This window comes from Variovorax sp. UC74_104 (assembly GCF_044055375.1).
In the GTDB taxonomy this organism is placed as follows: domain Bacteria; phylum Pseudomonadota; class Gammaproteobacteria; order Burkholderiales; family Burkholderiaceae_C; genus Variovorax.
Genome location: NZ_CP171978.1, coordinates 2,929,708 through 2,983,716 on the forward strand (window position 1 = coordinate 2,929,708; position 54,009 = coordinate 2,983,716).

Below are 54,009 nucleotides of genomic sequence, written 5' to 3' on the forward strand. Positions count from 1 at the left end.
GCGTGGCCCTCTGGGACGCCGCGCGCGAAGGCCTGGAGGAAGAGGGCTGCACCACGGTCACCATCTGGGTGCCCATCCGCAACGAACGCGCCATGCGTTTCCACGAACTCGCGGGCTTCAAGCGCGAGATGAAGACCGCCAAGACCACCGCCTTCGGCACCGTGCGCGTCGAAGAGATCCGGCTGAAGCGCGCCGTGGCCTGACATGGACGCCGCCGGCAGCAACACCCTGGGCCACGCCGCGCGCGTGCGTTCGCACCAGCGCCGCACGGCCGCCGTGCAGTGGATTCGCCGCACCCACGGCTGGTTCGGCCTCTGGGGCGCGGTGCTGGGGCTGCTGTTCGGCTTCAGCGGCATCTGGCTCAACCACCGCAACGTGATGAAGCTGCCGCAGGCCCAGGAACGTACGCGCGCCCAGCTTTCGCTGCCCGATCCGGCGCCGGAAACGCCCGAGGCCATGAGCCGCTGGCTGCAGGAGGCGCTGCGCATGAGCGGCCCGCCCAATTCCAGCCGCATCGAGCCCGCCAAGCCCGTCGCATGGGCCGACAAGAGCGACAAGAACGCGCCCGCGCTCACGCAGCCGGCGCACTGGATCTTCAGCTTCGGCGGTCCCAGCGAGATCGTCCAGGCCGAGTACTGGCAGGGCAACCGCTCGGTGGGCGTCACCACCACGCACAACGGCATCGTGGCCACGCTCACCAACATGCACAAGGGCGGTGCCATGCCGCTGCCGTGGATCCTGCTGGTCGACACGCTGGCAGGCAGCCTGATCTTCCTGTCGATCTCGGGCGTGGCGCTGTGGATGCTCACGCATCGCCGCCGCCGCGTGGGCCTGGCGCTCTTCGGCGCCTCGCTGGCGGCCATGCTGGCCATTGCGCTGAGCGCGCTCTGAGCGCGCTCTGAGGGCCAGGGCGGCGCCGGCGTACGGGTATTGCCGGGGCGCAACCCGGCTGCGGATAAGCTCGCCGCTTTCTTTTCAGCCCGAATCCTGCCCATGGCCTCCAGCCTGCTTCTGCTGCTCGACGACATCGCCACCGTTCTCGACGACGTATCGGTCCTCACCAAGGTAGCCGCCAAGAAGACGGCCGGCGTCCTGGGCGACGACCTCGCGCTCAACGCGCAGCAGGTCACCGGCGTCAAGGCCGAGCGCGAGATCCCGGTGGTGTGGGCCGTGTGCAAGGGCTCCTTCGTCAACAAGGCCATCCTCGTGCCGGCCGCGCTGGCCATCGGCACCTGGCTGCCCTGGCTGGTGACGCCGCTGCTGATGATCGGCGGTGCATTCCTCTGCTTCGAAGGCGCCGAGAAGCTGGCACACAAGTTCCTGCACAAGGAAGAACACGACACCGACACGCAACGCCACGAGAAGGCCATGGCCGATGCCTCGGTCGACGTGGTTGCGATGGAGAAGGACAAGATCAAGGGCGCGGTGCGCACCGACTTCATCCTCTCGGCCGAGATCATCGCCATCACGCTGGGCACCGTGCAGGGCCAGCCCTTCACCACGCAGCTGACCGTGCTGGTGGGCATCGCGCTCATCATGACCATCGGCGTCTACGGCCTCGTGGCCGGCATCGTGAAGCTCGACGACGCCGGCCTCTACCTGAGCCAGCGCGCGAGCGCGGGAGCGCAAGCCCTGGGCCGCGGCATCCTGGCCGCGGCGCCGTGGCTCATGAAGGCGCTGTCGGTGGCCGGTACGGCCGCGATGTTCCTCGTGGGCGGCGGCATCCTCGTGCACGGCGTGCCGGCGCTGGGCCACGCGGTCGAAGACTGGGCCAAGGCCACGGGCGGCGTGTTCGGCACGCTGGGCTCGATGGGCGTGAATGCGGGCGTGGGCCTCGTGGCCGGTGCGATCGTGCTGGTGGTCGTGGAACTGATCGGCAAGATGCGCGGCAAGAAGGCTTGATACGGCCCGGCTGCCCGGCTGACCGACTCTTCACAGGCCCCGTTCGACGACCGTCACCCGGGCGCCAAGCGCCTCGAAGCGCTGGACCAGGTAGTCCTTCGCCGCGACGCTTGGGTTGTCGGCCAACAACTCCAACGGCAGCTGATGCTTGAGCTTCAACAGGGCTGCGCCCGCCAGGTGCCTGTAGTTCGAAAGCTCCTTGAGCGCGGTCAGCACCTGCAAGGGCTGAGTGCCCAGATCCGTCAGATGCACCGTGTAGAAGAGGACCGTTGACGCAACGCCGTCCGGTAGAGCCGGCACATCGACCTCGATGCGCTCCATCAGCATTCGAAGATTCGGGAACAACGGCTGCGGCGACCAGCGTCCGCTTCCATGCCAGTCCCAGAGGACGGGTACTTCGGGCTTGCTGATGTCGCCGATCAACGGATCGCCGTCCGCGGTGTGCAGAACCACCCAATGCGGCTGCCATTGGCCCTTGGCCACGGCGTCGCGCCACACCAGATGTTCCGGCGTGCTGGCTGCCTGGTCCAGGATGAAACGGTAGCCCTCCATTTGCGCCATCAGGCCAGGCTCATCGAAAGCGCCCGAGCCCGTGAGCTCGCCGCGCCAGCCGTCGCGCCAACCCGTCTCGTCCAACACCAGGGACTGCGCCTCCACACTGCGGCACCAGGCGAACCACTCCTGGATCGGCGGGGGCAGAGGCGGCAGCGTGAACTGTGCAGTCAGCGAGGCCTGAATGGCCGGTCGGCCAGGCCAGTTGTCGCGGGTGAGTGCCATGAATGCCTCAGGATTTTTCTGCAGTGGACCGACCAGGCGGCGGGTGCCGCCGCCTCAACGGGCCCTACTGACGCTTCCTGCCCAGCTTCAACAGCTCGACCACAATCAGCACCACCCCCAGCACCACCGCGAACCAGCCCACCAGATAGGCCCCCGCCACCATCTCGAACCAGCGCGTGCCCTGCAGGAAGCGCGGCCCCAGCAGGACGGCAGCGCCGATCACTAGGCAGAGGATGCCGCGTTCGAGCGTGCGGAGAGGTCGTTTGGGCTGGGCCATGGGTCTTCGTTCTTTCGGGGGAGGCTGGTCTGTCAGTGCGTCATTTTCCCGCGCATCGCGGCCGGATGGCCCTGAAGCTGGAACGACTGGCCCGTGGGCACCAGCGTGTCTCCATCGAGCCGCAGGATGGTGATGTCCTGGTCGATGAAGTTGCCCACGTACAGATACCGGCCATCGGCGCTCCACACCGCGCCCTCGGGCAGCCCGCGCACCACCACCTCGTTGGCGCGCGTGACCTTCTTGCCGTCGATCTTCAGCAGCACCACCGAGCCGTTGCGGTTGTAGAAGTAGGCGTTCTTCGCCGCGTTGCTGCCGCGCAGGATCACGGCCACCGCATGCCGGCCGGTCGGGCTCACGGCCAGGCCCTCGGGGCCGTCGCCGACCACCACCTTGTCGATCACGCGCGGCGGCGCGGCTTCCAGGTCGATCACGCTGACCGTGTCGACCTGTCCGTCGGAGGCGCCCGAGTTGCCGTTGTCGGCGGTCAGCGCGAGCTTGCCGTCGGGCGTCACGTCGACGTTGTAGGGCCACAGGCCGGCGGCGAGATCGACCTTGTTGTAGCTGACCTTCTCGCCGTTCACGTCGAGCAGCGCGATCTTGTGGCTCGGAAACTTGGCCGCCAGCGCGCGCTTGCCGTCGGGCGTGAAGCGCACGTGCGCCACCGAGTCGCCCATGGCCACCGTGTCGACCAGCGTCACCTTCTTGCCCGAGATGCGCAGCACGCTCACCGAGTTGTCGGCGCGGTTGGCCACCAGCGCGAGGTCGCCTGCGCGGTTGATCGACAGGCCCGAGGGCTGCCTGCCCACCTGAAGGGTGTCGAGCAGCTTGGGCGGCGTGGTGGTCAGGTCGATCACGAAGAGCCGGTTGTCCGGCACCTGCTTGCGCGCGCCGTTCTCCTCGACCACGTTGAGCGAGTTGGCAACCAGCGCCAGCGTCTCGCCGGGCGTGATCGCGAGGTTGGTCGGCGGGCCGGCGATGGTGTTGTCCAGCTGCAGCGTGCCGAGCACCTTGGGAGCGAGCGGATCGGTGCCGATGTCCAGCACCTGCACCGTGTCGCGCCCCATTGGCCCGAGGATCACCGCGCCGGCGTCGTTCCACGACTGCTTTTCGTCGTTGGCCACCAGCATCAGCTGGCGCTGCGGCACGGTGGGGGTGAGGTTCGTGCAGCCGACGAGGGCGGCCAGGGCCGCGAGCGCCGCGAGGGTGGCAGGGCGGAACTTCATGGTGTGCGTCTCCGGTGTTGTTGTGAGCGCGCATGGTAGCGAAGGGCGGGGCCGGTGCCCTGCACAATCGACGGCCCGAACCTCCCGAGGACAGAAGACCCATGACCATCGAGATCCCGAAAGAAGCCCGCCAGCAGGCCATCACCTCCATCGAGCGCTATTTCCGCGAGAACATGGAGGAGCCCATCGGCAACGTCGCGGCCGGCGCGCTGCTGGGCTTCTTCCTCGAGGAGATCGGGCCGCTGGTCTACAACCGGGCGGTGGCCGAGGTGCAGGAGCGGCTGCAGGCGCGCGTTTCGGAGATCGACCTCGAGGTACACGAGGACGAGTTCCAGTACTGGCGTAAGTTCGACAAGCAGAAGAAGGGCCGCTAGCAAAGCCGGGCGGCGTGGTGCCTGCGCATCGCGGCGGGTTCGGAAATGCTTCAAAACGTTGCAGAATTCGGGGCCATGCACCTTCACCGCACTTTCCAACGCCGCGCGACTTCCCCCGTTCTGCGCGCTCTCGCGGCCTTGCCCCTCGTGCTCGCCGCATCCTTCGCCACCGCACAGCAGGATCCGTCGGGCTTTCCGCTCGACTCGGTCGGCTACCTGAACGAGGAGCTGCCCCGCATGGAGGCAGCCATCGCCGCCAAGGACCGCAGCTTCTTCCACGGCGCGATGGTCCGCACGCTGGAGTTCTCGGAGCGCTGGGGCTTCAAGAGCAAGGCCAATCCCGAGCTCGCTGCATACCCGATGTGCACGGCGGCGGTGATGGACTACGCTGTGGTCGGCATGTGCAGGCTCACGCCGTCCGACGAGTGCGAGCCGGGCCTGGCCTCGCGCTTCGACGCGAACGTGCAGCGCTGCCGCGAAGTGGCCGCGAAAAAATAAGCGAACAACCGGAAGAGACACTCGCCATGGACTACGCCGCCCGCTACAGGACCCTCGCCATCGAGCGCCGTGGGGCGAACGGCGCGGTGCTCGACATCCGGATGCTGGCGGCCAACGGCAAGCTGCCCACGGCGGGCCATGACGGGCATCGCGAACTCGCCGAGATCTGGCGCGACGTGTCGGCCGACGACAGCGTGCGCTGCGCGGTGCTGCGGGGCGAGGGGCTGGGCTTCTCGGGCGGCGGCGACCTGGCCATGGTGCAGGACATGACCACCGACGACGCGGTGCGCCAGCGCGTGTGGCGCGAGGCGCGCGACCTCGTCTACAACATCGTCAACTGCGACAAGCCCATCGTGAGCGCCATGCACGGCCCTGCGGTGGGCGCGGGCCTGGTGGCGGGGCTGCTGGCCGACATCTCCATTGCCGCGAAGAACGCGAAGATCGTCGACGGCCACACCCGCCTGGGCGTGGCGGCGGGCGACCACGCGGCCATCGTCTGGCCGCTTTTGTGCGGCATGGCCAAGGCCAAGTACCACCTGCTGCTGTGCGAGCCGGTGAGCGGCGAGGAGGCCGAGCGCATCGGCCTCGTGTCGCTCGCGGTGGAAGAGGCCGACCTGCTGGCGCGCGCCTACGAGGTGGCCGACCGCCTCGCAGCCGGCAGCCAGAGCGCCATCCGCTTCACCAAGTACGCGTTGAACAACTGGCTGCGCCAGGCCGGGCCGACCTTCGATGCATCGCTGGCACTCGAATTCATGGGCTTCGCGGGCGCCGACGTGCGCGAGGGCGTCGCATCACTGCGCGAGAAGCGCGCGCCGGACTTCAGCTGAGGTTTTGATTTTTCGCGAGACACCGCGGAACCGGCTTTGCCGGGCCGCAGGTGTCGCCCCCTGAAAGGGGGTGGCGAATCGACGCGAAGTGCGCGAAGACTGAGGGGTCAGCCCGCTTTCAGGCCCTGCAGCGTCTGCAGCAGCACCACGCGGGTCTGCCCCAGGATCATTCCCTTCCACTCGTCGTTGTCGCAGTAGAAGGCGTCGCGCAGCCGCGTGCGGATCTCGCGCTTCTGTGCTTCGGGGGCCTCGGGGTGGCGGCGCAGCCAGGTGTCGGCGCGCAGGCGGGTCAGCACTTCGCCGTCGGGCAGGGTGCCGAACTCGAGACCCATGGGCGCGATCTTCGCGTTCGGGCATTCGTCGTACGCGGTGGAGATCACCGGGCCCGACACGTCGGCCGAGGCCGAGTCGCCTGCGAAGGGCGCGAACACGTCGGCGCCCCACCAGGCGTGCGCGCGCGCCAGGTCTTCGGGCGTGTTGCGGCCGGGGTAGATCTTCTCTCCGTGGCCGTAGGGGCCCAGGCCAGTGTGCACGTCGATCCAGCCCAGGTGCGTGGCCGAGGCGGCGTACTTGCGCAGGATATTGCGGATGGTCCCGTTGCTCCACGAAGGCGCGGTGCCGCCGTAGAACAGGCCGTCGGGCGAGGTGTACTGGCCGCGCGTCACGGCGGCGCGGAAGGCGCGCATGCCGTGCTTCGCCACGTATGCGGCCACGGCCGCCTCGTCTGCGGACGTCGGCGGCCAGGTGGCGGGCAGCACCAGGGGTTCGACCTCGGCGTACTCGGCGTTCACCGGAAGCGGCGCATTGAAGTCGATGTGGTTGCGGTTCAGGTCGATGTTGTCTTCGTTCGTGCGGTGCAGGTGCGAGAAGCCGTGCGGATTGATCGCGTGCACCAGCAGCAGCGAGACGCCGGCCTGCTCCAGCCGCGAGAGCAGGTCCGCATCGTTGAGCGTGGCGATCTGCGTGCCCGAGCCGCAGAAGCCTTCGGGGCCGTGCGTGCCGGAGCTCACCAGCAGCACCTTCTTCGCGTCGATGGCGCCGACCAGCGCGACGTCGGTGGCCAGCTCTTCGCCGAGCGCGCCCCTGTGCGCTTCCATCACGAAGGACTCGACGGCGGCGCCGCGCTGCGCCGCGGCTTCCAGGAACTTGGCGCGGGCCTCGACGTACGTGCCCGAGAAGAACCGCGTGGCGGCAGTGGGTTGTGCTTGCATGAGGTGGGTACTCCTGTGCTTGGCGTGCTTGGAATGTTGAGGAAGGCCGTCAGGCGTTCGCGTGGGCGCCGGCGGCGTCGATGTCGCGGCCCGTATGGTCGCGCAGCCAGAGCAGGCCCAGCAGCGAGACCACGGTCATCGCCACCAGGTACCACGCTGGCGCGAGCTTGCTGCCCGTGGCGTTAAGCAGCCAGGTGCTGATGAAGGGCGCGAAGCCGCCGAAGAGCGCCACGCCCACGCTGTACACCAGCGACATGCCGCTGGCGCGCACCGCCTTCGGGAACATCTCCGGCAGCATCGTGATGCCCGGCACCGTCTGCACGACCAGCCCAAAGCTGAACACGCCGAGCACCACGAAAAGCACCGTGGGCGTGGGCGAGGCGTTGAGCCACAGGAAGCCGGGGTAGATCAGCAGCGCCAGCGCGACGCGGCTCCAGACGATCAGCGTCTTGCGGCCCACCACGTCCGACAGCTTGCCGACGAAGGGTGCGAAGGCGAAGGAGATCAGCCCGGTGAGCGCGGCGCCGAAGAGCGCCACCGATGGCGTGAAGCCCAGCTCGCGCACGGCGTAGGTCGGCATGTAGAAGGTCACGACATACGCGGCCGTGGTGCCGCCGACCAGCGACAGGATGGCCGCCAGCACCGTCCTGCCGTGCTGCGTGCAGACGATCTTCAGGCTGCTCTCGCGCGGCGCGGCGGCCTCCTGGGGCGAGATGTGCAGCGATTCCTCCAGGTGGCGGCGGATGTACATGCCCACGGGCGCGATCAGCATGCCGATGACGAAGGGAATGCGCCAGCCCCAGTTCTGCATCGATTCGGCCGGCAGCGTGAAGGTCAAGAGGCCCACCACGATGGCGCCGAGCATCACGCCCAGGCCCTGGCTGGCGAACTGCCAGCTTGCCATGTAGCCGCGGTTGGCCGGCGTGGCGTGCTCCACCAGCAGCGTGGTCGATGCGCCCACTTCGCCGCCGGCCGAGAAGCCCTGGATGAGCCGCGCCAGCACGATGACGATGGGCGCCGCCACGCCGATCGACGCGTAGGTGGGCGTGAAGGCAATGAGCGCACAGCCCAGCGCCATCAGGAAGATGGTGAGCGTCATGGCTTTCTTGCGGCCCGCGCGGTCTGCGTACGCGCCGATCACGATGCCGCCCAGCGGCCGCATGATGAAGCCCACGCCGAAGCTGGCCACCGTCAGCAGCAGCTGGCCGTAGGAACTGAAGGTCGGGAAGAACAGCTTGCCGATCACGAGCGCCAGGAAACCGTAGACGGTGAAGTCGAAGAACTCCAGCCCGTTGCCGATGGTGGTGGCCACGATGGTCTGGCGGCGGCGCGCGGGGGAGGAGGGGGACGAGGAGGGCGCGGGCCGGTTGCTTGGGGTGCTCATGTGTCTCCAGTTGTGGATTGGCTTTTTGGAATGGGTCTTCGCGGGTGTCGGTCGAAGGTCTACGGGCCTGGTCGCGCCGGATGCTAGAGACTCACTGCTGTCATGAAAAGACAATAATTGGGCGTCGAAGATAACTTTTGGTTTTCATGAAACCCAACCAGCTGCATGCCTTCGTGGCCGTGGTCGAGCAGTTGAGCATCCGCGCCGCCGCGCGCGTGCTGGGCATCTCGCAGCCGGCGGTCACCAAGATCGTGCGCGAACTGGAGCGCGAAGTCGGCGCGCCGCTGGTGGAGCGCAGCGTCAAGGGCGTGCAGCTCACCGAATTCGGCAAGGCCTTCGCGCCGCGCGCCCGGCTGCTGCTGGCCGACATGCAGCGTGCCCGCGACGAGATCGCGCAGATCCGCGACGGGCTCACCGGCAAGGTCTCCCTGGCCGTCAGCACCTCCTTCGCGCTCACCGTGCTGCCGGCCGCGTTCAAGGACTTTCACGCCCGGCTGCCTGCCGTCGACGTGCAGTTCAGCGAAACAGTGCTGCCCTGGATGCTGGCCCGCCTGCGCGAGGGCTCGCTCGACTTCGCGGTGGCGCACGTGGTGCCCGGTCGGCTCGACCCGCAGTTCGAGGCGATGGAGCTCTTTCCGGTGAAGCTGGTGGTGGGCCTGCGCGAGCGTCACCCGCTGCGCGCGAGCCGTTCGATACGCGATCTCTACAAGGCTGAATGGATTCTTCCAGGCGACGACCACTTCAGCGGCCGCGAGGCCGTGTCGCCGTTGCTGCCGCTGGGTCTGCCGCCGCCGGCGCGGGTGATCCAGGGGCAATCCGTCACGGTGGCGCTGGCGCTGGTCGGGCAGATGGACCTCGTCGGCCTGTTCGTCGAGCCGCTGGCCACGCTGACCTTCAAGCGCCACGGCATCCGCCGCGTGGAGATCGAGGAAGAACTGCCTGTGCTGAACGTCTGCGTCATCAAGCGGCGCGGACAGCTGCTGACGCCGGCCGCGCAGCATTTCGTGGAATGCATCCAGCGGGCCTCGGTGGCGGCGATGGCTGCCTAGCGCGAAGGAGGGAAGAGCACGCCGGCCTCGCCCGGCTTCCAGGGCTCGTACTTGTGCATGGCGCGCTCGAAGAGCTCGGAGGTTGTCCAGGCTGATAGCCAGGCCTGCAGGCGCGGCCAGGGCTGGGCGTTGAACCATGCCGTGTCGACCATCGCGAACTGGCGCACGAAGGGCATGAGTGCGGCATCGGCCAGCGTCGAGTGGGCGCCGGCCAACTGCTGCGAGGCCGACAATCGGGCTTCGAGATCGAGCAGGAAGGCCGCGCCGCGCTCGCGTGCCGGTTCGCCGCCATCCAGATGCCGCTCGGGGTACTTGTAGCGGTCGAGCAGGGGCTTGAAGCCGTCGTCGCAGGCGGCGACCAGCGCGAGCATGTCCTGCAGCGTGCCCACCTCGGGTTGGAGCCAGCCCTGCGGATCGCTGCGCCGCAGGGCCCACAGCATCACGTCGAGGCTCTGCTCCAGCACCGATCCGTCTTCCACGATCAGCACCGGCACCGTGCCCTTGGGCGAGGCCGCAAGCATCTCGGCCGGCTTGTTCCGAAGCACCACCTCGCGCAGCTCGCAGCGCTGCCCCGCGGCGACCAGCGCGAGGCGGGCCCGCATCGCATAGGGGCAGCGGCGGAACGAATAGAGAACGGACAGGGCGGAAGGCATTCGATTCGGAGGGGCGGAGTCAGAGATTTTCGGGCATGCCATGGTCGGTTTTCCCGACAATCGGACCCCATGGCCGACCGCCTCTTCCTCCGGCTCGACGACGACCCGCTGCACGGGCCGGAGTCGGGCGCGCCCGCCGGCACGCTGCGCGCGTTTCCGGTCGCGGCCGCGCTGCGCGGGCATGTCTCGCACCTCATGCTGTGCCGCGAGAACCTTGCCGACGGCCACGAGGTACGCGAGCGCGTGCTGCCTGACGGCGCCGTGCGGCTGATCTTCAACTTCGGCGATGCGCCCTTCGTCGGGGACGAGCAGGGGCAGGCGGTGGAGGCCGTCGGCGCCTCGACCACGCCGGTCATGTTGCGCATGCGGCGGAAGGTGGAGGGCCTTTCCGTCACCCTCCGCCCCGGCGCCGCCGCCGCACTGCTGGGACTGCCGGCCGGAGAGATCGGCGGCACGGCTGTGCATCTCGACGAGCTCTGGCGGGGCGAAGGCGCGGAACTGCTCGAATGCATGACCGAAGCGCGCGACGATGCGGCGCGGGTGGCGCTGCTGCAGGCCGTGCTGCTGCGCAGGCTCCGCGACGGCGATGCCGGGGGCAACGCTGCCGCCATCCGAGCGGCGCAGCTCATTGCAGACTCGGGCGGGCGGCGCCCGTTGCGCGAGGTGGCGGCCGCAGTCGGCATCGGAGAGCGGCGTCTGCAGCAACTCTTCCATGCCCACGTGGGGCTCTCGCCGCGCGCCTGGAGCCGTCTTGCGCGCATGCACGGCTGCCTGCGCGCGCTGCGGCAGCAGCCCTCGCCGGCCTGGGCCGAGGTGGCGCTGGAGGGCGGCTTCTACGACCAGTCGCACCTGGTCAACGAGTTCCGCGCGCTGTGCGGCGTCACGCCGACCGAGTTCCTCGACCAGGCGGTTTCGGGTTCTTCCAAGACGGCGGGTTGAGCGCTGGCTATCTTCATCCGCTCTCAGGCAAAAGGATCAAAGGAGCCATCAGGATGAACGACGAAGAAAAGACGCCAGGCCGGCCGTTGAAGGACTGCGTGGCGGTCGTGACCGGCGCGAGCCGCGGCGGGGGACGTGGCATAGCGATCGAACTGGGCGCTGCCGGCGCCACCGTGTACGTCACCGGGCGCAGCACGCGCGGGCAGCCCGCCGACACCTACGGCCAGTTGCTGGCCCTTTCCGACATGGCGACCGTGCCCGGCAGCATCGACGACACCGCGGACGAGGTCTCGCGCATGGGCGGGCGCGGCATTGCGGTGCGCTGCGACCATACCAACGAAGAGGAGGTCGCCGCGCTCTTCGCCCGGGTGGAGCGCGAGGCGGGCCGTATCGATCTTCTGGTGAACAACGCCTGGGGCGGACACGAGACCTTCAACGGCGTGTTCGAGGCGCCGTTCTGGGAGCACCCGTTGTCGAACTGGGACTCGATGTTCGACCGCGGCGTGCGCAACCACCTTCTGGCCAGCCGCTGCGCCGCACCGCTGATGGTGAAGCGGAAGAAGGGCCTGATCGTCACCATCACTTTCTGGGACCGAGGCCACTACGTGCGCGGCAGCCTCTTCTACGACCTGGCCAAGGCATCGATGACGCGGCTGGCTTTCGGCATGGCGCAGGACCTGAAGCCGCACGGCGTGGCCTCGGTGGCGGTGTCGCCCGGCTGGATGCGCACGGAGTTCGTGCTGGCCGGCCACAAGACCGACGAGGCCCACTGGCAGGAGCGGCCCGAGCTTGCGCGCACCGAGTCGCCGCACTACCTGGGCCGGGCCATTGCGGCGCTGGCTGGCGACCCGAACGTGATGGACAGGAGCGGCGAGGTGCTGCGCGTGGGCGACCTTGCGCGCGAATACGGGTTCACCGACATTGACGGCAGGCAGGTGGCGGCTTTCGAGATGTAGCGCCCCCGGCTCCGGCCGGCCTGGCGAATCCCCAGCTCAGTGAGAACGCAGGGCGATTCCCCATCGCCCGTCGATGCGCACCACGATCCACAGGTTGACGTGCGTGCTGAGCACCGCGCCCGCCGCATCGCGCCACGTGCAGGTCACGACGAAGTGCGCCTTGTCGTTGGCGGTCAGGCGAGGGTCGGATGCGGCGTTAACTGCAACACGGTTGCATTGGCTTCATATAATGCAATCCTGTTGCATATATGGAGCCTGCCCCATGGCCGACCGCCTTCCCGTCACCGTGCTCTCCGGCTTCCTCGGCGCCGGCAAGACCACGCTGCTGAACCACATCCTCCACAACCGCGAAGGCCGGCGCGTGGCCGTCATCGTCAACGACATGAGCGAGGTCAACATCGACGCGGCCCAGGTGCGCGACGGCGGGGCCGCGCTGTCGCGCACCGACGAGAAGCTGGTGGAGATGAGCAACGGCTGCATCTGCTGCACCCTGCGCGAAGACCTGCTGCTGGAGGTCAGGCGCCTGGCCAAGGAAAAGCGCTTCGACCAGCTCGTGATCGAGTCGACCGGCATCTCCGAGCCGCTGCCCGTGGCCGAGACTTTCACTTTCGCGGGGGAGGACGGCAAGAGCCTCTCGGACGTGGCGCGTCTCGACACCATGGTGACGGTGGTCGATGCCTTCAACTTCCTGCGCGACTACGGCTCGCCCGACAGCCTGGGCCAGCGCGGCCAGTCGCTGGGCGACGAGGACACGCGCACGGTGGTCGACCTGCTGATCGAGCAGATCGAGTTCTGCGACGTGCTGGTGGTGAACAAGACCGACCTCGTCACGCCCGAGGAGCGCGAGCGGCTGATGGCGATCTTGCGCAGCCTGAACCCGCGCGCGCGCATCGAGGTGTCGGAGTTCGGCCGCGTCGCGCTCGACCGCGTGCTCGACACCGGCCTCTTCGACTTCGAGCAGGCCGAACAGGCGCCCGGCTGGCTGGCCGAGCTGCGCGGTGAGCACGTGCCCGAGAGCGAGGAGTACGGCATCCGCAGCTTCGTCTACCGCTCGCGGCTGCCGTTCCATCCGATGCGCTTCTGGAAGCTGGTGCAGAGCGAATGGGAGGGCGTGGTGCGCTCCAAGGGCTTCTTCTGGCTCGCCAGCCGCGCGACGCGCGCCGGCTCGTGGTCGCAGGCGGGCGGCGCCTGCCGCTACGGCGCGGCGGGCTTCTGGTGGGCGGCGGTGCCACGCGAGCACTGGCCGACCGACCCGGAGGCGCTGGAGCTCATCCGCAGGAACTGGGACCCGGCCACCGGCGACGCCCGCCAGGAGCTGGTGCTGATCGGCATCGGCATGGACGAGGACGCGCTGCGCGCCAAGCTCGACGCCTGCCTGCTCACCGAAGACGAGATGCGCTTCGGCGCCTCGTGGTGGCAGAACTTCCCGGATCCGTTTCCGTCCTGGAACGTCTAAGGCGCGCTATCTGGCGCAATCGCCGCAGGTGCCGTGGAGGGTGAGGGCGGTGTGGCGCGTGTCGATGCCCTGCTTGCGCAGCGCCCGCCCCAGCCGGCCCATCACCTTCGGCAGCTCCGGGTCGGAGGGCAGGGCCAGCACCTTGTGGCACTGGTCGCATTCGAAGGTGTTGCCCGACTCGGCCTCCACGTGGCGCGAGAAGCGGTTGACGCGGTCGGCGCCCACGCGGCGGTCGCACAGGCCGGCTTCGACGAGGCGGTCGAGCACGCGGTAGACCGTCACCCGGTCGGGCGCCTCGCCGGCGGCGGCGGTGTAGGCGGCGGCCACTTCCTCGTGCGTCAGGGGCTGCGAGCTGTGCTCCAGGAGTTCGAGCACGGTCTGGGCAGCGCGCGTCACGCGCAGGCCGCTTTCGCGCAGCAGCGTTTCACTGTCGAACGGGGCTGCGCGCTGGGGCTTTGGGTGCGAGGTCGGGGTCTTCATGCGGTCTTCTTGCGAAACGCCATTGTGTTGCATCCCGGGGCGGCGAGGGTAGGGGCGGCGGAAATGACCTCCCTGGCGATGTCCTGCCCGGCCCGGGCGCATATGCCGGAATGCGCCTAAGCATCTGACGAATGGGTCGTTCGCCTGGACAGCGAGGCGCGACAGAATCGCGCCCTTTGTCTTTTGCGATCGAAAGTCCGCCATGAGTGCCCATCCTTTCCTGTCGAAGCTGCTCAAGCCAATCCTGCTGCTGGGAGCTTGTGCTTCGTTGACGGTGGCGGCGCAGGCGCAACCGGCTGGAGCGGCCTATCCATCGAAGCCCGTGCACATCACTGTGGCGAACACGCCCGGCAGCTCGCCCGACGTGCTGGCGCGCTACCTGGGGCAGCGGCTGTCCGAGCAATGGAAGCAGCCGGTGGTGGTCGACAACCGAGCGGGCGCGGGCGGCATCCTGGCCGCCGACGGGCTGGCCAAGGCGCAGCCCGACGGCTACTCGCTGCTGGTGGGCGCCGACGGGCCCATCACCATCCTCCCCAACCTCCAGGCCGGCCTGCCTTACGACGCACGGCGCGACCTGGTGCCGGTGGTGTCGCTGGGGCAGATCGACTTCGTGCTGGTCGCCAACCCGAAGACGGGCTTTCGCACGGTGGCCGACTTCGTGCGCGCGGCCAAGGCCAGGCCGGGGCACATCAATTACGCCTCCGCCGGCAACGGCAGCCCGCAGCAGCTGAGCATGGAGCTGCTCAAGCAGAAGGCGGGCATCTACGTCACCCACATCCCGTACCGCGGCGGCCCGCTGGGCATGCAGGACGTGATCGCGGGGCAGGTCGACGTGATGTTCATCGCGGTCGGGCCCGCGCTGCCGCACATCCGCAGCGGCCGGCTGGTGGCGCTGGGCACCAGCGGAGAGAAGCGCCATGCGCTGCTGCCCGAGGTGCCGACGGTGGCCGAGAGCTACAAGGGATATCGCTCGGGCACGTGGTTCGGCCTGTTCGCGCCGGCGCGCACGCCGCAGCCGGTGCTCGACGCCATCGCCGCGGAGGCCGGGCGCATCGTGCAGGCCCCGGCCGCGCGCGCCGAACTCGCGGCGCAGGGCATCGAGGCCACGGGTTATGCGCAGCGCCAGTTCCAGACGCAGGTGTCGGCCGAGTACGAGCGCTATGCGCAGATCGTCAAGGCCGTCGGCATCAAGGCCGAATAGCAACGTTTCGCCCTTGGAGGTAACGGCAGGGCCGCACATCGAAACGATGTGCAAGTCGGCCTACCGGCCGTTTCGGAGTGCCGGGCCGGGATGCGCTAAGGTCCGGGCATCCGTTCCTGAATACCCTTGCCGACCATGTCCCGTCCTCCCATCGAGATCGAAACCGCTCCCAACCCCACTGCAACGGTGATCGTGATGCACGGCCTCGGCGCCGACGGCAACGACTTCGTGCCCATCGCCGGCGAGATGGATCTCTCGGCCGTGGGGGCGGTGCGCTTCGTGTTCCCCAACGCGCCCGTCATGCCCGTGAGCATCAACGGCGGCTACCAGATGCCGGCCTGGTACGACATCGCGGTGGCCGACCTCCAGGTGCAGGAGGACGAAGCCGGCCTGCGCCGCTCGCAGGCGGCCATCGAGGCCATCATTGCCAACGAGAAGGCCCGCGGCATTGCCGCCGGCCGCATCGTGGTGGCCGGCTTCTCGCAAGGCTGCGCGATGGCCCTGATGACCGGCCTGCGCCACACCGAGCGGCTGGCCGGCATCGTCGGGCTCTCGGGCTACCTGCCGATCGCGGCCACCACCGCGGCCGAGCGGCACGCGGCCAACCACGAGACCCCTGTGTTTCTCGCCCACGGCCGGCAAGACCCGGTGGTGCCCTACGCGGCCGCCGTGCGCACGCGCGAGGCGCTGTCCGAACTCGGCTACGCCGTCGAGTGGCACGAATACCCCATGGCCCACTCGGTGTGCATGGAAGAGATCGCCGACCTGAACCGCTTCCTGCTGCGGGTGCTCGGCTGAACCTGAATCAACGCTCGCACGAAGGAGCCACGAAATGATCCTCGTCATCGGACACGCATTGGCCAAGCCGGACACCCTGCAGGCCATGCTCGCCATCAGCACCGAGCACGTGCTGCGCTCGCGCGCCGAGCCCGGCTGCATCTCGCATGAAGTCTCGACGGACGCCCAGGAGCCGCTGCGCCTGACCTTCGTGGAGCGCTGGAGCGACATGGACGCCCTGCAGGCGCACTTCCGCGTGGACGCCTCGCGCGCCTTCGCCAAGGCGCTCTCGGCCATGGCCGAGGGCACGCCGCAGATGCATGTCTACCGGTCCGAAGAAATCGATCTCTCGGCGGGCCGCTCCGGGGGCTGAAGAGGTTCCGGCGTGCCGCCAGCTATCAAAAACATAGCGCACAACAGGGTAGCCAGCCCCGGGATTCCCTGCACGAGCAGTGCCCGCTTGCCCGTGCTACCTTCCAGCCCCTCAGAAGATTGATGGGTCATAACAATATGAGCAACAGATTGCAGGAGAGGTTGGGTGCACTTTCAGCCACACGACTGAAAGGCATGCGACGTGGAATCGAGAAGGAAAGCCTGCGCGCGCTGCCGGACGGCAAGCTCGCGCTGACGCCGCATCCGCTGGCGTTGGGCTCGGCTCTCACGCATCCGCACATCACCACCGACTTCAGCGAATCGCAGCTCGAGCTCATCACCGGCGTGCATGCGGACGTCGACTCGGCCATCGAAGAGCTCACGCGGGTGCACCAGTTCACCTACCGCGTGCTCGACGCGCTGGGAGACGAGCGCCTCTGGGTGTCGAGCATGCCCTGCGGCCTGCCGACCGACGAGACCATTCCGATCGGCCGCTACGGCTCCTCGAACGTGGGCCGCGCCAAGAGCGTCTACCGCATGGGCCTGAGCCACCGCTACGGCCGGCGCATGCAGACGATTTCAGGCATCCACTACAACTGGTCGCTGCCCGAGGTGTCGAGCGAAGAGTATTTCGCGCTGATCCGCAACTTCCGCCGCCACGCCTTCCTGCTGCTGTACCTGTTCGGCGCCTCGCCGGCACTGTGTTCGAGCTTCGTGGCGGGCCGCCCGCACGAGCTGCAGCCGCTGGGCGACGGCAGCATGTTCATGCCGCACGGCACCTCGCTGCGCATGGGCCGCCTGGGCTACCAGAGCGACGCGCAGGCCTCGCTGGCGGTGAGCTACAACAGCCTCGAGGGCTACGCCGCCTCGCTGCAGGATGCGCTGACCCGCCCGTGGCCGGCCTACGAGGCCATCGGCATCCGCAACCTCGGCGGCGACTACAACCAGCTCGGCACCAGCCTGCTGCAGATAGAGAACGAGTTCTACGGCACCATCCGCCCCAAGCGCGTGATCAACCCCGGCGAGCGTCCGCTGCATGCGCTGCGCGAGCGCGGTGTGGAATATGTCGAGGTGCGCCTGATGGACCTCGACCCCTTCGAGACCGTCGGCATCAACGCGCAGACCATGCGCTTCATCGACGTGTTCCTGCTGCACTGCCTGCTGAGCGACAGCCCCGACGATACGCCCCAGGAAATCGCCGACCTCGCGCAGAACCAGCATCTCACCGCCGCGCGCGGCCGCGAGCCGGGGCTGAAGTTGCGGCGCAATGGAACCGAGGTGACGCTCGCCGACTGGGGCCTGGAACTGGTCGGGCAGTGCCTGCCCATCGCCGCTGCGCTCGACGCGGCCCAGGGCAGCGGCACGGCGCATGTCGACGCGGTGCGCGCCGCCGCGGCCGCGCTGCGCAACCCCGACAGCCTGCCTTCGGCCCGCGTGCTCGCCGCCATCGAGAACGAGCACGCCAACTCCTTCATCGGCTTCGTGCGCGCCCGCTCCGAGCAGACCCGCGCCACGCTGCTGGACCTGCCGTTCTCGGTGGCGCAGCAGGCGGAGTTCGAGCAGATGACGGCCGAGTCCATCCAGGAGCAGAAGCGCATCGAGGCGGCCGACACCATGCCCTTCGAGATCTACCGCGAGCAGTACGTCTCGCCCGCGCGCCTGGGCGTCCCGCGCAGCCGTACCGCAGTTGCAGCCTGACGCGCTGGCGACTGGGCTCGCCGCGCCGAAGCTGCTCCATGGCCGCTTTCTGCGGTAAAACGCCACGCTGCCGCCCGGGCAAGGCAAGCCCGGCGCGGCCACGAACAACGGCAACTCCCATGGAAGGCGACACAGAGACATGAGCAACGGCAGCAACCTCGATTTCAAGGGCCGCGTGGCCATCGTGACCGGCGCGGGCGGCGGCCTGGGCCGCCAGCATGCGCTGGCGCTGGCCACGCGCGGCGCCAAAGTGGTGGTCAACGACCTGGGCGGCGCGCGCGACGGCTCCGGCGGCTCGGTAAGCGCCGCGCAGGCGGTGGTCGACGAGATCAAGGCCGCTGGCGGCGAGGCGATCGCCAACGGCGCCTCGGTCACCGACTTCGAGGCGGTGCAGGCCATGGTCAAGGAGGCGGTGGACGCCTGGGGCCGCGTCGACATCCTCGTCAACAACGCCGGCATCCTGCGCGACAAGAGCTTCGCCAAGATGGACCTCGCCGACTTCAGGCTGGTGGTCGACGTGCACCTGATGGGCGCCGTGAACTGCACCAAGGCCGTCTGGGCGCTCATGAACGAGCAGAAGTACGGCCGCATCGTGATGACCACTTCCTCGTCGGGCCTGTACGGCAACTTCGGCCAGAGCAACTACGGCGCGGCCAAGCTCGCGCTGGTGGGCCTGATGCAGACGCTGAGCATCGAGGGCGCGAAGAACGACATCCGCGTGAACTGCCTCGCGCCCACGGCGGCCACCCGCATGACCGAGGACCTGTTCCCCAAGGAAATGCTCGAAGCCTTCCGCCCCGAGGCGGTGGTGCCGGCGATGCTGGTGCTGGCCGCGCAGGACGCGCCCAACCGCACCATCCTCTGCGCGGGCGCTGGCACCTTCGAGGCCGCGCACATCACGCTGACGCAGGGCGCCTGGCTGGGCATCGAGGCCGACACGCCCGAGCAACTGGCGGCTCGCCTGTCGGAAGTGACCGACCGCGAAGGCGAGGCGGTGCCGCAAAGCGGCGCGGCGCAGGGCGCCAACGAAGTCGCCAAGGGCATGGCGAACGCGAAGCGGGGCTGATTTCCGCCGCTGTGTTCATGGCGCGCTTGACCTAGAGCGCACTCGAGCATTTCCAATGAATCCACCGGGTATCCGGTTCGTTCAACAAAAAGGAAATCACGCCATGAATACGATCGAGAACAAGGCCATCGTCCAGCACATCCACGACGAGCTGGACAAGGGCAACGGCCAGCCCTTCGTCGACAGCCTCGCCGACGACGCGACCTGGAAGATCGAAGGCAGCACCGCGTGGTCGCGCATCTATCGGGGCAAGAAGGCGATCCGCGAGGAGCTGCTGGACCCGCTCTTCGCCCAGTTCGCGGCGCCCTACAGGAGCAAGACCGAGCGCGTCATCGCCGAGGGCGACCGGGTGGTTGTGCTCTTCAGCGGCGACGTGCCCACCAAGGCCGGCAAGCGCTACAACAACCGCTACTGCTACGTCTACCGACTCGAAGGAGGCAAGGTGAAAGAGCTGACCGAGTACTTCGACACCGCCCTCGTGCAGGAGGCGTTGCAGCCTCCGGCCGCCGTCCATGCCGGCTGAGAAAGCCGTCGAGAGGGGCACTCCCTTCCACATCGGCGAACTGGCCACGCGAACCGGCCGCACGGTGCACGCCATCCGCTGGTACGAGACGCAGGGGCTCGTGCCCGGCGTGGCGCGCGACGAGGGCGGCCGGCGGCTCTACGTCGAGTTGCACGTGGGCTGGCTCGACCTGATGGAGCGGCTGCGCAGCACCGGCATGTCCATCGCCGAGATGCGCGAATACACCGTGCTCGCCATGCAGGGCAAGACCACGCTACGCGAGCGGCGCGACATGCTGGCCGCGCACCGCGAGCGGGTCAACGAGACCATCGCCGGGTGGAAGAGGGCGCTGTCGCTGGTCGAGCGCAAGATCGACTTCTACGACGAGTGGATGGCCAGCGGCCACCGGCCGCCGCTCATTGCCGCGGCGCTCTCGCCCGCGCCAGGGAAGCGCAGAAGCAGAAACGGCGCTACTCGGCGATGAAGCCAGGATCGGTGCGGATCGAGCCCCGGTCCCGGTGGTTGTGAAGCCGCCCCAGCGTGTTCTCGATCAGGCGCTTGAGCTTGTCGGACGCCCCCCGGAAGGCCTCGTCGAGGCTCGCCGCGTGCTGCGTCACCGCCAGCGGCTGGTGGTGCGCCAGGCGCGCCTCCATCACGCAGCACTTGTCGCCGCTGCCGGCCTTGTCGTGGTTCTCGTCGCTCAGGTGTACCTCGACGCGCGTCACGTCATCGACGAAACGGCTCAGGTTCTGCTTGATCTCCGCATCGGCCCAACGCTCCAGCGCGTCCTTGTTGGTGATGCCGTTGCTCGTGTTGACCTGTATCTGCATTCAATGTCCCCGCTGGATGGATGAACGAAGGCCCACTGTGCGCCCTCGGGCGCCGGATGGCGCGTAGGTCTATTCCCTACCCGCGCGCCGGGCAGGGTCTGCGATGCCGCCGCGGGCCCGCTCAGCTCTGGATGTAGGTGGTCAGCTGCTCGATGGTGGCTTCCTGGTCCGAGATGATGTCGTCCATCAGGTCCTGGATGGAAATCATGCCGACCACCTTGTCGCCGTCGACCACCGGCAGGTGGCGGAACTTGCGCTGGCTCATGAGCGCCATGCAGGCGCGGGTGCGGGTCTGGGGGGTGACGGTCATCACGTCGGGCGTCATGATCTCGCGCACCTTCATTTCCTTCGAGTTCTTGCCCTGCAGCGCCACCTTGCGGGTGTAGTCGCGCTCGGAGAGGAAGCCCACCAGCCTCTCGCCGTCCATCACCATCAGCGCGCCCACCTCGAAGCGCGCCAGGATGGAAAGCGCGTCGAACACGCTGGTGTCGGGGGAGGTGCGCCATGCCGCGGAATCATGGCGCTTGAGCAGTTCGGAGACGGGTTTCATCGTTGGCAACTCCATGAAGGGTTTCGATTCGACCGACGCTCGGGCGCCGCACTCGCTCAAATCATAGGGGCGATGAATGACCGCGCGGCGCAAAAAACTCTAAGGGAATGCGCGTGTGTGCAGGACACGCGCAATGCGCGAGAACTTAAGGCTGCGCAGTCGCCGTCGCAGGGGTGGCGATGAACACGCGGCTCAGCGCAACGGCGTCGCCCACCACCGTCTTCACCAGGCCCTTCTCGTCGAACTGCACCTGGAACTCCGACCAGCTGTCGCGCCAGTAGCGCCACACGGGTGCGTCGAGGCTGGGGTTCTCGCTGGACACCGGGTAGGCGATGGCCATCAGCACCTGCTCGCGCGTCATGCCGGGCATCACCTTGCCGGCGAGGATGGCGTCGCGCACCGGCGCGGGGAAGGTCGCCAGCTTCTGCTTCGGGTCTGCCGTCACCACGTAGCGTTGCGCGAAAGTCGGCAGCGGGATGTTGCGGCTGTAGTCGTTCTTGATGCGCTGCGGCTTGCCGGCGAGGTCGAGGCTGAACCAGCGGAAGTCGTAGGCCGTGATGCGCGCCGGGGTGCCCACGGGGACGATGCTCGTGCCCTGCTCGTCGTAGTTGATGTCGCTGATCGAGTCGCCGTAGGTGCGCATGTTGCAGCACAGGAAGCCGCTGACCAGCGGGCCGGGCGGCGGGGAGGGCCGCTGGGCGTGGGCGACGGTGATGGACGCGGGCACGACGGTGGCTGCCAGCAGGGCGGCAGCGGCAAGGCGCTTGAACATGGTTGGATTTCCCTCGGGGTTGTTGGAATCGCTGCCGGACCGCTGTCGAGCCGCAGTCTGTGGCCAGCCAAGGGATTCTAGGAGCGAACAATCCGGCAACGAAGGCAGAATGCCCGCATGCAGCTATCGAAAGCGTAGCAACCAGCTTGCGTTCAGGTTCCCGGTTCACAATGCGCACCGGCCCTGCGCGGCCCCATTCCCCACACACAGAGACAGCGCGAAAGAAAGAAGCCCCCACCGATGGCGATCCAGTGGTTCCCCGGTCACATGTATTCGACCCAGAAGGCCATCACCGAGCGGGTGAAGGACATCGACGTGGTCATCGAGCTGCTCGACGCACGCCTGCCCGGCTCCAGCGCCAACCCAATGCTGGCCGAACTCACGGCCGGCCGGCCCACGCTGAAGGTGCTCAACAAGCAGGACCTCGCCGACCCCGAGCGCACCGCGCTCTGGCTGGCGCACTACAACGCGTTGCCGGCCACCCGCGCCATTCCCCTCGACGCGAGCCAGACCACTCCGGCCCAGCAGATCGTGAAGGCCTGCCACGAGCTCTCGCCCAACCGCGGCGGGCTGGCCAAGCCGATGCGGGTGCTGATCTGCGGCATTCCCAACGTGGGCAAGTCGACCCTCATCAACACGCTCACCGGCAGCCGCAAGGCCAAGACCGGCGACGAGGCCGGCATCACCAAGCTCGAACAGCGCATCACGCTGGCCGACGACTTCTATCTTTGGGACACGCCCGGCATGCTGTGGCCGCGCATCATCGTGCCCAAGAGCGGCTACAACCTCGCGGCCAGCGGCGCTGTCGGGCGCAACGCCTTCGACGAGGAAGAAGTGGCGCTCGAACTGCTCGGCTACCTCAAGTCGAACTACGCCGCCGGCATTGCCGCGCGCTTCAAGCTGGTGGAGCTCGACGCCGAGACCATGGCCGGCATGAAGGACGAGGCCCTGCTCGACACCATCGGCCGCAAGCGCGGCGCGCTGCTGGGCAAGGGCCGCGTCAACCTGCAGAAGGCCGCCGAGATCGTGATGCACGAGTTCCGCGCCGGCAACCTGGGGCGAATCACGCTCGAGACGCCCGAGGAGTTCGCCGCGTGGCTGGCGGACGGCCAGCACGCGGACGCCGAACGCGCCGCGAAGAAGGCTGCGCGCAAGCAGAAGGGCAAGCCGAAGCCCGAGGCGCAGCCTTCGCAGGAAGGTTGAGCGCCGAGCTCCCCGGGCGGGCCTCTCAGTCCAGCGCGAACAACGCCGCAGCCGCCTCATCGAGCGCCGCGACCCGTCGCGAGCCGGAGCCAGGCCCGGCTGCCTGCAGCGCGCGCTGATACATCGCCAGCCGCGTGGCCGACACCGGCCTGCATAGCGGCCTTCCGCGCGTCTGCGCAATGCCGCGCCCGGGCACCACGTAGCGCCCCGGGTTGAGCCGCGCGAAGCGGATGTACGCCTGCAGCGTGGGCAGGATGTCGGCGTGCAGTGCGTTCATGCGCTTTTCCGCGTCCATGCCGATCTGCGCGCGGCCCTTCGCGTCCTTGGCGATCTGCAGGCCCAGGATGTCGGCCATGTCGATCTCGAAGTGCGTGAAGTCGCCGTAGGGGCGCTTGCAGTCGATCATGAAGCTGTTCCAGTTGGCGTGCTGCAGCAGGCGGATGTGTTCGGCCGTCACGTCGAAGGCCGTGCGCTTCTCGAAGGGCGGCTGGAAGGCGTAGTGCCCGGCCACGAAGCTCGCGTGCAGGAAGAAGGCGGCGGCCACGTCCACGAAGCGGTCGAAGACCGGCGAGCTGCCGCCGTCGAGCACGTCGCCGAACTGCTCGAGCGTCATGTCGGGCGGCACGATGGCGGGCGCGCCCGATTCGCAGCCGACCCACTCGGCATGGCTGCGGCGGAACCAGTCGATGTCGGCCTGCGTGATCTCGATGCTGCCCGGCTGGGGCGGCGTCGCCGGGACGGCCGCGGGTGTGTCCCCCGACTGCCCGCAACCCGACGCGGCCAGCAGGGCGGTTGCGGCGCACGCGGCGGAAAGTACCAGTGCATCACGCCGATGGAACCATCTCACGTTGTTCTCTCCACTGAAAAAGCTGTCCATCTCTGTCTTTTCAGCGCAGGACGATGCCATGCGGGCCTGACAGCTGGCTGAGGAGAGCCGAGGAGATGCATGCCGACAGCCTCTTCGGGATGCCGGCCCGCGCGCCGCTCAGCGCATCTGCAGGCGCGCGTCCTTCGGATAGCCGATGGTGTAGTCGGCCGTCACGCGCGCGGTCTGGCCGGCAGCGAGGTCGAGCTGCCACATCGCCAGGCCGGGCTGCTTGTTCCACGCCAGCTCGGCGGGCTGCGGCAAGAACTCCGAGGCCACGCGCACCTTCTCGTCGACCGAGACCGGCGCGGCTTCGAGCACCTGCACCGCGATCGGCGTGCGGTGGCGGTTCTCGACCACGTAGGCGCGCTGCACCTTGCGCTCGGCGCGCGAGCCGGCGAAGCCGCCGGTGCCCTGGTTGTCGCGCTCGGGCTCGGCCTGCACGCGCACCAGTTCGTCGCGGCCGAAGGAGAGCGTCAGGCGCGCGTCGGTGGGCGCGGTCCAGCGGCCGCTGCCGACGAAGGCGCCATCGCGGTACAGCTGCATCGGGCCGGCGGGCCACACGCCGGCGGGCTGGTCGAGTTCGGCGACGAGGAAGGCGCTGGCGTCGACGCGCGGGCTGGTGCGGGCTGCCAGCCTGGCCGTGTCTTCGTGCTGGCCCAGCGCCATGGTCACGCGCTGGCCGTTGGAGGGCACGTCGATGGCCTGCGGCACTGAAAACTCGGTGGCGAAGCTGCTGTCGAACACGCTGACGTCGAACACCGGCTCCGCCACCCGGCGCTCGCGGCTGTCCATGGACTTGCTGGCCATGATGGGGGACGGCGCCATGGCTGCCGCCGGTGCCGCGGGGAAGGCCATCTCGGCCGCCGGGCGCGGCGGCGGCTCGATGCCGATGCGCCATGCCGTCGGCAGGCGGCCCGTGGTTTCACGGCGCGGCTGGCCGGTGGAAAGCACCAGCTTCACGCCGCGCCAGTCCTCGCCCGTGGCCTGCGCCACCAGCGCCTGGCGTTCGATGCGCACCTTGCGCGTGGCGGTGTCGAGCAGCGCGCGGTAGGTGGGCGTCCAGCCGGGGCCGGCGACCTGGTAGCTGAGCTTCACATCGGCGTCGGCGCCGGCGGCCAGCGTCACCGTGACGGCGGTCACCTGTCCGCCGTTGCCCTGGGTGCGGGTGCGCTCGGCCAGCAGCGGGTTGAGCTGGCGGTCGATCTCGGCCTGCTTGCGCTGGATCTGGTGCTGCTTGAGCAGCGAGTCCTGCCCGGTGCGGCGCATGGCCTCGGTCGTCGCGACGAGGTTGCGCGCGTCCATCGGTGCGCGGGCGCCTGAATTGGCATCGCCGCCGCCGGCCAGGCCCTTGAGGTAGCCGGTGACCATGCCCAGCGCGTCGTTCTCGGCCTGCAGGGCGGCCTTCTGGTCTTCGAGCTCGCGGATGCGGCCGTCGAGCGGGCTGGTCGAGCAGCGTGCGGAGAGCTCGCGCTGCTCGCTGAGCACGGAGGTCTCGCCGATGCGTACCGAGGCATCGGCCGACACCTGCAGGCTCTGCACGTCCAGCCCCGCAGGCAGGCAGGCGAAGGTGACCGAGCGCGCGCCGGCCGAGACGCGCGCCACGCGCTCCACGGTGGCGCTGCCGGGGTAGACCTTGACCTGCGTGATGCGCGAATCGGCCGCCACGGCCTGCTGCGTTGCTGCCTGCCCCTGGGCGCTGAGGCTCAGGACCAGCAGCACAGCGGCACCGGCGGTGGCGCGGAGGAGGGCGGAAGTCGATGTTTTCATGGGGTGCCTCTGGAGCGGAATTGATGAATGACCCCGGCTCATACGGACGGCCCCGGCGAACGGGGTTAAGGCATCGCCAAAAAAAGTTCGCCTGCCTCTCGGTGCTGTCGCCAACGCAACCGCCGCGGCGTTTCCGGTCGCGCGCGCGACGGCGGATGCAGGGCGCGCTTCATAGAGTGGCCGCATCGTCTTTCCCGCAACCCAGGACAAGGACACGCAGCCATGCTCGACACCATCCAGGCCATCAACAGGACCGCCGCCTTCAACCGATGGGCCGGCTTCGAAGTGACCAGCGCCGCCAACGGCGAAGCCGAACTGCGCATGGACTGGCGCGAGGAGGACATGGGCCAGTACGCCGGCTTCCTGCACGCCGGGATGATCGGCGCGATGCTCGACACCGTGAGCGGCTACGCGGCCGCCACCGTGGCGGGCCGTGTGCTGGCTTCGCATTTCTCGGTGAACTGCATCTCGCCCGCCATCGGCCGCGCGTTCGTCGCACGCGGGCGCGTTGTGAAGGCCGGGCGCAAGCAGGTATTCGCGGCCGCAGAGCTCTATACGCAGGGCGACAGTGCCGATTCGCTCAAGCTCGTGGCGACGGGGAACGCCATCCTGGTTCCTGTGGAAGAGCCTGCCCCCGTGCCGCCGAAGAAGCCGGAGCCCGCCGCCTGAGCTTGAGTCCGAAGAGTGGCCGCAGCAGGTTGGTGCGGCGGATCAGCCCGTCCGTCAGGAGCCAGCAGCCCAGCAGCGTCAGCGCGATGAGCAGCGCGGGTTCGACGACCGGTCCGAGCGCGAGCGGCGCCAGCAGCGTCACGCCGACGATGATCAGCGTCTGGTGCAGCACGTACCACGGGTACACCGACTCGTTCGCCCAGCGCAGCCAGGGCCAGGGGCGGTTCAGGTGGCGATGGCCGTGGCCGAGGATGGTCGCCACCGCCAGCCAGAGGTAGAGCATGCGCAGCGTGTCCACCAGCAGCCCCGGCAGCGGGCTCTTCATGCCGGCGCGCAGTGCGATGAAGGCCGCGATCACCGCGACGGCCAGCGCGAGCGACACGCGGCGCAGCCGCTCCAGCTCCTTCCATATGCCGGTGTCCACGCCCATCCAGTAGCCGTAGAGGAACATCGTGAAGTAGAGGCTGTGCAGGTGGAAGTCGCGCACCAGGTTGTGCGTGGCCGGGAAGCGCGAGGCCAGCAGCATCGTGAAGACCAGCAGCGGCAGCACCGGCAACAGCAGCAGCTTCCAGCCGCGCAGGCCGTTGAAGGCGCCGCGCACCCGTTGGCCGGCGGCGGATTTCCACAGCGGCAGCGTCAGCGCGATCAGCGCCGTGTAGGTGAACAGGTAGGGCAGGTACCAGAGGTGGTTCCAGGTGATGCCGAACTCCGCGCCGTCGAAGGCCTGCTTCGGCCACGGTTGCGCCATCGACAGGTAGCGCAGCAGGAAGGCGCCGAAGCCTGGTGCGACCAGCCCGTTGGCCACGCCCTGCGCGTAGGCCTGGTAGGGCACGACCACCGCCATGCCGAAGGCCAGCGGCAGCATCAGCCGCAGGCCTCGGCTGCGCAGCAGGGCCCAGGTGCCCTGTCCCCGGCTCAGGAAGCCGAGGGACACGCCCGAGATCAGGAAGACCAGGTCCATGCGCCACAGGTTCAGGACGCGCATCGGCCATTGCAGCCATTCGGCCGCGTGCGGGCTCTTGAGGTGCCAGGGCCAGTCGGCCACGTAGTACATGCCCACGTGGTACAGGATGACGAAGAGGAAGGCCAGTGCGCGCAGGGCGTCGATGTCGTGGCGGCGGTGGTCGGGTGGGGTTGCGGGATTGGGGTCTGCGGTCATGGGCGGGTTCTCGAAGCGGGAAGGCCGCCATGCTCGGCCGGGCCGCTTCCGCGAGGTGCGGCCAGGGGATGGATCGCCCCCGCTTTGTGACGAGCGGTGGCCGGTTGGGACGAAATCCGGCCCGAACCGGCCGTCCCCGGGGCCTTTTCGCGAAAATTCCCCGCATGGGAGACCCCCGCAAGAACCTGTACGAACGCTACGCGCGGATCCGCCGTCCGCTGGAGGTGGCCTTCTGGATCGTGCTGCTGACGCTGCAGGCCGTGTTCAGCACGATGGTGGCAATCGTCGACATGCGCACGCGCGCCGTGCCCCGGCCCAACTGGGAGGTCGCGACGTGGGAGGTGTCCAGCCACCTGATGCTGCTGCTCCTGGTGCCGGCGCTGGCGATGGTGGAACGCCGGCTGTCGCCGCTGGTGCGCACACACCTGCTGCGCTTCCTTGCCTGGCATGCGGTGGCGAGCTTGGCGTTCAGCGTGGTCCACGTGGTGGGCATGTTCGGGCTGCGGGCGCTGGTGTACGCCATGGCGGGCGAACGCTACGACTTCGGGGGCTGGGTGAGCCAGTGGGGGTACGAGTACCTCAAGGACGTGCGGGTGTACGTGAGCATCGTCTTCGGCATCTGGGCGTATCGGCTGTTCCTGCTGCGGTTGCAGGGGGAGGCGCGAGTGTTGGACGTGCCGGAGGATGGGGCGGTGGCCGCGCCGGCTGTTGCCTCGGGCCCGAACTCGGCGGAGGCGGGGGGATTTGAACCCCCGGCCGCAGAAGCGCTTCCTGCGCCGCCGCCATCGCGCCCCGAGCGCTTCCTGGTCCGCAAGCTGCGCCGCGAATTCCTCATCGCCGCCACCAACATCGACTGGCTCCAGGCCGAGGGCAACTACGTCGGCCTGCACGTCAACGGGCACGACTACCTGCTGCGATCCACGCTGACCGACTTCCTGACCCAGCTCGACCCCGCGCTCTTCGTGCGCGTGCACCGCAGCCATGCGGTGAACCTGGGGCGCATCAAGGAGATCGAGCCGCTGGACGGCGGCGACGCCCGGCTGCACATGCATGACGGCACCACCGTGCCCTGCAGCCGGCGATACAGGGACGCGCTGCGGACAGGCGTCGGCGCGGGCTGAAGCGGTGCGTGGCGGGGCTTGATCGGCCCGCTATTGGTTCATGTCGCACCATCGAAGAGCCTATAGGCACCATTTTTGCTTCATTGGCCGGTCGCGCTGGTTGATTCCGGTGCGACGCACCAATTCAAACCAAAAACCCGCAACAAGCTCCAATGGACGCACTCAAACAGGGCGCAGACGCGCTGTTCATCCTTCTCGGCGCCATCATGGTCCTGGCCATGCACGCCGGCTTTGCCTTTCTGGAACTGGGCACCGTGCGCAAGAAGAACCAGGTCAATGCGCTGGTGAAGATCCTGGTCGACTTCTCGGTCTCGACCATCGTGTATTTCCTGGTCGGCTACGGCGTGGCCTACGGCACGCATTTCTTCGTGAGCGCCACCGAACTGTCGGCAAAGAGCGGCTACGAGCTGGTGAAGTTCTTCTTCCTGCTGACATTCGCGGCGGCCATTCCGGCCATCATCTCGGGCGGCATCGCCGAGCGGGCCAAGTTCTGGCCGCAGCTCATTGCCACGGCGGTGATCGTCGGCTTCGTCTATCCGCTCTTCGAGGGCATCGCCTGGAACAAGCATTTCGGCATCCAGGGCTGGATCGCCTCGCTCACCGGCCACGAGTTCCATGACTTCGCGGGCTCGGTGGTGGTGCACGCGGTCGGCGGCTGGCTGGCGCTGCCGGCGGTGCTGCTGCTGGGCGCGCGGCGCAACCGCTACCGGGGCGACGGCTCGCTGAGCGCGCATCCGCCGTCGAACATCCCGTTCCTGGCGCTGGGCGCCTGGGTGCTGTGCGTGGGCTGGTTCGGCTTCAACGTGATGAGCGCGCAGAGCATCGACAAGATCTCCGGCCTGGTGGCCGTCAACTCGCTGATGGCGATGGTCGGCGGCACGCTGGTGGCGCTGGCCATGGGCAAGAACGACCCCGGCTTCGTCTACAACGGCCCGCTCGCCGGCCTGGTGGCGGTGTGCGCCGGCTCCGACCTGATGCACCCGCTGGGCGCGCTGGTGGTAGGGGGCGTGGCGGGCGGCATCTTCGTCAAGCTGTTCACGCTCACGCAGAACAGGTGGAAGATCGACGACGTGCTGGGTGTGTGGCCGCTGCACGGGCTGTGCGGCACTTGGGGCGGCATCGCGGCGGGCATCTTCGGCACGCAGGCGCTGGGCGGCATCGGCGGCGTGAACGTGTGGGCGCAGCTCATCGGCACGGTGATGGGCGTGGCCTGGGCCGCGCTGGCGGGCGCGGCGGTGTACGGCGCGCTCAAGGCGGTGGCGGGGCTGCGGCTGTCGCAGGAAGAGGAGTACGACGGCGCCGACCTGTCGATCCATCACATCTCGGCGACGCCGGAGCGCGAGGTCAACTGGTAGGCAGTCGGTAGGCGGGCACGCTGCAAGGCCAGCCTGCCTCGGCTATTCTCGGCGCCCCTTCAAACCACCGAGGAGCCGAACCATGACAACAACACCCGCTCGCTGGCTGCGCCAGGGCATCGCCGCGATGGCCGGCAGCCTGCTGATGCTTTTGTTTTCTTCCACGGCGCTGGCCGGCGCGCCGCAGGTCAAGACCCAGGCGCCGGGCTTCTACCGGATGATGCTCGGCGACTTCGAGGTGACGGCGCTCTTCGACGGCACCCTCGACCTCGAGCCCAAGAAGCTGCTCACCAACACCACCCAGGCACAGGTCGGCAAGCTGCTCGACCGCGGCTTCGAGAAGGACGCCGTGCCCACCTCGGTGAATGGCTACCTCATCAACACCGGCAGCAAGCTGGTGCTGGTCGACACCGGCGCCGGCGGCCTCTTCGGCCCCACGCTTGGCAACCTGCAGGCCAACCTCAAAGCCGCCGGCTACCAGCCGGAGCAGGTCGACGACGTGCTCATCACCCACATGCACGGCGACCACGTCGGCGGACTGGTGCAGGACGGCAAGCTGGTCTTTCCCAACGCCACCATCCACGCCGGGCAGGAAGACGCCGACTTCTGGCTGAACAAGGCCAACCTGGAGAAGGCCTCGGCCGAGATGAAGGGCTTCTTCCAGGGCGCGATGGCCTCGCTCAACCCGTACGTGGAAGCCGGCAAGTTCAAGGGCATGAAGGGCGGCACCGAGCTGGCCCCCGGTATCAAGGCCGTGCCCGCCCACGGCCACACGCCCGGCCACAACATCTACGTCGTCGAGTCCAAGGGCCAGAAGCTGGTGCTGTGGGGCGACCTGATGCACGTGGCGGCGGTGCAGTTCGCGCAGCCGCAGATCACCATTTCGTTCGACGTCGACTCCAAGCCCGCGGCGGCCGAGCGCAAGAAGGCATACGCCGATGCCGCCAAGGGCCGCTACCTGGTCGGCAGCGCACACCTGCCGTTCCCGGGGCTGGGCCACGTGCGGGCCGAGGGCAAGGGCTACGTCTGGGTGCCGGTGGACTACCAGCAGGTGCGATGAGCCGCCGATGAAGGTTGAGCGGCGCGGCCCGGTGTTGCAACGAGCGCGGGCGCGAATGCGCGCCCTGTAGCAAACTGGCCGGCTGCTTCGCTTTCATCATCCATCCGCCCCATGACCCAAGCTCCTCCCGCCCTCGAAGTCCTTCCCCGCGACCTCTCCGCCTACCGCAAGGGCAACGTAGGCGTCGACTACGTGCACCGCTTCGAGTCCGGCAAGCCCGGCCCGCACGTGCTGATCAACGCGCTCACGCACGGCAACGAGATTTGCGGCATGACGGCGGCCACCCACCTGCTCGACAACAACGTGCGCCCGAAGATCGGCACGCTCACCGTGAGCTTCGCCAACGTGGCCGCGTACGAATCCTTCAACGAGGCGCTGCCTTTCGACAGCCGGCAGCTCGTGCACAACCTCAACCGCATCTGGTCGCCCGAATGGCTCGACGGCACCGAAGACAGCCCCGAGCTGAGCCGCGCGCGCATCCTGCGCCCGGTGGTGGAGGCGGCCGACCACATCCTCGACATCCACTCGACCAGCCAGCCCGTCGTGCCGTTCTGGGTGTACCCGGCCTTCGAGCGCAACGCCAAGGTCGCGCAGGCCATCGGCCGCCCCTCGGTGCACCTCGTGATGCCCGACGGCCTGGGCTCGGGCACGCCGCTCATCCAGTACGGCAGCCACGGCGGCCCCGACGGCAAGGGCGTGGCGATGGTGGTCGAGTGCGGCCAGCACTTCCTGCGCTCGGCCTCCGACCTGGCCACTGCCGTCACCTACGACTTCCTCGCCTACTTCGGCCTCGTCGACAAGGACCCGGCGAGCCCGCCGCTCGAGCCGCAGCGCCGCTTCCAGCTGTTGCAGACCTACGTCATCAAGTCGCCGGACTTCGCCTTCGTGCGCCCGCTGATCGGCTTCGAGACCTTCGCCAAGGGCGAACTGATCGCGACCAACGGCGAGGAGGAGATTCGTGCGCTGTGCGATGACTGCACGATCTTCATGCCAGCGCAGCGCACGATCGTGGGGCGGGAGGCGGTGTATCTGACCAAGCCGATCTGATACCCGGCGTCCCCACGCCAACCAGGGGCACGGGGGCTCAGTTTTTCAACAGCCGCACGATCTGCTCGCGAAGCGACGGCAAATCGTGCTGGACGGTTTGCCAGACAAGGGTGTGATCGATGGTGAAGTAGCCGTGGGAAAGCGCGTTGCGCATCTCGTAGGCGAAGCGCCATGGAACAGCGGAGTGGGCCGCCGCGAATTCCGCGTGATGCTTCACGATGTTGTTGCTGGCTTCGCCGATGACTTCCAGGTTGCGCACCACCGCGTCCTGGGTCTTGCGATCGGCCAGATAACTGTCGGCTGTAGCGCCGCTCGTGTAGTCGCGGATGCTGTCGATCGCTTGCAGGATGTGACCTAGATAATCCGCCACCCGTTGCGGATCTCTTCGGCTCATACCGGCACAGCCTCGCGCAGCACCTGATCGCGAAACTTGGGAGGCAGGCCGTTGGGCGTGAGTACGTCCACTTCCATGCCCAGCAGGCTCTTCAGCTCATGCCTGATGGCCCCGATGTCCATGAGCGTGGTTTGCGCCGTGGGTTCCACCAGTAGATCGAGGTCGCTGTCGGCGCTGTCCTCGCCGCGCAATGCTGAACCGAACACTCGCACGCTGCTGACGTGATGGCTCAATGCGATCTCGCGGATGCGATCACGATGCAGCGACAGGGCTTCGGAGGGGCGCATGGAGCCGAGTGTAATGTTTGGCTGCTCCAGGGCCCTCAGACCGCGAGGCTGGTCGGTCAGCCAGCCAGTCAGCAGATCAGCAGGTGCCGGGGCTTGTCCACGGTGCTGTAGTCCGCATGCCAGTAGTGCGGGTCGTCGCAGGGGCTGAAGACGGCCTCTGCGCTGGCGTGGCGGTTGTCGAAGTGCCTGTCGAGCGTGATGTGCACGGAACCGGTGTCGGGCCAGTCGGTGCCGGCGTCGCAGACGCGATTTCCCGAGGCGACCTCGGCCGCGACGATGGCCTGCAGCGCAGGGTGCAGGCGCTCGTTGAGCAGCGCAAGGATGTCTCGCCGGCTGCCGGGACGGATCGACGTGGCGAGGCAGGCTTCGGTGAAAGCGGGGGCGGCGGACATCGTCGCGGCGGTTCCGTGTCAGGCCGCAATGAACAACGCCGGATCCACCATCGCCCGGTTCAGCATCACCGACCAGTGCAGGTGCGGCCCCGTCACCCGCCCGGTCGCGCCCACGCCGGCGAGCTGCTCGCCGGTCTTCATCACGTCGCCCACCTTCACGTCGATGCGGCTGAGGTGGCAGTACATCGTCAGCAGGCCGCCGCCGTGGTCTAGCCAGACGGTGCCGCCGTTGAAGAAATAGTCGCCCGTATCGATCACCTTGCCGGGCATTGGCGCGAGCACCGGCGTGCCGGTGCCGGCGGCGATGTCCATGCCGCTGTGCGGATTGCGCGACTGGCCGTTGAACACGCGGCGCAGGCCGAAGGAGCTGGAGCGGCGGCCGGGCACCGGTACGCGCATCTTCAGCACGGTGTCGGGGCGCATGTCGGTGAGGGTGGCCGTCACCACGGCGAGGTGCTCGCGCTCCTTGACGTAGCGGGCCTCGTCCTCAGGCGAGAGGTCGACGGTGCGCGGAGCCACGGTGAGGCGCTGTTCGCGGTATTGCTTCGGGGCGACCGTGTAGGCGATCTGGCGTTCGGGCTTGCCTTCGGTGCGCACCGTGATGCGGGCTTCGCCGGGTTCCGTCGTGAGGGGAATGCCGACGACGGCGGTCCATTCGATGGTGTCGCCGAGCACCAGCACGGGGATGTCGCCCGAGAAGGCCTGGGGCCGCTTGGCCGACGGGCCCAGCGACAGGCGGGCCACGCCGCCCGGCACCTGCGATGCGTGGGGCCACACGTCGGGTGCCGCCGCCGGTTGCTTCTTCGCCTTGGCCTGGGTCGCAGCGCCGGCATGCATCGTGGCGAGGAGGCCGACGGTGCCGAGGACGGCGCTGCGGCGGTTCAGGGCGAAAGCGGCGAAGTCGCGAGGAGGAGCGGGTATGTGCTTCATTGAGAAAAAGGCAGTGGTTCGGTTGGATGAGGGGAGGGCCGCGCTATTCGCGCCAGGTTCCCGGCGCCAGTCCTTCGAGCGTATGCGGCCCGATTGCGGCGCGGATCAGCCGCAGCGTTGGCAGCCCCACGGCCGCCGTCATGCGCCGCACCTGCCGGTTGCGGCCCTCGCGGATGCCCAGTTCGATCCACGCTGTGGGAATGCTCTTGCGCTCGCGGATGGGCGGCTGCCGTTCCCACACTTCGGGGGGCGGATCGAGCAGCCGGGCGCGAGCCGGGCGAGTGGGGCCGTCGTTGAGCTGCACGCCCGAGCGCAGGGCGGCGAGCACCTCTTCGGTCGGCTCGCCTTCGACCTGCACCCAGTAGATCTTCTCCATCTTGAAGCGCGGGTCGGCGATGTGCGCCTGCAGCTTGCCGTCGTCGGTGAGCAGCAGCAGGCCCTCGCTGTCGGCGTCGAGCCGGCCGGCGACGTAGACGCCGGGGATGTCGATGAACTCCTTCAGGCCGCGCCAGCGGCCTTCGGGCGTGAACTGGCTGAGCACGCCATAAGGCTTGTTGAAGCGGATCAGCCGCGAGGAAGAGGACGATGAACGAGAAGAAGGGCTCGGACGATTCATGTGCCGACAGGATAGCCCGGGTCTGTCCTGCAACCTCCGGCGGCCGGCGAGGCTCCAATGGACCTGTTCACTCGAGACACAGGGAATCCGGTATGACGACCACGATGCGAAGCTCCATCCAACTCGCCTGCGCGGCGATGGCCAGCCTGCTGCTGGCGGCGTGCAACAGCACGGCCATCCGCGTGGGCGGCGCGCCCGAGGCCAGCGCGAAGAACTGCGTGGCGGCGGCTGCGCGCGAACTCAGGGTGCCGCCGGGCAGCATCGCGGCCGACAAGGGCAGCACGCCGCGCGACGGCGTCTACACGGTCAACCTGAAGGTCGGGCCGCAGGGAAGATCCGCCGTGTGCACCACCGACGAGAACAGCGCGGTGATGGGCGTGGTCTACAAGCGGCCCGAATAGAGGCTGCCGGTGGGGCTTACTTGCCCCAGCTGTCCCGCATCCCGGCCGCGCGATTGAACACCGGCTTGCCGACGGCGCCGCTGGCCTTCGCGTCGAGCACGAAGTAGCCGTGCCGCTCGAACTGGATGCCGACGCCGGGCTCGGCCTTGGTCAGCGAGGGCTCGACGAAGGCCGAGCACACTTCCAGGCTGTTCTTGTTCAGCTCTTCCAGCAGTTCGCCACTGCCCGGGTTGGCGGCGGCAAACAGCCGTTCGTACAGCCGAACCTCCGCCGGCACCGCGTCGGCGGCCGCCACCCAGGTGATGTTGCCCTTCACCTTGATCGCGTCGGCGCCGGGGGTGCCGCTCTTGGTGTCGGGCACCAGCTTGGCCTGCACTTCGACGAGCTTGCCATCTGCGTCCTTCGTGCCGCCGATGCACTCGATGACGTGGCCGTACTTCAGCCGCACCTTGTTGCCGGGGAACAGGCGGAAGAAGCCCTTGGGCTGCACTTCTTCGTAGTCGGTGCGCTCGATCCAGACCTCGCGGCCAAGCTTGAACTCGCGGTGGCCCATTTCGGGGTGGTGCGGGTGCACCGGGGCGGAGCAGTCGTCGAGCGCATCGTCCCCGCCCATCAGCTCGCCCCAGTTGGTGATGACCAGCTTGACCGGGTCGAGCACCGCCATGGCGCGCGGGGCAACGGGGTCGAGCGTGTCACGCAGCGCGGCTTCGAGGCTGGCGTAGTCGATCCAGCCGCCCGACTTGGTGGTGCCGCTGCGTTCGCAGAACAGCCGCAGCGCCTCGGGCGTGTAGCCGCGGCGGCGCAGGCCGGCGATGGTGGGCATGCGGGGGTCGTCCCAGCCGTCGACGTATTTCTCTTCGACCAGCTGGCGCAGCTTGCGCTTGCTGGTGAGCACGTGGGTCACGTTCAGGCGTGCGAATTCGTACTGGCGCGGGTGCGGGCTGGCGACGAGGCCGCCCTCGGCGAGGCGGTCGAGCAGCCAGTCGTAGAAGGGGCGCTGGTCTTCGAACTCCAGCGTGCAGATGCTGTGGGTGATCTGCTCCAGCGCGTCCTCGATGGGGTGCGCGTAGGTGTACATCGGGTAGATGCACCACTTGTCGCCGGTGTTGTGGTGGTGGGCCCGGCGCACGCGGTACAGCGCGGGGTCGCGCATGTTGATGTTGGTGCTGGCCATGTCGATCTTGGCGCGCAGGATGGCGGCGCCGTCGGCCACCTGGCCGTCGCGCATGGCGCGGAATCGCGCCAGGTTCTCCTCGGGCGTGCGGGTGCGGAAGGGGCTGTCGGTGCCGGGCGTGTTGAAGTCGCCGCGGTTCGCGCGCACTTCCTCGGCTGTTTGCTCGTCGACGTAGGCGAGGCCGGCGCCGATGAGGTATTCGGCGGCCTCGTACATGAAGTCGAAGTAGTCGCTCGCGAAATACTCGTGCGGCTGCAGCGTGCCGGGGGCGCTGGGGCGGTCGGCCAGGTAGGTCTCGTAGCCGAGCCACTTCACCGCGTCGCGGATGGAGTCGACGTATTCCTGGTCTTCCTTCTCGGGGTTGGTGTCGTCGAAGCGCAGGTGGCTCACGCCGCCGTACTCCTTGGCCAGCTCGAAATTGAGCCAGATGCTCTTGGCGTGGCCGATGTGCAGGTAGCCGTTGGGCTCGGGCGGGAAGCGCATGCGCACCTTGGCCGGATCGGCCATGCCCTGCGCATGATGAGCGGCGTTGCCGGGCGATCCGCCCCACTTGCGGCCAGAATAGGCACCCTGTGCGAGGTCGTTCTCGATCACATGGCGCAGGAAATTGCTCGGGGCGGCGGTTGTTTTGCTACCGTTTTTGTCGGTCGGGGAGGTCATCGTTGCATTTTAGGGTGCACCCCTTATGGGTTACCTTTGGCAACTTTCTTCACAATGCCGAGTGCACCCTCTTTGCATTTGCCGCGTTCAATACACCACATGGGCGGTTCATACCCGAACGCAGCCCGACCATACAAGGAGTGCAGGATCATGAACTTCACGCGTTCAACCTTTTTCAAGTGGGCCGCCGCGGGCGTCGTGGCAGCCGGTGCTTTGTTTGCCGCCACTTCGGCCAGCGCCCGCAGCGATGTGAGCTGGTCGATCGGCGTCGGCGTTCCAGGCGTGGCAGTGGGCGTTGGCAGCCCGGCCTACTACCCGGCCCCGGTCTACACGCCGCCGGCACCTGTCTATTACGCGCCGCCGGCACCCGTCTACTACGCGCCGCCGCCGCCGGTGTACTACCGTCCGGCCCCGGTCTACTACGGCCCGCCGGCCTATTACGGCCCGCGCTACTACGGTCGTGGCTACTACCGCGGACATGGCCACTGGCGTTAAAACGCCACGGCAATCGTGACTGAATGAAAAAAGCCGGCTCCGAAAGGGCCGGCTTTTTCTTTGGGCGCTCGCCCGCCTGATTTCACATCGCGCGAAAAAGATGGGCGTAGAGCCGGCTGACCGGAATCTTCTCGGCCCGCCCTCGCAGCATCAGGTGCAGCTTGCCGGCCTCGTCGCGGTGCACCGATTCGATGGCCGAGCTGCGCACCACCACCGCCCGGTGCACCTGCCAGAAGGTGTCGGCGTCGAGCTGGGGCAGCAACTGCTTCAGCGGCGTGCGGATCAGGTACTCGTGCGTGGCGGTCAGCACGCGCAGGTACTTGTCGGCCGCCTCGAAGTAAAGAACTTCGTCGATCGGCACCATGCGCACCGTGCTGCCGCCGGCGTCGCTGGCGGCGATCATGCGCAGGGGAGCCGGCGCGGCCGAAGCGGCTCCGGCCCCGGCGGCGCCCAGCACCTGGCGCCATTGGGCGAGCGTCTGCTCCAGCGCCGCGTCTGCCAGCGCGGGCGTGGGCGCCGGCTGGCGCGCGGCCAGCGCCTGTTGCAGCCGGCCAACGGTCTTGCGCAGGCGGTCGGGCTGAACCGGCTTGAGCACGTAGTCGATGGCCTGTGCGTCGAAGGCGCGGGCAGCGTATTCGTCGTAGGCCGTCACGAACACCAGTTGCGGCATGGGCGCCTCGTCGGTGGGCCAGCTGTCGGCCAGTTCGGCGGCGGCTCCCAGCCCGTCGAGGCCGGGCATGCGGATGTCGAAGAACAGCACCTGCGGCAGCAGCCTCAGCGCCTCGCGCACGGCGCTTCGGCCGTCGCCGGCGGTGGCGACGATCTGCAGCCCGCGCCATGCGGCGGCCAGCTCTGCCTTGAGGGCCTGGGCGAGCAGGGGTTCGTCTTCTGCGATGAGGGCGGTCGGGTTGGTCATCTTGTCGTTGTTGTCGTGTGGGCTGTTCGCATTCAGGCCGGTGCCGGAAAGCTCAGCGTGGTGCTGGTGCCGCCACCGGGCGCAGGCCCGATGCTCATGCGGCCCTGCGCACCGTAGACAGTGGCCAGCCGCTCGCGAACCTGCTCCAGCCCGAAGCCGCTGCCTTCCGAAGGCGGCGCCGCGCCGAGGCCCACGCCGGTGTCGTTCACCTCGATCACCAGCTGTCCGGCTTCCGTGCGCGCGCGCACGACGATCTCTCCGCCTTCCACCTTCGGCTCCAGGCCGTGGCGGATGCTGTTCTCCACCAGCGGCTGCAGCAGCAGCGGCGGCACCGGCACGTCGCGCAGGTCGGCCGGCAAGTCGAGCGTGTAGCGCAGCCGGTCGCCCATGCGCACCGACATCAGCTCCAGATAGTCGCCCAGCCGCTCGAATTCGGCCGACAGCGGATGCGAGAGCGCGCGCGAGCCGCTGAGCGTCATGCGCAGGTAGCTGTTGAGCCGGTCGAGCATGGCCACGGCGCGCGGCGGATCGACGGTGATCAGCACGCGCAGGTTGGCCAGCGTGTTGAAGAGCATGTGCGGCTCCAGCTGCGTCTCCAGCAGCTTCAGCCGTGCCTCGGTGGCGTTGCGCTGGGCCAGCTCGATCTGGCTCTGCATGTGCTTGCTCTTGCCGAGGCTGTAGAAGAAGAAGCACATGCCGACGGTCGCGATGAGGGTGATCGTGACGCCGGTGGCCAGCTTGTGGCCCCTGATGTCGAGAAAGTCGTACCGGGGCGCGCCGAACAGGGCGTCGCCGATGAGGTTGCCCACCACGAAGCCGACCGTCGCGCCAGCCGCGACCAGCACGAATCCCCACGGCCACCTGGGCCACAGCGATTCGCCGTGCCCGCTGATCAGGAGCCGGCCGATGTCGATGAACAGCCAGCTCACGGTGCCTATCGCCAGCGAATAGACAAGGTGGCCGGCCCAGTTGTCGCCGCCCGTGATGGTCATCGCGGTGGCGATGAGGCAGCAGAAGACGGCGGTGATCAGCCCATGCCGCAGCATGGACTTCAGGTTCTCGAGCCTGAACCTGCCGGGAACGTCGGCCGCGGGCTGGACCAGGCTCATCCGTGGTTCCGCGAGCCCAGCGCGCGGCGCTCGCGCTCCACCAGCCGGTCGTAGAAGCCGCCGCCGGGCGCGATGAACCAGATCACCGCGCCATGGATCAGCAGCCCCAGCCCCCAGCCCATGAGCGGATACATCGCCCAGCTGCGGCCGTTGGCGGCCGAGATGGCGACCAGCCCCAGGTTGACCAGCACGTAGACGAAGGCATGGACGTACCAGCCCATCTTGGCGCCGGCGCGGCGGCGGGCGAGGCGCTCGATGTCGGAGCGGGAGGAATCGGACGATGCGTAGGAAGTCATGACAGCTCCTTGTATTGGACAGGAATGAAATCGGCGGCGGCAACGGCAGGCTGGCCGGCCGGCGCCGCCTGCAGGGCCGCGCGCTGGCGCAGCTCCTCGGTCGTGTCGCCGGGGCCGTCGGGCTTCCAGCCGGGCGGCTTCACGAGATAGCCGACGAAGGCGCGCACCGAGCGGGCCGAGGCGAGGTCGCGAAAGAGAGCGCGCCACTGGCCGAACTCGATCTCCAGGATGTTGTGCGTGGTGACCGGGTTGACCAGCCCGTAGCGGCAGGGCACGTCGGCGCGCTCGGGAATGTAGGTGCCGAACAGGCGGTCGAACACGATCAGCACGCCGCCGTAGTTGCCGTCCAGGTATTCCAGGTTCGAGGCGTGGTGCACGCGGTGGGCCGAGGGGGTGTTGAGCACCCATTCCAGCGGTCCGAGGCGCGGGATCCAGGTCGCGTGGATCCAGAACTGGTACAGCAGGTTCAGCGTGAGCATCAGCAGGATCACCCGCGGCGGCATGCCCAGCAGCGGCGCCAGCATGAAGAAGGCCAGGGTGCCGGTGAGGCGGCCGGTCCAGCCGAAGCGGTAGGCGGCCGACAGGTTCAGCTGGTTCGGCGAATGGTGGATGGAATGGGTGCACCAGAACCAGCGCACCCGGTGCGCCGCGCGGTGGTACCAGTAGTAGCAGAACTCCTGGCCGATGAAGCAGGCGGCCCAACCGGTCCAGTGGTCCATCGGCAGGGTGAAGAGGCGGTGGGCGTAGAACCAGTCCATCGCGCCGGTCCAGAAGGCCAGGGGCAGCAGCCAGCGCAGGGGGTATTCGCGCACCAGGAAGTCGAACACCGAGACGCCGGCGGCCTTCCAGTCGTAGCTGCGCCAGCCGTTGCGCCATGAGAGCACCAGGGCCTCGGCGAAGGAGGCGGCGAGCACCACCGTGACGGATATCTTGAGGATCAGCAAGAGCGCGTTCATGGCGGCGTGTCTTCTTCTGGAAGTCGTGGCCCGGGAATATTAGGCGGCGCGGGCGGCGGCCGACATAGCGTCAGTGCGGATGGCCAGCTTCCACAGGCGCACCGCGCGGGCCACGAAGACGCCGCTGAACGCGCCGTACAGCACGGGCACCGCAATGGCGAAGGCGGCCTGCTGGCGCAGCTCGGGGTGCAGGACCAGCGCGACGGCCACTACGTACTTGGTCAGGAAGATGGCCATCATGAGCATCAGCGGCACCGGGCTGCCGGCCACCTGGAACTGGCGCGCGGCCGCGTCGTATCGGGTGGCGGCGGGCAGCGGGCGCTGCAGCACCAGCGCCGCCATCGCGGCCGCGGCGGCGGCCCAGCCCAGCAGGGCGCCGAAGGAATCGCCGAAGGCCGAAACCACGCCGTAGACCGACAGGCCGCCCATGGCGAGGGGCATCAGCGTCACGCGGGTCAGGCTCACCTGGTTGGTCAGCAGCTGGCGGGCGCCGAGCCACAGCAGCAGGAAGAAGACGGCGAACACCCACTTGGGCGTGTGAAGGATGATTTGCATCAGCATGGCGGCACTCCGTGGAAGGTGAAGGAAAACTGAAAAGACTGCGGGGATGGGATCGATGGGTTGGACTGTGCCGATGCCCGCCCGCCCCGGCCACCGGCGTGCGACGGAATGCGCGCAGGCGGCGCGAATTGCAGCCCGGCAGCGCGAATTGCGGGGTTTCGAGCGGGTTTGGGGAAACTTCGAGGAGGCTCTGAGGAGACATCGAGGAGGCCGCAAGAGGCTCCCGTTCAGCTTTACCGTCGCTTTACGGCCCAGCAAAGAGCCGGACTACCATCCGCGCTGTACTACGCTGGTCCGCACCTCTGCACCCTTCGCACGCACCGTCCATGGAACAAGAAAAACCAACCGAGCCTCTGCCTTCCACCGTGTCCCCCACGCATCCGACGGTACGCAGACGCCGCTGGATGGGCAGCCTGCTGGCATTGCTGCTGCTGGCGGTGCTGGGCGGCGGCGCCTGGTATCTGGTCCAGCGCTCGAAGATGCCGGCCGCCGGCCCCGGTGCGGGCCCGGGCGCCGGGCGGCAGGGCGGTCCCGGAGGTCCGGGCGGCCCGGGTGGGCGTGGCGGCGGTGGCGGCGCGGCCTCCAGCACGGTCGGCATCGCCACGGCCCGGCAGGCCGACATTCCGGTGCAGCTCGAGGCGCTGGGCACCGTCACGCCGCTGGCGAACGTGATCGTGCAGCCGCAGGTGTCGGGCGTGCTCACCTCGGTGCTCTTCCAGGAAGGGCAGATGGTCAAGAAGGGCGACGTGCTGGCCACCATCGACCCGCAGCCCTTCCAGAACGCGCTGGACCAGGCCGCCGGCGCCCGCCAGCGCGACGAGGCGCAGCTCGCGGCGGCGCGCGTGACGCTGCAGCGCTACCAGACCCTGCTGGGGCAGGACTCCATCGCCCGGCAGGACGTGGACACCCAGGCCGCGCTGGTCAAGCAGCTCGAGGGCACGGTGGCCATCGACCGCGCCAACGAGAACACCGCCAGGCTCAACCTCGCCTGGAGCCGCATCACCGCGCCGGCCAGCGGCCGCATCGGCCTGCGCCCGGTGGACGCGGGCAACTACATCAGCACCGGCACCACCAACGGCGTGGCGACCATCACGCAGATCGCGCCCATCGACGTCGAATTCGCCATTCCGCAGGATCGCGTGCCCGAGGTGCAGGAGCGCCTGGGCCAGGGCGCGAAGCTCGACGCCACCGCCTTCGACCGCACCCGCACGCGGCGGCTGGCCAACGGCACCTTCTCCACGCTGGACAACCTGGTCGACACCGCCACCGGCACCGTGAAGGCCAAGGCCCGCTTCTCCAACGCCGACAACGCGCTGTTCCCCAACCAGTTCGTCAATTTGCGGCTGCTGCTGCGCACGGTGAACAGCGCGGTGGTCGTGCCCGTCACGGCGCTGCGCCACGGGCCCAACGGCGACTACGTCTATGTGCTGAACGACGACAGCACGGTGTCGCAGCGTCCGGTGACGCGCGGCGAATCGAGCGTGGACAACGTGGCGATCATGTCCGGCCTGAAGGCCGGCGAGCAGGTCGTGACCGAGGGCGGCGACCGGTTGAAGGACGGCGCGCGGGTGCAGACCCAGGTCGACCGGCCGGCCGGCGCGGCGTCGGCACCCGCCGGCGGTGCGCGCGGCGGGCGCCGGCATGGCGGTGCTGGCGGCGCCAACGGTGAGGCGCGGCCGAAGGGCGAGGCTCCGGCGACTCCTGAGACACCCGCGACACCGGCTGCGCCGTCGGCTGCAACGGCTCCCGCTGCTCCGGCCGCCCCGTCCCCGGCCGAATCAGCCCCGGCGCCTGCGAAGCTCCCGACCGCCGAGCAGCGCCAGCGCATGCTCGACTCGGCCAAGGACAACCCCGAGCAGCTCGAGCGCCGCAAGCGCTTCCTTGAAGCACTCGACCGCGGCGACCCGGCGGCATTGGAGCGCTGGCAGCGCATGTCCGAAGGCCGCGGCGAGGGCGGGCAGGGCAGGCGCGGCCCATGACGAGCGGCGCTGAACGCAATCGCGCGGAGGCTTCCCGGTGAGTCCGTCCCGTCCGTTCATCCTCCGGCCGGTGGCGACCTCGCTGCTGATGGTCGCCATCGTGCTGGCCGGCCTGGTGGCGTTCCGCTTCCTGCCGCTGTCGGCGCTGCCGCAGGTCGATTACCCGACCATCCAGGTGCAGACGCTCTACCCCGGGGCCAGCCCCGAGGTGATGAGCAACACCGTCACCGCGCCGCTGGAACGGCAGTTCGGCCAGATGTCGGGGCTCGACCGCATGAGCTCGACCAGCGCCGCGGGCGTGTCGATCATCACGCTGCAGTTCTCGCTCGGCCAGACGCTGGACGTGGCCGAGCAGGAAGTGCAGGCCGCCATCAACGCCGGCGGCTCGCTGCTGCCGGCCGACCTGCCGGCGCCACCGGTGTACGCCAAGGTCAACCCGGCCGACGCGCCGGTGCTCACGCTGTCCATCACCTCCGACACGCTGCCGCTCACCGACGTGCAGAACCTGGTCAACACCCGGCTCGCGCAGAAGATCAGCCAGGTCTCGGGCGTGGGGCTTGTGTCGCTCAGCGGCGGGCAGCGCCCGGCCATGCGCATCCAGGCCAACACCCAGGCGCTGGCGGCCAACGGCATCGGGCTGGACACGCTGCGCACGGCCATCTCGGCGGCCAACTCCAACGGCGCCAAGGGCAGCTTCGACGGGCCCAAGCGCGCCTACACGATCAATTCGAACGACCAGCTGATGACGGTCGACGACTACAAGAACCTGATCGTCTCGTACAAGAACGGCGCGCCGATCCGCATGGTCGACGTGGCGCAGGTGGTCAGCAGCGCCGAGAACAACCAGCTCGCAGCCTGGGCCGGCAACAAGGCCGACGGCACGACCAGGCTCTCGCCCGCGATCATCATGAACGTGCAGCGCCAGCCCGGCGCCAACGTGATCGCCACCGTCGACGCCATCAAGCGGCAACTGCCCGAGTTGCAGGCCGGCCTGCCCGCCGGGCTGAAGATCGAGGTGCTCAGCGACCGCACGGCCGGCATCCGCGCCTCGGTGCAGCACGTCGAGATGGAGCTGGTGCTGGCCGTGGTGCTCGTGGTGCTGGTGATCTTCGCCTTCCTGGGCAGCCTGCGCGCCACCGTCATCGCCAGCATCGCGGTGCCCATCTCGCTGATCGGCACCTTCGGGCTGATGTACCTGCTGGGCTACAGCCTCAACAACCTGAGCCTCATGGCGCTGACCATTGCCACCGGCTTCGTGGTGGACGACGCGATCGTGATGATCGAGAACATCGCGCGCTACATCGAGGAGGGCGAGAAGCCCCTGCAGGCCGCGTTCAAGGGCGCCACGCAGATCGGCTTCACCATCATCTCGCTGACCGTGTCGCTCATCGCGGTGCTGATCCCGCTGCTGTTCATGGGCGACGTGGTGGGCCGCCTGTTCCGCGAGTTCGCGGTGACGCTGGCCATCACCATCCTGATCTCCGCCGTGGTGTCGCTCACGCTGGTGCCGATGATGTCGGCGCGCTGGCTCAAGCATGAGGAGAAGAAGGAGCCCTCGAACAAGGGCTTCGGCGCGCGCGCCCAGCGCTTCTTCGGCGGCGTGATGGTGCGCTACGACCGCTCGCTGCACTGGGTGATCGAGCACCAGGCGCTTACGCTGCTGGTCGCGCTGCTGACGCTGGTGCTGACGGTGGTGCTCTACCTCTCGATCCCGAAGGGCCTGTTCCCCACGCAGGACACCGGCCAGCTGCAGGCCCGCGTGCAGGCCGCGCAGGACGTCTCGTTCGAGCGCATGTCGCAGCTGCAGAAGCAGGCGGCCCAGGCCATCCTCGAAGACCCGGCGGTCGAGAACCTCAGCTCCTTCGTCGGCGTCGATGCCGCCAACAACACCATGCTGCACACCGGCAGCATGCTCATCAACCTGGCGAAGAGCCGCGACAGCCGGCAGGAAGTGATGGACCGCCTGCGCGAGCGCGTGCGGCAGGTGGCCGGCGTCACGCTCTACCTGCAGCCCACGCAGGACCTGACCATCGACGCCGAGACCGGCCCCACCGAGTACCGCATGTCGCTCGAAGGCGTGGACAGTGCAGCCGTCACCGAGTGGATGAAGAAGCTGGTCGCCAAGCTGCAGGAGTCGAGCAAGGTGCGCAACGTGAGCAGCGACGCCGGCGCCCAGGGCCTCGCCGCCTTCGTGAACGTGAACCGCGACACCGCGGCGCGGCTGTCGATCACCGCGAGCACCGTGGACGACGCGCTCTACAGCGCCTTCGGCCAGCGCATCGTCTCGACCATCTTCACCGAGACCAACCAGTACCGCGTGATCCTCGAAGCCCAGCCCGGCATGGTGAACACGCCGCAGACGCTGGGGCAGCTGAGCCTGATCGCGGGCTCGGGCACTGCCACGCCGCTGTCGGCCATCGCGCAGATCTCCGAGCAGCAGGCGCCGCTGCAGATCACGCACGTGGCGCAGTACCCGGCGAGCACGCTGAACTTCGACACAGCGCCCGGCGTCTCGCTCGGCGCATCGGTCGACGCCATTCGCGCCGCTGCCAAGGAAATCGGCCTGCCCAGCAGCCTGACCATGACCTTCCTGGGCGCTTCCGGCGCCTATGAGAAGTCGCTGTCCAACCAGCTGTGGCTGATTCTTGCGGCGGTCGTCTGCGTGTACATCGTGCTGGGCGTGCTGTACGAGAGCTACGTGCATCCGCTGACGATCCTGTCCACGCTGCCCTCGGCGGGCGTGGGCGCGCTGCTGGCGCTGATGATCACCGGCAACGACCTGGGGGTGATCGGGATCATCGGGATCATCCTGCTGATCGGCATCGTGAAGAAGAACGCGATCATGATGATCGACTTCGCCATCGATGCCGAGAGGACTCAGGGGAAGTCTCCTCGGGAGGCGATTCACCAGGCTGCTCTGTTGCGGTTTCGGCCTATCTTGATGACTACGTTGGCGGCTTTGTTTGCTGCTGTGCCGTTGATGTTGAGTTTTGGGGATGGGGCTGAGTTGCGTAGGCCTTTGGGGTTGGCGATTTTTGGGGGGTTGATCGTCAGTCAGCTGCTTACTCTGTTCACTACGCCTGTTATTTATCTGGCGTTTGATCGGTTGGGTGGGGGGAGCTCGCGGCGGGTTGAGGTTGAGGAGGAGGCGGTTTGATCTTGTTCGCCTCTGGTTGTTTTGCTTTCCGAGGCCGGGTCTCGCCCCGGCGGGCGACCTACTTTCTTTTGCTTCGCCAAAAGAAAGTAGGCAAAGAAAAGGCGACCCTACTGTCTGTGTCCCTTCGCTTCGCTACGGGCAACCTGCGGTGCTCGGCGCAGGAGGGGGTCCGCAGAACTCGCTTCGCTCAAACAGCTGCGGCCCTGATCCCTCCCGCGCCTGCGCTCCTCGGCACAGCCAGAAGGGAGTGGGACGCGCCATCGCTTCGCTCGGCGTCTGAACAGCCTCCGCGGGCCTTCGCTTCGCTCGGCTGCGCGCCCGATTCCGGCGACTCCGACACCGACACCGACACCGACACTCACACCGTCGCTCCCTCATTCCAAGCACAGCAAGCGCAAAGCGCTTGCTGTGCCTTGGTGGCCGAGCGCAGCGATGGCCCGCAGGTCTTCAATCCCCTCTGGCTGCGCCGAGGAGCGGAGCGTTTCGCGGATCAGGGCCGCAGCTGTTTGAGCGAAGCGAGTTCTGCGGACCCCGCGAAACGCGAGCACCGCAGGTTGCCCCGTAGCGCAGCGAAGGGGTCGCAGACAGTGGGGTCGCCTTTCTTTTGCCTACGTTTCTTTGGCGAAGCAAAGAAAAGTAGGTCGGCCGCCGGGCCGAGACCCGGCCTCGGGAAACAAACCCTCAGCATGCTCCCAGAAGGAGCAGCGAGATGAATCTCTCCCTACCTTTCGTCCGCCGCCCCATAGGCACAGTCCTACTGACCATAGGCGTAGCCCTGGCCGGCATAGCCGCATTCTTCGTCCTCCCAGTCTCCCCCCTCCCGCAGGTCGACTACCCAGTCATCTCCGTAAGAGCCGCGATCCCGGGCGCCAGCCCAGAAACGATGGCCACCAGCGTAGCCACCCCGCTGGAGCGCCACCTGGGCACCATCGCAGGCGTCAACGAAATGACGTCCACCAGCTCGGTAGGCTCCACCCGCGTCACGCTGCAGTTCGACCTCAGCCGCAACATCGACGGCGCGGCCCGCGAGGTGCAGGCAGCCATCAACGCCAGCCGCATCGACCTGCCCGCCACGCTGCGCAGCAACCCGACCTACCGTAAGGCCAACCCGGCGGCGTCGCCGGTGATCATCCTGGCGCTCACGTCGAAGACGAAGACGCCTGGCCAGATCTACGACGCCGTCTCGAACATCGTGAGCCAGCGCCTCTCGCAGGTCGACGGCGTGGGCGACGTGGAGATCGGCGGCGGCTCGCTGCCTGCCGTGCGCATCGAGCTGCTGCCGTTCGCGCTCAGCCGCTACGGCATCAGCACCGACGACGTGCGCGCCGCCATCCAGGCCTCGAACGCCAACCGGCCCAAGGGCATGGTGCAGGGCGAGGGGCGCAAGCTGCAGATCTATACGCAGACGCCGGCCCTGCGCGCCAGCGACTACGCGTCGATGGTCATCGCTTGGCGCAACGGCGCGGCGGTGCGGCTGCAAGACGTGGCGGAGGTGATCGACGGCGTGGAGGACACGCGCACGCTGGGCCTCTTCAACGGCGAGCCGGCGATCATCGTGCTGATCACGCGGCAGCCTTCGGCCAACATCATCGAGACGGTGGACAGCGTGCGCGCGCTGCTGCCCGAGCTGCAGGCGCAGCTGCCGCCGGACGTGACGCTGCAGGTGGCGTCGGACAGCACCAATTCCATCCGCGGCTCGCTGCGGGAGGTGGAGCTCACGCTGGTCATCTCCGTGATCCTGGTGGTGCTGGTGGTCAGCCTGTTCCTGCGCAGCGTGCGAGCGACGATCGTGCCGGCGGTGGCGACGGTGGCGGCGCTGCTGGGCACCTTCGGGGTGATGTACCTGCTGGGCTTCAGCCTCAACAACCTGAGCCTGATGGCGCTCACGGTGGCCACCGGCTTCGTGGTGGACGACGCGATCGTGGTGCTGGAGAACACCAGCCGGCACATCGAGTCGGGCATGACGCGCATGAAGGCGGCGCTGCTGGGCGCGAAGGAAGTGGGCTTCACGGTGCTGTCGATCAGCGTGTCGCTGGTGGCGGTGTTCATCCCGCTGCTGTTCATGGGCGGGCAGGTGGGGCGGCTGTTCCGCGAGTTCGCGGTGACGCTCTCCGCGGCGGTGCTGATCTCGCTGGTGATCTCGCTGACCACCACGCCGATGATGTGCGCCTGGATGCTCAAGCCCGGCGGCGAGCACGACAGGAACAAGCCGCAGGGCAGGCTGGGCCGCATGGCCGCGCGCAGCTACGACTGGGTGCTCAAGCGCTACGAGAGCAGCCTCGACTGGGCGCTCGACAGCAAGGCGCTGGTGATGCTGATCCTGGTGGCGGTGGTCGGGCTCAACGTGTACCTTTTCAGCGCGGCGCCCAAGGGCTTCTTCCCGCAGCAGGACAGCGGCCAGCTCAACGGCGGCCTGCGCGCCGACCAGAGCATCTCGTCGCAGGCGCTCGCAGAGAAGCTGCGGCAGGTGGTCGACATCATCCGCAAGGACGAGGCGGTCGACACCGTGGTGGGCTTCACCGGCGCGGGCCGGGCAGGCGGCGGCTTCATGTTCGTGAACCTGAAGCCCGCCAGCCAGCGCAAGGACAGCGGTCTGGCGGTGATCGCGCGGCTGCGCCCGCAGCTCAACCAGGTGACCGGCCTGCGCGTGTTCCTGGGCACCGTGCAGGACGTGCGCTCCGGCGGCCGCGCCAGCAACTCGACCTACCAGTACACGCTCAAGAGCGACAACGTCGCCGATCTGCGCACCTGGGCCGTGAAGCTGTCCGACGAACTGAAGACGCAGCCGGTGCTGACCGACATCGACACCGACCAGGACCAGAACGGCGTGGAAACGGTCGCCAAGGTCGACCCCGACAGCGCGCGCCGGCTGGGCCTGACTTCCACGGCCATCGACAACGCGCTCTACAACGCCTTCGGCCAGCGGCAGGTGGCCACTATCTACACCGAGCTGAACCAGTACCACGTGGTGATGGAGTGGGCGCCGCGCTACACGCGCAGCCCGAACTCGCTGGCCGACGTGTACGTGCCTGCCACCAAGACGTCGGTGGTGGGCGGGCAGACCGTGACCACGCAGGTGGCGGCCAGCGGCACGTCGAGCTCTTCTTCGTCGTCATCGTCATCGTCATCGACGGCGTCGAAGTCGTCTTCATCGTCGACGTCCTCGGCGTCCTCCACGGCCAGCGTGCCGGTCTCGGCCAACGCGGCGCTGCGAAACGCATCGACCGGCAACGTGCTGAGCAACACGGCCACGGCGCTCGTGCCGCTGTCGGCGGTCGCGAAGTTCGAGGAACAGTCGGTGGCCACCTCGGTGAGCCATGAAGACGGCGAGCTGGCCACGACCATCTCGTTCAACCTCGCCGAAGGCGCCAACCTGGGCGACGCGCGCGAGGCCATCGCCAAGGCCGAGGCCAACATCGCGATGCCGACCAACGTGCGCGGCTCCTTTGCCGGCACGGCGGCGAGCGCGCAGCAGTCGCAAGGGCAGCAGGCGATGCTGATCCTGGCGGCGCTGATCGTGATCTACATCGTGCTGGGCATCCTGTACGAGAGCCTGGTGCACCCGATCACGGTGCTCTCGACGCTGCCTTCGGCCGGCGTGGGTGCGGTGCTGGCGCTGCTGATGTTTCGCATGGAGTTTTCCATCATCGCGCTGATCGGCGTGTTCCTGCTGATCGGCATCGTGAAGAAGAACGCCATCCTGATCATCGACTTCGCGCTCGAAGCCGAGCGCTCGCGCGGGCTCACGCCGCTGGAGGCGGTGCGGGAGGCCTGCCTGCTGCGCTTCCGCCCGATCCTGATGACGACCATGGCGGCCGCGCTCGGCGCGCTGCCGCTGGCCATCGGCTTCGGCGAGGGGGCCGAGCTGCGCCGGCCGCTGGGCGTGGCCATCATCGGCGGGCTGATCGCGAGCCAGCTGCTGACCCTGCTGACGACGCCGGTGGTCTACCTGCTGCTCGACAAGCTGCGCCGCCGCGGCAAGCATGAGCACGAACTGAGCAAGGTCGCGCCGCAAGCCTGAGAACGACATCGCCATGAACGCATCGCCTTTTCCTTATTCCCTTCGCCCCTTTCGCCCCTTTCGCGCATGCCGCTTCCGGCTCTCGGCGCTTGCCCTGGCCGCGGTGCTCGCGGGCTGCGCGGTCGGCCCGCGCTATGAGCAGCCGACCACCGCGGCCCCCGTCAACTGGAAGGAGCAGAAGGCGGCCGAAGGCTGGCTGCCCGCCGCGCCGGCCGATGCGCTCGACCGCGGCGAGTGGTGGAAGCTCTTCGGCGACGCCAAGCTCGACGAACTGGCCGGCCGTGTGCAGGTGTCGAACCAGAACATCGCCGCGGCAGTGGCCAACTACTCGCAGGCCCAGGCGCTGGTGCGCGGCGAGCGGGCGGCGCTGTTCCCGTCGGTGTCGCTGGACGGCAGCGGCAAGCGCTCGGGCACGGTGGGCGGCAGCAGCACGTCGAGCCCGGCCAACGCCTTCTCGGCCACGCTGGGCGCCAGCTGGACGCCGGACGTGTGGGGCCGCCTGCGCGAAGCCGTGAGCAGCGCGCAGGCGAACGCCCAGGCGAGCGAGGCCGACCTGGCCGCCGCGCGCCTGTCGGCCATTGGCGACCTGGCCACCAGCTACTTCTCGCTGCGCGAGGCCGATGCGGAAATCGTGCTGCTCGACGAAACCATCCAGGGTTATCAGCGGGCCTTCGAGATCACGAGCAACCGCTACGCCGCCGGCATCGCCGCGCAGACCGACGTGCTGCAGGCGCAGACGCAACTCGTCAACGCCAAGGCCGAGCGCGTCGGCCTGCAGCGCACGCGGGCCACCTATGAGCATGCGATTGCCGCGCTGCTGGGCGTGGCGCCGGCCGACTTCAGCCTGCCGGCCGCGCAATGGACGCCCACGGTGCCCGGCGTGCCGCTGGGCGTGCCCTCGACGCTGCTGCAGCGCCGGCCCGACATCGCCGCCGCCGAGCGCTCGGTGGCGGCGGCCAATGCGCAGATCGGCATCGCGCGCGCGGCCTACTTCCCCAACATCAGCCTCACGGCTTCGGTGGGCAGCAACGCGAGCCGCGTGAAGGACCTGTTCGGCTCCGCCAACTCGCTGTGGTCGCTGGGCCTGTCGGTGGCGCAGGTGGTGTTCGACGCGGGCGCCATCGCCGCGAACGTCGATTCGGCCAAGGCCGCCTATGAGTCGAGCGTGGCGCGCTACCGCCAGACCGTGCTCACGGCCTTCCAGGCGGTGGAAGACCAACTCACCGCGAGCGCGGCGCTGGCCGAGCAGGAGGGCTTTCGCCGTGAGGCTTCGGCCGCGGCCGACAAGACCGAGCAGCAACTGCTGAACCGCTATCGCGCCGCGCAGGTGAGCTACACCGACGTGGTCACCGCGCAGGCGGCCGCGCTGAGTGCGCGGCGCACGCTGGTGCAGCTGCAGGTCAGCCGCCAGACCACGGCCGTCGCGCTGATCCAGGCGATGGGCGGGGGCTGGCAGGCGGAGTGGATGGGCGGGGGCAATGCCGGTGCGCAGGCAGCAGCAACCCAGCCCGCCGCTCCCCGCACGCAGTGAGCGGCTGATCGATGTGGAGGAGGGGCCTGAATGAGGCCCGTCCTCCGGCTCGCCATCGGCGGCGCGCGCCGGTGCTCAGTTCAATGCGCCGTACGGTCGATGGTGTGGCCCAGGTAGTCCTTGTCGGTCACGAGCACCCACAGCGCGAGCACCAGGATCACCGCGGCGACGAGCACCGCATTGACCATCGCCGTCTCGTTGCCGCGGAAGCCGAGCACCCAGGGCGACACCGCGAGCCAGGCCGCCAGCGCGACCTCGGTCCATTCTTCCCACTGCCGTGGCACGAAGGTCGCACCCAGCGCCACCGCGCCGAGCACGATGCCCGTCGCCACCATCGTCCACATGGCGGCCGTCATGCCCGAAAAGCCCAGGACCCAGGGCGAGACGATCAGCCAGGCGCCGGCGGCGGCGTTGACGGGGTCTTGCCAATGCTTCAATTGCTTCATGGTCATAGCCTCCTGTCGCGACAAGGCGCCGCGACAGTTTTTTGACTCGCACTGCGGGGGAGGGGTTCCTGCCGGCGGGGCGTGGCGCCTAGAGTGGCAACTCCAATGTTTCCCACTTGCGCAGCATGGTCACCTGGCGGCGGAGGTAGTCGGTGGGCATGGCCTGGGAGCCCCAGACGGGGATGCGGCCGGCGTACTCGCCCAGCAGCCAGAACTGGCGCGCCGCCATGAAGCGGGGGATGGCGGCGAGGTCGGCTTCGGACATGGGCCGAGCCTCGCGATAGGCGCGGATGAAATGGCGCCATCGCTGCGCGGCCTTGTCGCTCAGGACCTCATCGTCCGCACGGGGATACAGCACCCATGGATAGACCGCCAGTTCGTAGGAGAGGTAGCCGGGGCCTGCCTCGTCGAAGTCGAAGAACGCGGCCTCGCGCAGCCCCTGCGCCTCTGTGCTGACGATGAAGTTGTTGCTGCCATGCGCGTCACCGTGGCACAGCACCTGGCTCAGTTCGCCGAGCGCCAGGATGGCGGCATGCAGGCGCTCGCCGAGTTCCTCGAACTGCGGGCGCAGCTCGGGCGTCATGGTCGGCACGCGCAGCAGGCCTTGCAGCGGCCGTAGCAGCAGGTAGTCCAGGTCCAGCCGGTAGATGCTCGCCGGGCCCCGGTAGCTTTCGCCCGCGGTGTGCAGGGCTGCGAGTCCGCGGGCGAAGGCTTCGATGTCGGGAGCGGCGTCGCCGGTGAATTCGCCGGACAGGTGCTCGAACAGCATCAGCGCACGCGGGCCTTCGGGCAGCGGCGCCTCGATGGCGATCTTGCCGTCGGCGGTCGGCACGCAGCGTGAGACGCGGCAGCCCGAGCGGGCCAGGTGGTCGAGCGCGGCCGCCTCGAACTGCAGGTTGGGGCCGCCGCGGGGTCGATCGGCGCTCAACCGCGCCACCACGCGGCGCCCTTCGGCAAAGCCCAGCCGGTAGACCTGGTTGAAGCTGCGCCGCAGGAACTCGCTCTCGACCACCTCGCCCAGGCCGTAGCGTTCCTGCACGAGCATCGCGATGCTCGCGGCGGTCGGCGTGGATTGCGCGATTTCCAGTTTCATCCCCGGCTCCCTTCGGAAAAAAGGGCGCGATTATGAGGGCTCGCGGTGGCCTTGCGGCCTCGGGGTTTCACGCCCATTGCCAGCCCTGACGAGGCATTTCTATAATTGAGTACGTACTCAATCAATAAAGACTGCCGCCGCGAACCATGGCCAGACCCAGAAGCGAAGACAAGCGCAACGCGATCCTCGACGCAGCCATTGCCGAGTTCGCCGTGCGCGGCGCGTGGAGCACGCCCACCTCGGCCGTCTCGCGCGCGGCCGGCGTGGCCGAGGGCACGCTCTTCACCTACTTCGCGAACAAGGAAGTGCTGGTCAACGAGCTCTACCGCCAGCTGAAGACCGAACTCGCCGAAGCCATGCTCGCCGACTGGCCCGAGGAGGCCGATCCCAAGACCAAATACCGCCATATCTGGGACCGCTACGTCTACTGGGGCGTCGACAACCCCGAGAAATTCAAGGTGGTCTGCCAGCTCAAGGTGTCCGACCAGGTGAGCGACGAAAGCAAGGCCGCCGGCATGGCGCCGTTCCTGCGGCTCGAAGTACTCGCGAAGGAATGCATCAGCAAGAAGCTG

At 68.4% G+C, this 54,009-nt stretch carries 57 protein-coding genes (2 of these 57 cut by a window edge); 30 read left to right on the forward strand and 27 right to left on the reverse strand.

From position 1 onward, the window contains the following. From ACHMXA_RS13585 to ACHMXA_RS13595, 3 genes are all read left to right on the forward strand, one after another. A protein-coding gene (locus ACHMXA_RS13585; RefSeq protein WP_176664867.1) for a GNAT family N-acetyltransferase crosses the window boundary here: on the forward strand, positions 1-203 show its 3' portion. It extends 316 nt beyond the left edge of the window; the window shows 203 of its 519 coding nt (coding positions 317-519); the start codon falls outside the window, past its left edge; its stop codon occupies positions 201-203. A 1-nt stretch (position 204) separates the two neighbouring features. Continuing rightward, positions 205-891: a PepSY-associated TM helix domain-containing protein gene (locus ACHMXA_RS13590; protein WP_176664868.1), complete on the forward strand. Its 687-nt coding sequence runs from the start codon at positions 205-207 to the stop codon at positions 889-891. Between the two features lie 102 nt (positions 892-993). After that, positions 994-1,902: a DUF808 domain-containing protein gene (locus ACHMXA_RS13595; RefSeq protein WP_176664869.1), complete on the forward strand. Its 909-nt coding sequence runs from the start codon at positions 994-996 to the stop codon at positions 1,900-1,902. 30 nt (positions 1,903-1,932) lie between these two features. On the opposite strand, the gene ACHMXA_RS13600 is transcribed toward ACHMXA_RS13595, so the two are convergent. From ACHMXA_RS13600 to ACHMXA_RS13610, 3 genes are all read right to left on the reverse strand, one after another. Next, entirely contained in the window at positions 1,933-2,679 is a 747-nt protein-coding gene (locus tag ACHMXA_RS13600) for a hypothetical protein (RefSeq protein ID WP_176664870.1), read from the reverse strand. A 64-nt stretch (positions 2,680-2,743) separates the two neighbouring features. Then, positions 2,744-2,956, reverse strand: coding sequence for a hypothetical protein (locus ACHMXA_RS13605; RefSeq protein WP_176664871.1), 213 nt, complete (start codon positions 2,954-2,956; stop codon positions 2,744-2,746). A 32-nt stretch (positions 2,957-2,988) separates the two neighbouring features. Next, positions 2,989-4,179: a YncE family protein gene (locus tag ACHMXA_RS13610; protein WP_176664872.1), complete on the reverse strand. Its 1,191-nt coding sequence runs from the start codon at positions 4,177-4,179 to the stop codon at positions 2,989-2,991. Positions 4,180-4,280: 101 nt separating this feature from the next. On the opposite strand from ACHMXA_RS13610, the gene ACHMXA_RS13615 reads away from it, so the two are divergent. From ACHMXA_RS13615 to ACHMXA_RS13625, 3 genes are all read left to right on the forward strand, one after another. Beyond that, positions 4,281-4,553 (forward strand): DUF2164 domain-containing protein, encoded by a 273-nt coding sequence (locus ACHMXA_RS13615; RefSeq protein ID WP_126024178.1) that lies wholly within the window; start codon positions 4,281-4,283, stop codon positions 4,551-4,553. A gap of 147 nt (positions 4,554-4,700) precedes the next feature. Continuing rightward, entirely contained in the window at positions 4,701-5,051 is a 351-nt protein-coding gene (locus tag ACHMXA_RS13620; RefSeq protein WP_371132168.1) for a hypothetical protein, read from the forward strand. A 26-nt stretch (positions 5,052-5,077) separates the two neighbouring features. Beyond that, positions 5,078-5,878, forward strand: a complete 801-nt coding sequence (locus tag ACHMXA_RS13625; protein ID WP_176664874.1) for an enoyl-CoA hydratase/isomerase family protein — start codon at positions 5,078-5,080, stop codon at positions 5,876-5,878. Between the two features lie 107 nt (positions 5,879-5,985). Here ACHMXA_RS13625 and ACHMXA_RS13630 read toward each other — a convergent pair whose 3' ends face one another. Together ACHMXA_RS13630 and ACHMXA_RS13635 are read right to left on the reverse strand one after the other, a co-directional pair. Continuing rightward, positions 5,986-7,089 carry a M14 family metallopeptidase gene (locus ACHMXA_RS13630; RefSeq protein WP_176664875.1) on the reverse strand — a complete coding sequence of 368 codons (1,104 nt, stop codon included), beginning with the start codon at positions 7,087-7,089 and terminating at the stop codon, positions 5,986-5,988. A 49-nt stretch (positions 7,090-7,138) separates the two neighbouring features. Beyond that, positions 7,139-8,473, reverse strand: a complete 1,335-nt coding sequence (locus ACHMXA_RS13635) for an MFS transporter (RefSeq protein WP_176664876.1) — start codon at positions 8,471-8,473, stop codon at positions 7,139-7,141. Between the two features lie 146 nt (positions 8,474-8,619). Here ACHMXA_RS13635 and ACHMXA_RS13640 point away from each other — a divergent pair, with 146 nt between their 5' ends. After that, entirely contained in the window at positions 8,620-9,522 is a 903-nt protein-coding gene (locus ACHMXA_RS13640; protein ID WP_176664877.1) for a LysR family transcriptional regulator, read from the forward strand. Here the strand turns inward: ACHMXA_RS13640 and ACHMXA_RS13645 are convergent. After that, positions 9,519-10,175: a glutathione S-transferase gene (locus tag ACHMXA_RS13645; RefSeq protein WP_176664878.1), complete on the reverse strand. Its 657-nt coding sequence runs from the start codon at positions 10,173-10,175 to the stop codon at positions 9,519-9,521. The two genes, ACHMXA_RS13640 and ACHMXA_RS13645, sit on opposite strands and share 4 nt — an antisense overlap. 69 nt (positions 10,176-10,244) lie before the next feature. Between ACHMXA_RS13645 and ACHMXA_RS13650 the strand changes: the two genes are divergently transcribed. Further along, on the forward strand, positions 10,245-11,114 hold the full coding sequence (locus ACHMXA_RS13650) for an AraC family transcriptional regulator (RefSeq protein WP_176664879.1): 870 nt from the start codon (positions 10,245-10,247) through the stop codon (positions 11,112-11,114). A gap of 53 nt (positions 11,115-11,167) precedes the next feature. Then, positions 11,168-12,070, forward strand: a complete 903-nt coding sequence (locus ACHMXA_RS13655) for an SDR family NAD(P)-dependent oxidoreductase (protein ID WP_176664880.1) — start codon at positions 11,168-11,170, stop codon at positions 12,068-12,070. A gap of 36 nt (positions 12,071-12,106) precedes the next feature. On the opposite strand, the gene ACHMXA_RS13660 is transcribed toward ACHMXA_RS13655, so the two are convergent. Then, positions 12,107-12,217, reverse strand: coding sequence for a tRNA(His) guanylyltransferase Thg1 family protein (locus ACHMXA_RS13660; protein ID WP_218088177.1), 111 nt, complete (start codon positions 12,215-12,217; stop codon positions 12,107-12,109). 115 nt (positions 12,218-12,332) lie between these two features. Between ACHMXA_RS13660 and zigA the strand changes: the two genes are divergently transcribed. After that, positions 12,333-13,526: a zinc metallochaperone GTPase ZigA gene (gene zigA / locus ACHMXA_RS13665; RefSeq protein WP_176664881.1), complete on the forward strand. Its 1,194-nt coding sequence runs from the start codon at positions 12,333-12,335 to the stop codon at positions 13,524-13,526. 6 nt (positions 13,527-13,532) lie between these two features. Here the strand turns inward: zigA and ACHMXA_RS13670 are convergent, their stop codons facing one another. Next, positions 13,533-14,006, reverse strand: a complete 474-nt coding sequence (locus tag ACHMXA_RS13670; protein WP_020723089.1) for a Fur family transcriptional regulator — start codon at positions 14,004-14,006, stop codon at positions 13,533-13,535. Between the two features lie 202 nt (positions 14,007-14,208). Between ACHMXA_RS13670 and ACHMXA_RS13675 the strand changes: the two genes are divergently transcribed. The 7 genes from ACHMXA_RS13675 to ACHMXA_RS13705 all read left to right on the forward strand — a co-directional run bounded on the left by ACHMXA_RS13675 (position 14,209) and on the right by ACHMXA_RS13705 (position 20,106). Then, positions 14,209-15,207: a Bug family tripartite tricarboxylate transporter substrate binding protein gene (locus tag ACHMXA_RS13675; RefSeq protein ID WP_395320977.1), complete on the forward strand. Its 999-nt coding sequence runs from the start codon at positions 14,209-14,211 to the stop codon at positions 15,205-15,207. Positions 15,208-15,342: 135 nt separating this feature from the next. Continuing rightward, positions 15,343-16,005, forward strand: coding sequence for an alpha/beta hydrolase (locus tag ACHMXA_RS13680; protein WP_395320979.1), 663 nt, complete (start codon positions 15,343-15,345; stop codon positions 16,003-16,005). Positions 16,006-16,039: 34 nt separating this feature from the next. Beyond that, positions 16,040-16,357 (forward strand): putative quinol monooxygenase, encoded by a 318-nt coding sequence (locus ACHMXA_RS13685; protein WP_176664884.1) that lies wholly within the window; start codon positions 16,040-16,042, stop codon positions 16,355-16,357. A gap of 137 nt (positions 16,358-16,494) precedes the next feature. Further along, positions 16,495-18,054 carry a glutamate--cysteine ligase gene (gshA, locus tag ACHMXA_RS13690; RefSeq protein WP_395320981.1) on the forward strand — a complete coding sequence of 520 codons (1,560 nt, stop codon included), beginning with the start codon at positions 16,495-16,497 and terminating at the stop codon, positions 18,052-18,054. A 139-nt stretch (positions 18,055-18,193) separates the two neighbouring features. Continuing rightward, positions 18,194-19,120, forward strand: coding sequence for an SDR family NAD(P)-dependent oxidoreductase (locus tag ACHMXA_RS13695; protein ID WP_176664886.1), 927 nt, complete (start codon positions 18,194-18,196; stop codon positions 19,118-19,120). A gap of 103 nt (positions 19,121-19,223) precedes the next feature. Continuing rightward, a complete protein-coding gene (locus tag ACHMXA_RS13700; protein ID WP_176664887.1) occupies positions 19,224-19,643 on the forward strand; it encodes a nuclear transport factor 2 family protein in 420 nt (139 codons plus the stop codon). Beyond that, positions 19,633-20,106, forward strand: coding sequence for a MerR family transcriptional regulator (locus tag ACHMXA_RS13705; protein WP_176664888.1), 474 nt, complete (start codon positions 19,633-19,635; stop codon positions 20,104-20,106). Before ACHMXA_RS13700 ends, ACHMXA_RS13705 begins: the two co-directional genes overlap by 11 nt. Here ACHMXA_RS13705 and ACHMXA_RS13710 read toward each other — a convergent pair. The 3 genes from ACHMXA_RS13710 to ACHMXA_RS13720 form a co-directional block, all read right to left on the reverse strand. Next, a complete protein-coding gene (locus ACHMXA_RS13710; RefSeq protein WP_176664889.1) occupies positions 20,093-20,452 on the reverse strand; it encodes an HPF/RaiA family ribosome-associated protein in 360 nt (119 codons plus the stop codon). The two genes, ACHMXA_RS13705 and ACHMXA_RS13710, sit on opposite strands and share 14 nt — an antisense overlap. Before the next feature lie 121 nt (positions 20,453-20,573). Further along, positions 20,574-21,002: a CBS domain-containing protein gene (locus ACHMXA_RS13715; protein WP_176664890.1), complete on the reverse strand. Its 429-nt coding sequence runs from the start codon at positions 21,000-21,002 to the stop codon at positions 20,574-20,576. Positions 21,003-21,147: 145 nt separating this feature from the next. Then, positions 21,148-21,774, reverse strand: a complete 627-nt coding sequence (locus tag ACHMXA_RS13720; protein WP_176664891.1) for a cell envelope protein SmpA — start codon at positions 21,772-21,774, stop codon at positions 21,148-21,150. A gap of 240 nt (positions 21,775-22,014) precedes the next feature. On the opposite strand from ACHMXA_RS13720, the gene ylqF reads away from it, so the two are divergent. Beyond that, positions 22,015-22,977 carry a ribosome biogenesis GTPase YlqF gene (ylqF, locus tag ACHMXA_RS13725; RefSeq protein WP_395320983.1) on the forward strand — a complete coding sequence of 321 codons (963 nt, stop codon included), beginning with the start codon at positions 22,015-22,017 and terminating at the stop codon, positions 22,975-22,977. A 25-nt stretch (positions 22,978-23,002) separates the two neighbouring features. On the opposite strand, the gene ACHMXA_RS13730 is transcribed toward ylqF, so the two are convergent. Together ACHMXA_RS13730 and ACHMXA_RS13735 are read right to left on the reverse strand one after the other, a co-directional pair. Beyond that, positions 23,003-23,824 carry a hypothetical protein gene (locus tag ACHMXA_RS13730; RefSeq protein ID WP_176664893.1) on the reverse strand — a complete coding sequence of 274 codons (822 nt, stop codon included), beginning with the start codon at positions 23,822-23,824 and terminating at the stop codon, positions 23,003-23,005. Between the two features lie 138 nt (positions 23,825-23,962). Continuing rightward, positions 23,963-25,612: a DUF4139 domain-containing protein gene (locus ACHMXA_RS13735; RefSeq protein ID WP_176664894.1), complete on the reverse strand. Its 1,650-nt coding sequence runs from the start codon at positions 25,610-25,612 to the stop codon at positions 23,963-23,965. Positions 25,613-25,834: 222 nt separating this feature from the next. Between ACHMXA_RS13735 and ACHMXA_RS13740 the strand changes: the two genes are divergently transcribed. Further along, positions 25,835-26,281, forward strand: coding sequence for a PaaI family thioesterase (locus ACHMXA_RS13740; protein WP_176664895.1), 447 nt, complete (start codon positions 25,835-25,837; stop codon positions 26,279-26,281). Here the strand turns inward: ACHMXA_RS13740 and ACHMXA_RS13745 are convergent. Continuing rightward, complete coding sequence (locus tag ACHMXA_RS13745; RefSeq protein WP_176664896.1) at positions 26,193-27,440, reverse strand: acyltransferase family protein; 1,248 nt, start codon at positions 27,438-27,440, stop codon at positions 26,193-26,195. The genes ACHMXA_RS13740 and ACHMXA_RS13745 overlap by 89 nt on opposite strands. 164 nt (positions 27,441-27,604) lie before the next feature. Here ACHMXA_RS13745 and ACHMXA_RS13750 point away from each other — a divergent pair, with 164 nt between their 5' ends. The 4 genes from ACHMXA_RS13750 to ACHMXA_RS13765 all read left to right on the forward strand — a co-directional run bounded on the left by ACHMXA_RS13750 (position 27,605) and on the right by ACHMXA_RS13765 (position 32,023). Then, positions 27,605-28,561 (forward strand): LytTR family DNA-binding domain-containing protein, encoded by a 957-nt coding sequence (locus tag ACHMXA_RS13750; RefSeq protein ID WP_176664897.1) that lies wholly within the window; start codon positions 27,605-27,607, stop codon positions 28,559-28,561. A gap of 152 nt (positions 28,562-28,713) precedes the next feature. Continuing rightward, the gene (locus ACHMXA_RS13755) at positions 28,714-29,916 is read left to right on the forward strand and encodes an ammonium transporter (protein ID WP_395320986.1); all 1,203 of its coding nucleotides are present in this window, start codon (positions 28,714-28,716) and stop codon (positions 29,914-29,916) included. Between the two features lie 82 nt (positions 29,917-29,998). Continuing rightward, complete coding sequence (locus ACHMXA_RS13760; RefSeq protein ID WP_395320988.1) at positions 29,999-30,976, forward strand: MBL fold metallo-hydrolase; 978 nt, start codon at positions 29,999-30,001, stop codon at positions 30,974-30,976. Positions 30,977-31,087: 111 nt separating this feature from the next. After that, complete coding sequence (locus tag ACHMXA_RS13765) at positions 31,088-32,023, forward strand: succinylglutamate desuccinylase/aspartoacylase family protein (protein WP_395320990.1); 936 nt, start codon at positions 31,088-31,090, stop codon at positions 32,021-32,023. A gap of 37 nt (positions 32,024-32,060) precedes the next feature. On the opposite strand, the gene ACHMXA_RS13770 is transcribed toward ACHMXA_RS13765, so the two are convergent. The 5 genes from ACHMXA_RS13770 to ACHMXA_RS13790 form a co-directional block, all read right to left on the reverse strand. Then, complete coding sequence (locus ACHMXA_RS13770; protein ID WP_176664901.1) at positions 32,061-32,417, reverse strand: DUF86 domain-containing protein; 357 nt, start codon at positions 32,415-32,417, stop codon at positions 32,061-32,063. Further along, the gene (locus ACHMXA_RS13775; RefSeq protein ID WP_176664902.1) at positions 32,414-32,704 is read right to left on the reverse strand and encodes a nucleotidyltransferase family protein; all 291 of its coding nucleotides are present in this window, start codon (positions 32,702-32,704) and stop codon (positions 32,414-32,416) included. The genes ACHMXA_RS13770 and ACHMXA_RS13775 overlap by 4 nt, the downstream gene beginning before the upstream one ends. Before the next feature lie 68 nt (positions 32,705-32,772). Continuing rightward, positions 32,773-33,096: a hypothetical protein gene (locus ACHMXA_RS13780; RefSeq protein WP_176664903.1), complete on the reverse strand. Its 324-nt coding sequence runs from the start codon at positions 33,094-33,096 to the stop codon at positions 32,773-32,775. A gap of 18 nt (positions 33,097-33,114) precedes the next feature. Further along, positions 33,115-34,026 (reverse strand): M23 family metallopeptidase, encoded by a 912-nt coding sequence (locus tag ACHMXA_RS13785; RefSeq protein WP_176664904.1) that lies wholly within the window; start codon positions 34,024-34,026, stop codon positions 33,115-33,117. A 43-nt stretch (positions 34,027-34,069) separates the two neighbouring features. Further along, positions 34,070-34,642 carry a pseudouridine synthase gene (locus ACHMXA_RS13790; protein WP_176664905.1) on the reverse strand — a complete coding sequence of 191 codons (573 nt, stop codon included), beginning with the start codon at positions 34,640-34,642 and terminating at the stop codon, positions 34,070-34,072. Between the two features lie 92 nt (positions 34,643-34,734). Between ACHMXA_RS13790 and ACHMXA_RS13795 the strand changes: the two genes are divergently transcribed. Continuing rightward, positions 34,735-35,043: a hypothetical protein gene (locus ACHMXA_RS13795; protein ID WP_176664906.1), complete on the forward strand. Its 309-nt coding sequence runs from the start codon at positions 34,735-34,737 to the stop codon at positions 35,041-35,043. Between the two features lie 16 nt (positions 35,044-35,059). On the opposite strand, the gene ACHMXA_RS13800 is transcribed toward ACHMXA_RS13795, so the two are convergent. Further along, positions 35,060-36,877 (reverse strand): glutamine--tRNA ligase/YqeY domain fusion protein, encoded by a 1,818-nt coding sequence (locus ACHMXA_RS13800; protein ID WP_395320994.1) that lies wholly within the window; start codon positions 36,875-36,877, stop codon positions 35,060-35,062. A gap of 150 nt (positions 36,878-37,027) precedes the next feature. Here ACHMXA_RS13800 and ACHMXA_RS13805 point away from each other — a divergent pair, with 150 nt between their 5' ends. Then, positions 37,028-37,372 carry a hypothetical protein gene (locus ACHMXA_RS13805; protein ID WP_176664908.1) on the forward strand — a complete coding sequence of 115 codons (345 nt, stop codon included), beginning with the start codon at positions 37,028-37,030 and terminating at the stop codon, positions 37,370-37,372. Positions 37,373-37,454: 82 nt separating this feature from the next. Here the strand turns inward: ACHMXA_RS13805 and ACHMXA_RS13810 are convergent, their stop codons facing one another. From ACHMXA_RS13810 to ACHMXA_RS13830, 5 genes are read right to left on the reverse strand one after another with little or no spacing between them, the layout of a single operon-like run. Continuing rightward, a complete protein-coding gene (locus ACHMXA_RS13810) occupies positions 37,455-38,288 on the reverse strand; it encodes a LytR/AlgR family response regulator transcription factor (protein WP_395320995.1) in 834 nt (277 codons plus the stop codon). Positions 38,289-38,320: 32 nt separating this feature from the next. After that, complete coding sequence (locus ACHMXA_RS13815; RefSeq protein ID WP_371132169.1) at positions 38,321-39,397, reverse strand: sensor histidine kinase; 1,077 nt, start codon at positions 39,395-39,397, stop codon at positions 38,321-38,323. Then, complete coding sequence (locus ACHMXA_RS13820) at positions 39,394-39,693, reverse strand: 2TM domain-containing protein (protein ID WP_176664910.1); 300 nt, start codon at positions 39,691-39,693, stop codon at positions 39,394-39,396. Before ACHMXA_RS13820 ends, ACHMXA_RS13815 begins: the two co-directional genes overlap by 4 nt. Continuing rightward, positions 39,690-40,649, reverse strand: a complete 960-nt coding sequence (locus ACHMXA_RS13825; RefSeq protein WP_176664911.1) for a sterol desaturase family protein — start codon at positions 40,647-40,649, stop codon at positions 39,690-39,692. Before ACHMXA_RS13825 ends, ACHMXA_RS13820 begins: the two co-directional genes overlap by 4 nt. Positions 40,650-40,688: 39 nt before the next feature. Further along, positions 40,689-41,210: a DUF6622 family protein gene (locus tag ACHMXA_RS13830; RefSeq protein WP_176664912.1), complete on the reverse strand. Its 522-nt coding sequence runs from the start codon at positions 41,208-41,210 to the stop codon at positions 40,689-40,691. Positions 41,211-41,536: 326 nt separating this feature from the next. Here ACHMXA_RS13830 and ACHMXA_RS13835 point away from each other — a divergent pair, with 326 nt between their 5' ends. From ACHMXA_RS13835 to ACHMXA_RS13850, 4 genes are all read left to right on the forward strand, one after another. Beyond that, on the forward strand, positions 41,537-43,189 hold the full coding sequence (locus ACHMXA_RS13835) for an efflux RND transporter periplasmic adaptor subunit (protein ID WP_395320998.1): 1,653 nt from the start codon (positions 41,537-41,539) through the stop codon (positions 43,187-43,189). Between the two features lie 37 nt (positions 43,190-43,226). Continuing rightward, complete coding sequence (locus ACHMXA_RS13840; protein WP_176664914.1) at positions 43,227-46,346, forward strand: efflux RND transporter permease subunit; 3,120 nt, start codon at positions 43,227-43,229, stop codon at positions 46,344-46,346. 709 nt (positions 46,347-47,055) lie between these two features. Next, positions 47,056-50,367 carry an efflux RND transporter permease subunit gene (locus ACHMXA_RS13845; RefSeq protein WP_176664915.1) on the forward strand — a complete coding sequence of 1,104 codons (3,312 nt, stop codon included), beginning with the start codon at positions 47,056-47,058 and terminating at the stop codon, positions 50,365-50,367. Between the two features lie 13 nt (positions 50,368-50,380). Beyond that, positions 50,381-51,898 (forward strand): efflux transporter outer membrane subunit, encoded by a 1,518-nt coding sequence (locus ACHMXA_RS13850; RefSeq protein ID WP_395321000.1) that lies wholly within the window; start codon positions 50,381-50,383, stop codon positions 51,896-51,898. 80 nt (positions 51,899-51,978) lie between these two features. Here ACHMXA_RS13850 and ACHMXA_RS13855 read toward each other — a convergent pair whose 3' ends face one another. Beyond that, on the reverse strand, positions 51,979-52,344 hold the full coding sequence (locus tag ACHMXA_RS13855; RefSeq protein WP_176664917.1) for an SPW repeat protein: 366 nt from the start codon (positions 52,342-52,344) through the stop codon (positions 51,979-51,981). Positions 52,345-52,432: 88 nt separating this feature from the next. Continuing rightward, positions 52,433-53,437, reverse strand: coding sequence for a phosphotransferase enzyme family protein (locus ACHMXA_RS13860; RefSeq protein WP_176664918.1), 1,005 nt, complete (start codon positions 53,435-53,437; stop codon positions 52,433-52,435). Between the two features lie 146 nt (positions 53,438-53,583). On the opposite strand from ACHMXA_RS13860, the gene ACHMXA_RS13865 reads away from it, so the two are divergent. Next, positions 53,584-54,009, forward strand: partial view of a TetR/AcrR family transcriptional regulator gene (locus tag ACHMXA_RS13865; RefSeq protein WP_395321002.1) — the 5' portion only. Its footprint extends 156 nt past the window's final position; the window shows 426 of its 582 coding nt (coding positions 1-426); it begins with the start codon at positions 53,584-53,586; the stop codon falls past the right edge of the window.

Bases quoted from the DNA above. Each gene is read 5' to 3' on its own strand.
- ACHMXA_RS13590 (WP_176664868.1), top strand. From the start codon at position 205: ATGGACGCCGCCGGCAGCAACACCCTGGGCCACGCCGCGCGCGTGCGT.
- ACHMXA_RS13595 (WP_176664869.1), top strand. From the start codon at position 994: ATGGCCTCCAGCCTGCTTCTGCTGCTCGACGACATCGCCACCGTTCTC.
- ACHMXA_RS13600 (WP_176664870.1), bottom strand. From the start codon at position 2,679: ATGGCACTCACCCGCGACAACTGGCCTGGCCGACCGGCCATTCAGGCC.
- ACHMXA_RS13605 (WP_176664871.1), bottom strand. From the start codon at position 2,956: ATGGCCCAGCCCAAACGACCTCTCCGCACGCTCGAACGCGGCATCCTC.
- ACHMXA_RS13610 (WP_176664872.1), bottom strand. From the start codon at position 4,179: ATGAAGTTCCGCCCTGCCACCCTCGCGGCGCTCGCGGCCCTGGCCGCC.
- ACHMXA_RS13615 (WP_126024178.1), top strand. From the start codon at position 4,281: ATGACCATCGAGATCCCGAAAGAAGCCCGCCAGCAGGCCATCACCTCC.
- ACHMXA_RS13625 (WP_176664874.1), top strand. From the start codon at position 5,078: ATGGACTACGCCGCCCGCTACAGGACCCTCGCCATCGAGCGCCGTGGG.
- ACHMXA_RS13630 (WP_176664875.1), bottom strand. From the start codon at position 7,089: ATGCAAGCACAACCCACTGCCGCCACGCGGTTCTTCTCGGGCACGTAC.
- ACHMXA_RS13635 (WP_176664876.1), bottom strand. From the start codon at position 8,473: ATGAGCACCCCAAGCAACCGGCCCGCGCCCTCCTCGTCCCCCTCCTCC.
- ACHMXA_RS13640 (WP_176664877.1), top strand. From the start codon at position 8,620: ATGAAACCCAACCAGCTGCATGCCTTCGTGGCCGTGGTCGAGCAGTTG.
- ACHMXA_RS13645 (WP_176664878.1), bottom strand. From the start codon at position 10,175: ATGCCTTCCGCCCTGTCCGTTCTCTATTCGTTCCGCCGCTGCCCCTAT.
- ACHMXA_RS13650 (WP_176664879.1), top strand. From the start codon at position 10,245: ATGGCCGACCGCCTCTTCCTCCGGCTCGACGACGACCCGCTGCACGGG.
- ACHMXA_RS13655 (WP_176664880.1), top strand. From the start codon at position 11,168: ATGAACGACGAAGAAAAGACGCCAGGCCGGCCGTTGAAGGACTGCGTG.
- zigA (WP_176664881.1), top strand. From the start codon at position 12,333: ATGGCCGACCGCCTTCCCGTCACCGTGCTCTCCGGCTTCCTCGGCGCC.
- ACHMXA_RS13670 (WP_020723089.1), bottom strand. From the start codon at position 14,006: ATGAAGACCCCGACCTCGCACCCAAAGCCCCAGCGCGCAGCCCCGTTC.
- ACHMXA_RS13675 (WP_395320977.1), top strand. From the start codon at position 14,209: ATGAGTGCCCATCCTTTCCTGTCGAAGCTGCTCAAGCCAATCCTGCTG.
- ACHMXA_RS13680 (WP_395320979.1), top strand. From the start codon at position 15,343: ATGTCCCGTCCTCCCATCGAGATCGAAACCGCTCCCAACCCCACTGCA.
- ACHMXA_RS13685 (WP_176664884.1), top strand. From the start codon at position 16,040: ATGATCCTCGTCATCGGACACGCATTGGCCAAGCCGGACACCCTGCAG.
- gshA (WP_395320981.1), top strand. From the start codon at position 16,495: ATGAGCAACAGATTGCAGGAGAGGTTGGGTGCACTTTCAGCCACACGA.
- ACHMXA_RS13695 (WP_176664886.1), top strand. From the start codon at position 18,194: ATGAGCAACGGCAGCAACCTCGATTTCAAGGGCCGCGTGGCCATCGTG.
- ACHMXA_RS13700 (WP_176664887.1), top strand. From the start codon at position 19,224: ATGAATACGATCGAGAACAAGGCCATCGTCCAGCACATCCACGACGAG.
- ACHMXA_RS13705 (WP_176664888.1), top strand. From the start codon at position 19,633: ATGCCGGCTGAGAAAGCCGTCGAGAGGGGCACTCCCTTCCACATCGGC.
- ACHMXA_RS13710 (WP_176664889.1), bottom strand. From the start codon at position 20,452: ATGCAGATACAGGTCAACACGAGCAACGGCATCACCAACAAGGACGCG.
- ACHMXA_RS13715 (WP_176664890.1), bottom strand. From the start codon at position 21,002: ATGAAACCCGTCTCCGAACTGCTCAAGCGCCATGATTCCGCGGCATGG.
- ACHMXA_RS13720 (WP_176664891.1), bottom strand. From the start codon at position 21,774: ATGTTCAAGCGCCTTGCCGCTGCCGCCCTGCTGGCAGCCACCGTCGTG.
- ylqF (WP_395320983.1), top strand. From the start codon at position 22,015: ATGGCGATCCAGTGGTTCCCCGGTCACATGTATTCGACCCAGAAGGCC.
- ACHMXA_RS13735 (WP_176664894.1), bottom strand. From the start codon at position 25,612: ATGAAAACATCGACTTCCGCCCTCCTCCGCGCCACCGCCGGTGCCGCT.
- ACHMXA_RS13740 (WP_176664895.1), top strand. From the start codon at position 25,835: ATGCTCGACACCATCCAGGCCATCAACAGGACCGCCGCCTTCAACCGA.
- ACHMXA_RS13745 (WP_176664896.1), bottom strand. From the start codon at position 27,440: ATGACCGCAGACCCCAATCCCGCAACCCCACCCGACCACCGCCGCCAC.
- ACHMXA_RS13750 (WP_176664897.1), top strand. From the start codon at position 27,605: ATGGGAGACCCCCGCAAGAACCTGTACGAACGCTACGCGCGGATCCGC.
- ACHMXA_RS13755 (WP_395320986.1), top strand. From the start codon at position 28,714: ATGGACGCACTCAAACAGGGCGCAGACGCGCTGTTCATCCTTCTCGGC.
- ACHMXA_RS13760 (WP_395320988.1), top strand. From the start codon at position 29,999: ATGACAACAACACCCGCTCGCTGGCTGCGCCAGGGCATCGCCGCGATG.
- ACHMXA_RS13765 (WP_395320990.1), top strand. From the start codon at position 31,088: ATGACCCAAGCTCCTCCCGCCCTCGAAGTCCTTCCCCGCGACCTCTCC.
- ACHMXA_RS13770 (WP_176664901.1), bottom strand. From the start codon at position 32,417: ATGAGCCGAAGAGATCCGCAACGGGTGGCGGATTATCTAGGTCACATC.
- ACHMXA_RS13775 (WP_176664902.1), bottom strand. From the start codon at position 32,704: ATGCGCCCCTCCGAAGCCCTGTCGCTGCATCGTGATCGCATCCGCGAG.
- ACHMXA_RS13780 (WP_176664903.1), bottom strand. From the start codon at position 33,096: ATGTCCGCCGCCCCCGCTTTCACCGAAGCCTGCCTCGCCACGTCGATC.
- ACHMXA_RS13785 (WP_176664904.1), bottom strand. From the start codon at position 34,026: ATGAAGCACATACCCGCTCCTCCTCGCGACTTCGCCGCTTTCGCCCTG.
- ACHMXA_RS13790 (WP_176664905.1), bottom strand. From the start codon at position 34,642: ATGAATCGTCCGAGCCCTTCTTCTCGTTCATCGTCCTCTTCCTCGCGG.
- ACHMXA_RS13795 (WP_176664906.1), top strand. From the start codon at position 34,735: ATGACGACCACGATGCGAAGCTCCATCCAACTCGCCTGCGCGGCGATG.
- ACHMXA_RS13800 (WP_395320994.1), bottom strand. From the start codon at position 36,877: ATGACCTCCCCGACCGACAAAAACGGTAGCAAAACAACCGCCGCCCCG.
- ACHMXA_RS13805 (WP_176664908.1), top strand. From the start codon at position 37,028: ATGAACTTCACGCGTTCAACCTTTTTCAAGTGGGCCGCCGCGGGCGTC.
- ACHMXA_RS13810 (WP_395320995.1), bottom strand. From the start codon at position 38,288: ATGACCAACCCGACCGCCCTCATCGCAGAAGACGAACCCCTGCTCGCC.
- ACHMXA_RS13815 (WP_371132169.1), bottom strand. From the start codon at position 39,397: ATGAGCCTGGTCCAGCCCGCGGCCGACGTTCCCGGCAGGTTCAGGCTC.
- ACHMXA_RS13820 (WP_176664910.1), bottom strand. From the start codon at position 39,693: ATGACTTCCTACGCATCGTCCGATTCCTCCCGCTCCGACATCGAGCGC.
- ACHMXA_RS13825 (WP_176664911.1), bottom strand. From the start codon at position 40,649: ATGAACGCGCTCTTGCTGATCCTCAAGATATCCGTCACGGTGGTGCTC.
- ACHMXA_RS13830 (WP_176664912.1), bottom strand. From the start codon at position 41,210: ATGCTGATGCAAATCATCCTTCACACGCCCAAGTGGGTGTTCGCCGTC.
- ACHMXA_RS13835 (WP_395320998.1), top strand. From the start codon at position 41,537: ATGGAACAAGAAAAACCAACCGAGCCTCTGCCTTCCACCGTGTCCCCC.
- ACHMXA_RS13845 (WP_176664915.1), top strand. From the start codon at position 47,056: ATGAATCTCTCCCTACCTTTCGTCCGCCGCCCCATAGGCACAGTCCTA.
- ACHMXA_RS13850 (WP_395321000.1), top strand. From the start codon at position 50,381: ATGAACGCATCGCCTTTTCCTTATTCCCTTCGCCCCTTTCGCCCCTTT.
- ACHMXA_RS13855 (WP_176664917.1), bottom strand. From the start codon at position 52,344: ATGAAGCAATTGAAGCATTGGCAAGACCCCGTCAACGCCGCCGCCGGC.
- ACHMXA_RS13860 (WP_176664918.1), bottom strand. From the start codon at position 53,437: ATGAAACTGGAAATCGCGCAATCCACGCCGACCGCCGCGAGCATCGCG.